The organism is Wenyingzhuangia sp. 2_MG-2023 (genome assembly GCF_030548295.1).
Taxonomy (GTDB): domain Bacteria; phylum Bacteroidota; class Bacteroidia; order Flavobacteriales; family Flavobacteriaceae; genus Wenyingzhuangia.
Genome location: NZ_JAUOSB010000020.1, coordinates 1 through 46,776 on the forward strand (window position 1 = coordinate 1; position 46,776 = coordinate 46,776).

Consider the following 46,776-nt stretch of genomic DNA (forward strand, 5'->3'; position numbering starts at 1 on the left):
TGTGACCGGGCTGGGGCTCGAACCCAGGACCCTCTCCTTAAAAGGGAGATGCTCTACCAACTGAGCTACCAGGTCGTCCGTGGTGAGAGAAGGATTCGAACCTTCGAAGACGTAGTCAGCGGATTTACAGTCCGCCCTCGTTGGCCACTTGAGTATCTCACCATGCAATAACTACTGTTATACTGTAACTTTGTGACCGGGCTGGGGCTCGAACCCAGGACCCTCTCCTTAAAAGGGAGATGCTCTACCAACTGAGCTACCAGGTCAATAATACCATTAGTTATTGCGGGTGCAAATATAGTACTTTTATACAGTTACACAAAACATTTTTTAGATTTTATTCTTCTAAATATACTTTTCTAACTTTCTTAAATAAATTAGAACTGTACACAAAATCTACAACTGCTTCATTGTCAGTTTTAAATATATCATCACTGGTCCCTTGCCACTCTTTCAAACCATCTTTTAAAAAAATAATTTTTTCTCCAATTTCCATCACAGAATTCATATCGTGAGTATTTATTACTGTAGTAATCTCATATTCATCCGTAATTTCTTTGATCAAATTATCGATGACAATCGCTGTTTTTGGATCCAATCCTGAATTTGGTTCGTCACAAAACAAATATTTAGGCTTGGTCACTATCGCTCTTGCAATTGCAACTCGCTTTTGCATTCCCCCAGACAATTCCGCGGGAAATTTATGATTGCTATTGACCAAATTGACACGCTTCAATACAAAATTTACGCGATCTAACATTTCCTCTTTACTTTGCTTGGTGAACATTTTTAACGGAAACATAACGTTTTCTTCAACTGTTAATGAATCAAACAGTGCAGCACCTTGAAAAACCATCCCTATGTCTTGCTTCAATTGTCTTTTTTCATGCTCTGTCATGCTCTCTGTGGTCTTCCCTCCAAAAGAAATAGTTCCTTCATCAGGTTGGTGCAATCCTAACATCGTTTTTAGAAAAACCGTTTTTCCTGACCCACTTTGCCCAATAATCAAACTGGTAATACTCGGTTCAAAAACAGCATCAATTCCTTTCAAGACTGGAGTATCTCCAAATCCTTTTTGTATTCCTTTAACTTCTATCATAATTCTTTTCTAGCTTAACAACAATTGGGTTAAAAAATAATTCGTAATAATGATCATTACAATTGTCCAAACCACGGCCTTTGTACTGGCTCTACCAACTTCTAAAGACCCTCCTTTTACATAATATCCAAAATACGAAGGTACTGTGGCAATTAAAAAAGCAAAAACGGTAGATTTTATCAAACTGTAATTTATCAACGAGGGCTTGAAATCAATCCTAATTCCAGAAATATAATCTTGTTGTTCAAACAATCCTGTAGCAACACCTGCTACCCATCCTCCAAAAATCCCTAAAGTCATGGCTAGCAACACTAAAAAAGGATAAAAAAATACAGTTGCCATAATCTTTGGCAAAACCAAATAGTTTAATGAATTGATTCCCATTACTTCCAAAGCATCTATTTGTTCTGAAACCCGCATAGCACCAATGCTTGAAGTGATGTATGACCCCACTTTACCCGCTAAAATAACCATGACAAATGTAGATGAAAACTCTAAAATCATAGACCTTTTGGTTGCAAAACCAATCAAATCTTTAGGAATAATTGGATCCTCTAAGTTCAAAGCAGTTTGTATCGCAACTACTCCACCAATAAAAAAAGAAATAAACGCAACAATCCCTACTGATTTCACCCCCAAATCATCAATCTCTCTAAACACAGCTTCTCTAAATATTTTTCCTTTTTGAGGTTTGGTAAAAACACTCCTTAGCATGATTGCGTAAGCTCCAATACTTTTTATATACGACATTGAATAGATTTTTAGCTAAAATATCAAATCCTTAACAATTAAGTTGCCTATTCTAATTACTTTTAGGGCATCAAAATTATTTCAATAAATAGTCAAATGAAAAAACTAGTCACTATTATAATGCTAGCTAGCATTTTTGTAGGAAATGCTCAGAAAAAACCCAAATTAGTTGTTGGTATTGTCGTAGATCAAATGAGATACGATTATCTTTTAAGGTTCAAAGATAAATTTGGTTCTAAAGGTTTTAACAAACTTATTTCAGAAGGAACAAATTTTGAAAACGGTCATTTCAATTACATTCCTACTTACACAGCAGTTGGGCACTCTTCTGTTTACACAGGAACCACTCCTAAAAACCATGGAATTATTGGAAACAATTGGTATGATAAGGATTTGAAAAAATCTATTTATGTGGTAGACGATGCCAATTACAACACCATTGGAAGTACTTCTAAAGAAGGGCAAAAATCTCCAAAAAGATTGGTCGCTTCTACAGTTTCTGATCAATTAAAAATAGCACAAAACTTTAAAGGTAAAGTGGTTGGTGTAGCTATCAAAGACAGATCTGCTATTTTACCTGTAGGGCATGCTGCTGACATTGCCTATTGGTTTGATGGAGGTAACCAAGGAAAATGGGTAAGTAGTACTTTTTACGCTAAGCAATTACCAAACTGGGTAAGTGCATACAATCAGGAAAACAAAGCCACCTTAGATGCTTATTTGAACGCTCCATGGGTTACAGAAAAAGATATTTTGGATTACCACGAAAGTACTCTGGACAACAAACATTTTGAAGGAACTTTCAAAAATGAAAAGGCTCCTGTTTTTCCTCATGACCTACCAAGTCTAAAAGAAAAAAACGGGAACTACAGTTTGCTAAAAACTACTCCTTTTGGAAATACAATGACGTTAGATTTCGCCAAAGAAATCATTAAAAAAGAGGAATTGGGAAAAAACAAAATGTATTCAGATTTTTTAGCTGTCAGCTTGTCTAGTACCGATTATATTGGGCACAAATACGGACCTGCTTCTAAAGAAATTGAAGATACTTATTTACGTTTGAACAACGATTTGGATGATTTTATCAAATATTTGGATAGAAAAGTAGGTGATGACAATTATGTTTTGTTTCTAACAGCAGATCATGCTGTAGTACAAGTTCCTCACTTTTTAACCGATAACAAATTGCCTGGAGGGTATGTAAACGGTAAAGATTTGTCTGGAAAATTGTTAGAATTCACTTTTAAAAAATACAATTCAAAACACCTTATAGAAAACTTTTCTAACGATCAGATTTTCTTAAACCATGATGAAATTGCTAAATTAGACCTATCTTTAGAAGATGTTGAAAATAGCATCATCAAAGAAATCATCAATTCTCCTTTGGTTTACAAAGCTGTTTCTGCACATACTTTGCAAAAAACTGAATTCAACAACACTCCTTTAAGCTTGTTACAAGAGGGATACAATCAAAAGTATTCTGGAGATATTCTGGTAACATTTACACCTTCCATCCTGAAAGGAAGTAATGCTAGTACAGGTACGAGTCACGGAACAGGTTACAATTACGATACCCACGTTCCAATCATTTTTTACGGAGCAAATATTGCGAAAGGAAAAGCCGTAAAAAAACCTGTTGTGATTACGCAAATAGCTCCTACGCTTTCTAATTTATTGCAGATTCAAGAACCGAACATGAGTTCTTTAGACATTTTAACAGAAGTGTTTTCTAAAGAAAAATAAGTTTTAAAACCACTTTATAAAAAAAGATCACAATTTTAAATTGTGATCCTTTTTTATCTTAAACAATCTAACAACATAACTCAAAATCAAACTTCTCGATACTAATTTTATCCACTGCGTTTCTAAAATTCACTCGAAGTGACAACAATCTCAGTTCGAGTGCGATTTATGGAAGAGAAACGAAAATAAAACGTGTATCGAGAACAATGTTAGTTCAATTTCTATGATAAAAAATCATTATCTTCCCATAGTTAATCTAAAAATCAACAAACTATGGTCAAAGAAAAATACGACTCTGTATTAAAATTAGGAGAAACATTACAAATTAAAAATGGGGATGTAAAAGTAGAAGGAGAAACGCTTCATGTTAGTGGGCAAGCAGCTACTCCTTACATCAAAAACATTTTATGGGACGAAATTAAAAAAATAGGTGGGCAAACTCCTTCAGACATTATTGCCGACATCACCATTCTAGACAATTCTATTTACCACAAACACACTGTAGTAAGTGGAGATACTCTTGGAAAAATATCCAAAAAATATTATGGTAAATCTAGCGCTTACAATACCATTTTTGAAGCGAATAAAGACATTTTAGACAATCCTGATTTGATTAAAGTTGGACAGGTATTAACCATTCCAAACCGATAAATTGCAAACAAAAAAGAGGAATTTGAAACTCCTCTTTTTTGTACTTCTAAACTTTTACTTTACAGCAATCAAAATAGTAGCTTCACCATCAGTAGGATTGACTGCCTTGTCTCCATAGATTTCTAAATCTGTGGTATAAGCTCTAGGCAAATCAGAATTCCAAATTTCCATCCAAACATCAATCACAGCATTCTGTGTCAAATCTCCTTTAGCGACAAATTGCTCATAGTTGGATTCTGGAACAATTTTCACCGTAAAATCCTCAGGAATATTATCCAAACTGTTCACATGACATCCTAAAATAGCAGTATAAGGTCTTGTATGATCACTTTCATAATCTGTGTACAAGGCATAAATAGTAGCATCTGTTTTGTTAGGAATTCTATCTGCAATTTCCTCTTGCATGAATCTGTTCCACAATGCAGGAATGTCTTTTGCTGCTTGACCATTCTCATTGGTGGTACGTACTTCAATACCCACAATATACAATTCTTGTTTGGTGGTTTTCATAAGTGTTTTTCTTTGTTTTAATTTGATACAAAACTAAAACACACTTAAGACAGTTGTTGTCAGGGGTGTCTGCTTTTATTTAAAATTGTTGAAACTCTTACAAACACAACTCAAAGCGTATGTATACACACAATCAATAAACAATGGTTCTTAACAAATAGTTCATTTCATTCCTTATCTTCGTTCTATGGATACAGCCAACCTAAAACAACTTAAAACAGAACTCAATTCAATGGACAGAACTGAGTTGGAAGCTATTGTATTACGATTAGCAAAATTCAAAAAAGAGAACAAAGAACTCCTTACCTATTTGCTTTTTGAAAGTGACAATGAGCAGAACTACGTGCAAGAAATAAAACAGGAAGTAGATTTGGAGTTTACCAAAATCAATACCTCATCGTACTTCTTTATCAAAAAAAGTGTAAGACGAATTTTAAAATCAATCAAAACATACATTCGCTATTCCAATGCAAAAGAAACGGAAATAGAACTCCTACTCTATTTTTGCAAAAAACTTAAAGTTATGTCTCCCTCAATCACCAAAAACCAACAATTGCTCAACCTGTTTTTAAGAGAGCTGAAATTGATAGAAAGAAAAATAACAACACTTCACGAAGATTTACAATACGATTACAAACATTTGGTAGAGAATTTAAAGCATTAAAATTTATTTTATTTCTGGCAAACACACCACCTATCCAACACGACTCTTTCACTACAAAACATAAACTACTAGATACCAGCCACTTGACACCAACTTCCAAACCCTAATTTTTCTGCCAAACTCTAAGATATTCTATTTCGTAATCCGCAGGCAAATCAGAAATATCTGGCTCTCCCCACCATGGAAAAATCTCTGAATCTATCCAAACAAATTGTCCGCCGTCCAAAGGCCATTTTTTAGAATCCAAACCATTTTCTTCAACCCAAGCTTGCGTAACAGATTTGATCAGTTGACCATCTGCATAAATTTTCACAATATCGTCTTCCCATTCTGCACCATAAATATGAAATCCATCAGAAAAGCTAAACGGTAAGGTGTTGGTTTCTGTCCAAGACACATTTGGATTGGGAATAGACCAATCATGAATGCTAGACCACATTTTGTTTTCACGAGGCCCTTTTCCAATGGCTTCGTAAACATCCAATTCAGAAGACACCTCATCTCCAGTAGTCCATAAAGAACCTACTACTTTTGCCACTGGCAATTTGCTTTTAATTTCTATATAACCAAATTTAAAAGACTTTTTAGAATTGATACCTGCTGTTGTGTATTTGTATTCTGCCCGATCTGAAGCTGCCACATCTACCCAATCAAAATCAGGTTCGTATTTTATCTGAATTTTTAACATCCCATTTTCCAAACGCACGTTTTCCGTAGAAAATTGCCAAGGAGAACGACCTTTAAATCGAGAACGGTACACTCCATCTCTACCTTGAATCAACCATTTTTCTTCATCAAGTACTGTTCCTTCAAACTCATCACTTATTTGTTCGTTTAATACCCAACCTTCTGTATTTTCTGGATCGGTAAAAGGTACAATACCCACAGGAACGATGTCTTCTTCACATTTGCAATTTTCTGTATTCAAACGAAAACCTGAATCACAAGTTTTTTCACAAAGTTCTTCTTTAGATTGATCATTGATGAGATCTAAAATACCATCTTCTTCACCATCCGAAGAACAAGAACTTATGGGAACCCATAACGTAACTAAGACGATTTTAACAACAAAAGACGATAAGGAAGTTCTATTCAGCATGACAATTGATTTTACATTTCAGCAAAATTACTAGAGAATAGCCCAACAAGGGAGTACTATTTTAACACATGCTTTATCAAAAATGATATTACAAACAAAATAAGCAACAAAAAACAGGTTTAATTAAAAATAAAACAAATAAAGAGCAACAAAATCATCATAAATTTAATTTCTTAAAAAAGCGTTCTACTCCTTTAAAAGCATCGAATCGATATCCCAAATGTACCGAAGCAAAAATTCGAGTATCCACCAAATCCACATTGGGGTATTCTGAATAAGCTAGTGAATTAACCAAAATACTGACACCGTAATAAAAGGTTTTTGAACTGTATCCAAAACCAAATCTTGATTTCAAGCCAATGTTAGGAACAAAATAATCTTCTTTGACAGAATCACCATCACTATCATCGTGAGTAGCTTTGATGTATCTTACGCCCACACTCGGCGTTACCTGTGCAAATAAATATTTATTCTGATTGACTACCAGATTGTATACATAACCACCACTTAGATTAAAATTGTAACTTCTATCATTCAAAATAAAGTAATCGGTTGTTGGTTTGTTTATTTTAGAATAATAATATTTTACCGTAGCCAACCAAGTTCCTTTTGATTTTATTTGACGTTCTGTGTTGGAAAAAATTGCTCTATATCCAAACTTATTGCTAAAGTAATACCTTGTTTCACCACCTATTTCTCGTGTGTTCAAGTTGGTCAATTGCAAATAAGGATCTTCGCCTTCCTTCCAATTGTCTACGTAATCATCTGTATTTTTGATGTAAAATCCTTTGGTACGATAGTAATAAAATTGATGGTACAGCTTTGGAAAAAATAACTGTACCCTATAATGTCTATATTCTGTAGCTCCTTTCAAGCTTGCATCATTTTCTAGAAATTTGGGAGAAAACCCTAGTTTTAGACCTATGATTTTATAATTTAAAGACAATGCTAGTTTTCCAACTTCATTTTGCATCAAAGAATAATTGTCTAGCGTATTTTGATTGATCAAATCCAGAGATTGACCTTCTGTTTCCAAAGAGGTTTTGATGTTGATTTTATGCGAAAAAGATTCCACATACAAGGTGTCTTTCTTCTGAGCAAACAGAGAAAAAGAGATTAGGCAGATGAATAGCATCAGACCACGCATCTAAACCCAATTTTTTGGATTCATTAGTGTGTTCACTAATTTTTCTTCCCAACTACCTTTCTCTGGTTCGTGACAATAATGCCATTGCACGTGTGGTGGCAAACTCATCAAGATAGATTCAATTCTTCCATTGGTTTTCAATCCAAATAAAGTACCTCTATCGTGTACCAAGTTGAACTCTACATAACGTCCTCTACGAACCTCTTGCCAATCACGCTGTTCTTTGGTATACGTTAATTCTTTGCGTTTTTCTACAATAGGCACATAACTTTCTAAAAAACTGTTTCCAACTTCTGTCACAAAATTATACCATTGTTCTAATGACATTTCATCAGTAGGTTTTAGGTAATCAAAAAATAAACCACCTATTCCACGTGCTTCATGTCTATGAGCATTCCAAAAATATTCGTCGCACTTCTTTTTAAACGTTTGATAAAAAGTGGCACTATGTGCCTCACAAGCATTTTTACATACGGTATGGAAATGAATTGCATCCTCATCAAACAAATAGTAAGGAGTCAAATCTTGCCCACCTCCAAACCATTGTGTAACTACATCCCCTTGCTCATCATACATTTCAAAATAACGCCAATTTGCGTGTACGGTTGGCACCATTGGATTGGTAGGATGAATCACCAAACTCAATCCACAAGCATAAAAATTTCCTGCTTCTACTCCAAACTGTTTGCGTAAAGCCAAAGGCAATTCTCCATGTACAGAAGAAATATTCACTCCACCTTTTTCAAACACCTTACCTTCTGAAATGACACGAGTTCTTCCTCCACCTCCTTCAGGCCTATCCCACAAGTCTTCTACAAAGGTTGCTTCACCATCCACAGCTTCTAAGCCTGCACAAATAGTATCTTGTAATTGTTGTATGTATTGATAAAATTGTTCTTTCATTTTCTTTAGTATCAAGTAGCAGGTATCTAGTAACTAGACCGTAACCCACAATTTTCTAGATACCTGATACTATGTACCAGATACTAAATACTGTATTCTTTAACCGCATCAATAAACGCACCAGCATTGTCTAAACCAATATTTGGTAAAATACCGTGTCCTAAATTCACAATGTATTTGTCTTTTCCAAAAGCATCAATCATGGTTTTTACTTGCTTTTTAATTTCTGCTGGAGGCGAGAACAAACGTGTTGGATCAAAATTACCTTGTAACGTAATATTTCCCCCTGTTAACTTTCGTGCCCACTCTGGTGTAATGGTCCAATCTACTCCTAAAGCAGAGGCGTTAGATTTAGACATGTCTTCTAAGGCAAACCAACATCCTTTTCCAAAAGCAATTACGGGAGCATCGTCTTTCAACGCTTCAATAATTTGGTTGATGTATTGCCAAGAAAATTCTTGATAATCTACAGGTGATAACATTCCTCCCCAAGAATCAAAAACTTGAACGGCATTTACTCCTGCCTCAACTTTCTTCTTTAAATAAGCAATGGTTGTATCTGTAATTTTTTGTAACAAAGCATGAGCTGCTAAAGGTTGTGTAAAACAAAACTCTTTGGCTTTGTCAAAATTCTTTGACCCTTGTCCTTGTATACAGTAACATAAGATTGTCCATGGAGAACCTGCAAATCCAATCAATGGAATTTCATCGTTCAACATTTCTTTTGTCAACTTGATAGCATCCATGACATATCCTAACGTTTCATCAATATCTGGAACAATGACGTTCTCTACATCTTGCATGGTACGAATAGGATTTGGCAACCAAGGTCCAATTCCATTTTTCATTTCCACCTCAATATTCATCGCTTGTGGAATCACTAAAATGTCCGAAAACAAAATAGCTGCATCCATTCCGTATCTACGAATAGGTTGTACTGTAATTTCTGCAGCCAACTCTGGAGTTTGACAACGGGTAAAAAAATCGTACTTCTTTTTTATTTCTTGAAACTCTGGCAAGTATCTCCCTGCTTGTCTCATCATCCAAACTGGAGGTCTCTCAACAGTTTCGCCTTTTAAGGCTCTTAGGTATAGGTCGTTTTTTATCATATTAGTAGCTGGTAGCTGGTAGCTAGTATCTAGTACTTCTCTACGTTTATCCCTTCGATTTTATATACTTATTAAAACTATGTAACATTTTCTGAATTTGATTTAATTTGTCTATCAATATGTCAAAATCAGATTTATTTATAAACTCCAATTCAAAGGCTATAATCAATTGTGTTTCCACTTCAAAAGAAGATCCTAACGCAATATTTATAAACCTTGAAAAATCTTTATTTGTTTCTCTTCCCGAACCTTCAGCAATATTAGAAGGAATCGATACTGTTGCTCTATTTAATTGACTCGTCAAGCCATATAGTTCAGAACTTGGAAATATTTTAGTAATCTTATACACTTTAACACTAAAGTTCTTAGATTCTTTCCAAACATTTAGCTCTTTAAAATTATGCATAATTCTTAATTTTAAAACATCTGATACCTGATACTAGATACTTGATACCATTTCCATCGACTTCTCAATCGCCACTGCCAACTTCTCCAATTCTCTTTCTTTAATTTCTGTGGATAAAAACCAAGCTTCGAACTGAGATGGTGGTAAAAACACTCCATTTTTGATCATTGCCCAAAAGAATTGTGCAAATTTTTCTGTATCAGACGTTTGTGCATCGGCAAAATTGGTCACCTCTTTGTTCGTAAAGAAAGGATTGATCATAGAACCAAAACGATTTACTTTCAAAGCAACACCATGTTTTTTAGCAGAAGACAATAACATTTCTTCTATCTGTTCAGCAACTTTTTCAAATTGTTTGTATGGATTTTTATTTTTCAACGCTGTCAATGTAGAAATTCCAGCCGCCATAGCAATTGGGTTTCCTGACAATGTTCCTGCTTGATACATTCCACCCAACGGAGCAACATTGTTCATAATCTCATCAGAAGCACCATAAGCTCCTACAGGAAAACCTCCTCCTATTACTTTTCCCAAACAAGTAATATCTGCTTCAATTCCAATCAATTCTTGCGCTCCTCCGAATTGAGAACGGAAACCTGTCATCACTTCATCACAAATTAACAAAGCATTTTTTTCTTTGGTCAAAGCTCGTAAACCTTTGATAAACGCATCACTTGGCTGAACCACTCCCATATTTCCTGTTACAGGCTCTAAAATAACTGCAGCAATATCATCGTGTTTTTCAAAATGAGCTTTTACACTTTCTAAATTATTATATTCAGAAATCAACGTATTTTCTACCGCTTGAGAAGGCACTCCTTTAGATCCAGGCAAACTTAAAGTTGCCAATCCAGAACCTGCTGCCACCAACATGGCATCCATATGTCCGTGGTAACAACCCGAAAATTTTATGATTTTATCTTTTCCAGTATGTGCTCTAGCCAAACGGATAGCACTCAACACTGCTTCTGTACCAGAGTTTACAAAACGAACTTTGTCCATTCCTGGAAATGCATCACAAACAATTTTTGCCAATTTGATTTCAGCATTGGTAGAAGCTCCAAAAGAAGTTCCTTTTTTCAACGCTTGACTTACCGATTTCTCTACTTTATTGTTTCTATGCCCTAGAATCATCGGTCCATAAGACAAGACCAAATCGATGTATTTGTTTCCATCCACATCTTTGATATAAGCTCCTTTAGCCTTATCAATAAACAATGGATTTCCTCCCACAGATGCAAAAGCTCTAACAGGAGAATTTACTGCTCCTACTAAGTGTACACATCCTTTTTTGTATAGTTTTTCTGAATTCTTTGTGTTCATGTTTTTTAGCTCTTAGCTATTGGCTTTTGGCCTTTAGCATATTTTTATATAGTTTATGTTAGCTAATAGCCAATGACTAAAAGCTAACTGCAAAATTTTACTTACGTAAAATCTTAGCTACTTCCTTTGCAAAATAGGTAATGATAATATCTGCTCCTGCTCTTTTCATTGATAGTAAAGACTCCATCATTACTTTTTCTCCATCAATCCAACCTTTTTCTGCAGCTGCTTTAACCATGGCATATTCTCCACTGACATTGTAACAAGCAATAGGTCTATCAAAATCCTCTTTCAAATCTCTAATAATATCCAAATAAGACAAAGCTGGTTTTACCATTAAAATATCTGCTCCTTCTTCATCGTCAAAAGAAGCTTCTCGGTGTCCTTCTAACCTGTTGGATGGATCCATTTGATAGGTTCTTCTGTCTCCAAACGTCGGGGCAGAATCTGCAGCATCTCTAAAAGGTCCATAAAAAGAAGAACAATATTTTACAGAATATCCCATAATTGGTAAATTTGGAAAACCATTGTTATCCAACGCTTCTCTCATGGTTGCAATGGTTCCATCCATCATTCCAGAAGGTGCTACCATATCCACTCCAGCTTTGGCATGAGAAATAGTTTGCTTCGCTAAGTTGACCAAAGTAGCATCGTTATCTACATCGTCATTGCAAAGAACCCCACAATGTCCGTGACTGGTGTATTCGCAAAAACAAACATCGGTAATGACATACAAACTAGGATAGTTCTTTTTGATAAAACGAACCGCTCGTTGCATAATTCCATCATCGTTCCACGTTTCCTTCCCTATTTCATCTTTTTCAGTTGGAATTCCAAACAACAAAACAGCAGGAATGTTTAGAGCTACCACCTCATCTAATTCCTTAGAAATTTTATCTAATGAAAAACGGAAAATTCCAGGCATAGAAACAATTTCTTTTTCTATGTTTTCTCCTTCTTCTATAAATAAGGGATAAATCAAATCATCCACCGTAAGATTGTTTTCTTTGACCAATCTTCTAATTCCTTCGGATTTTCTTAATCGTCTTGTTCTGTTCATAACTTAGTAGTTAGTACATAGTACACAGTACAAAGACTATCGTAGCTACGTAATTTATTACTTCTTAGTACTTTGTACTATTTTATCTCTTTTAATTTTTCTATCACTGACGCTACCGTAGTTTCATCTGCAATATATACTTCTTCAAAAGCATCTAAAGCTTCTGTAGCTGTAGTAACACCAATACAAATAGCTTTGGCATTACAATTGTTTTTTCCGTTTACATAACTTGTTACACCACTTGGACTAAAAAACAAAATAGCATCAAAACTTTCGTTAAAAGTATGTACACATAATTCTGTTTTGTACACAATATATTCTGTAACCAACACTCCATTTTCGGCCATTACATTTGGCAAATCATTGTTACGGAGATTACCACAATAAAAATGAATGTCTTGTATTTGTTTAGCTACTAAAATAGCTGCCAACTCTAAAGCATTGTTTGCTACTTCTTGTACATCTACTCCAAAACTTTCTAACAAAGATTTGGTTTTTAACCCGACACAATAAACTTTTTGAAAGCTTTCTGCTTTATTTTTATTCTTTTCAAATACAGATCTTACAGCATTTGCACTCGTAAAAACAGCATGAGAAATACGTTCATCTACCTTAAACCCTTCTCCAAAAGAAATAGAAATCATTGCTTTTTCTACCACAGAAAAACCTGATAACAATTCTTTTTGAATTGGAGTTACTATTTTAGTAGATAGAATTTTCATTTTTTTCAGTATCAAGTATCTGGTAGCGAGTATCAGGTACTATTTCTTAATCACTTTTTTTATCTCCTTCATCAACACATCTCCTCCATTGGCTAGAATTTCTTCTCCACAAATATTTCCAAGGTTTTTAGCATCTTCCAAAGTAGCTATTCTAAAGACTCCTTTTTGTTCTTTTCCATCCAAAGCACTTAACAGTCCTTTAAAAACCACTTTATCTTCTATAATTTCAGCATGTCCACCAATAGGAGCCGTACAACCGCCTTCTAAGGTTTTCATAAAATCACGTTCAATCCCCACACACAAGGCTGTTTCTTTGTGATGCAATTGAGCACAAGCTTCCAAAACATATGCATCCGACTCCAAAGCTGTTATCATGATAGCTCCTTGTGCAGGTGCTGGAATCATCCAATCCAAAACCAAATGATTTTCTGGTAGTAAATTGATACGTTCCAATCCTGCTTTTGCAAAAATAGCTCCGTTCCAATCATTGTCATCTAATTTCTGCAAACGTGTATTCACATTTCCTCTTAGATCTGTTAAGTTGTGTGTTGGGTATTTGTGCAACCACTGTGCTGTTCTTCGCAAACTTCCTGTAGCAATGGTAGCACCATCTGCCAACAAATCTGCTTCTGTTCCTTTGTACACCACAACATCGTTCACATCGGCTCGTTCCAAAACCGCTGCTTGTACAATGGTTTCTGGCAATTGAGTAGGTACATCTTTTAGAGAGTTTACCGCAATGTCTATCTGCCCACGCAACATCGCTACATCTAATGTTTTGGTAAAAACTCCCATGCTTCCAATCTGATGCAAGGGAATGTCTAAAATTTCATCTCCTATAGATGACAATTCTATAATTTCTGTGGTGTGTCCTAATTCTTGTAATTGTTTTTGTACCAAATGTGCTTGCCATAAAGCCAATTCACTATTTCTAGTACCTATTCTGATGGGTTTATCCATTGGTAGGAATCTCTGCGTTAAATATTTTACTCACAATTTCAATACTCTGATCTACAGAGGTGCTTTCATCTTTTAGATGTTTCACAAATTGTGTCGTTATTTTCTGAATGATTCTGGAAGTAATTTGTTCTGCATGTGCAGCATTGAATCCTTCTATCTTTTTTTGATGAAAGTTGAGTTCATCTTCTTGTATGGATTGCAAAGAAAGTTTTAATGCATTGACTGCAGGTGTAAATTTTCTTTGATCCAACCAAAAAGAAAATTCCTGTTTGTGCTTCTGAATGATGGCTTTTGCCTTGGGAACCTCACTTTCTCTAAGAGCCAAAGTTTTGTCTGTAATTTTAGACAATTGATCCACATTGACCAACGTAATATTCTCCAACTCTTTTACGTGTTTGTCTACATTTTCAGGCATAGACAAATCCAATATCAACAATTTTTTATCTTCTTTGATATTTTTAGTAGTGATGGTTGGCAATTCTGCTCCCGTAGAAACAATCAAGACATCCGCATCTTCAATCTCTACATCTAGATTTTCTAATGTATTGACAGCAATATTTTCATGAACCTCAGCAAACTCTAATGCCCTGGAATGGGTTCTGTTGATCAAATGTATGTTGTTATTCTCAGTATATTTCACCAAATTTTTACACGCATTTTTTCCTATCTCACCCAAACCGTACACTAGAACTCTTTGAGAATTGTAATTGGCTACATTTTCTATAATGTATTGCGTAGCAGCATAAGCCACAGAAGTAGTACCAGAACTCAACTTAGTCGTATTTTTCACCTCCTTACTAGCCTGCAATACGCAATTCATCAATCTTTCTAAATACGTGTTGATGGTTCCATATTTTTGTGCTAATTGGTACGATTGTTTGAGTTGTCCAACAATTTCATAATCTCCCAAAATTTGGCTTTCCAATCCTGTTCCTATGTTAAAAAGATGTTGAATAGCTTCTGAACCTTTGTAAATGTTTGAAAACCGAACAAACTCTTCAACAGTTCCATTGGAAAATTCACACAACAAACTAATCAACTCAAAGGGATGTTTCGCAAACCCTGTCAGCTCAGTTCTGTTGCATGTAGAAACAACGATAACTCCCTCAATACCTTTCGCTTTTGCATCTTTTAACAATGCAATTTGCTTCTGTTTTGACAAACTAAAAGCACTACGCGTTTGCACATCTGCTTTCTTATAACTCACTCCGACATTATAGAGTTTGCCTCCTGATTGTTCTGTATTCATATGTCTGTACACCAATAAGTATCGACAAAAGTACTATCAATACTTCTTTAATAACATCGCTATAAGAACTATAAATACCCCTCTAAGGTTTTTGGCTTAATTTAAAACCGATACAAATAACCACACACACTCGTAAAGTCTAGTGAAATATGACAACAATCATAGAATATCGTCTCAATTACACTCTTTTAAAAAACGTCTTTTTAAATCCTTATTTTGCTATTTTTAACTTAAATTTGTACTTATCTACACTAAAAATAACGATGAAAAATGATGCATTTCAACCCTAAAAAATATCAAAACATCGATAAAAGTACTCAAGTACTTGTAGATGAAAAAAACTTATTTTCGCTCTTGACAATTGAAAATAACACTACTGAAAATCAATATTTTATACATAAAACCAAGCTCAATTACATTCAGCTTTTTTTCAGCCTAAAGACTCCTACCAAAGTTGCTTTCAACATGGAGCATTGTGCCATTCAATTGCAAAAAAATGAGTCTGGAATGGTCTATTTTAACGAAGACGAGACCAACATCCTTTTTGACATGCCTGAGAACTCGCAAGTAATTGTGATGTTGATTCCCGTACAGTATTTTCATTCTTTATTTACTTCCGAAGAAAATTACTTGCTCAATTTTGACAATTTTGTAATTGGTAAACCCATCATAGAAACTAGATCTACCACACCGGCACAACAAGTTGTTCTACATCAAATCACCAACAACCCTGACAATTCCCCTCTAGACAATTTGTTTTTAAAAGCAAAAGCATACGAATTGTTCAGCTTGTATTTTAGCAATTTAGAAGATAGCAATAATGAAAATTGTCCTTTTATTTCTAATGAAGATACCGTTTCTCAATTGAAAAAAGCCAAAGACTTTATGATTGAAAACATGGCAGATCCTCCATCGTTAGAAGAATTGGCCAAAATAGTGGGATTGAATATCAAAAAACTAAAACAAGGATTCAAAGAAGTCTACGGAACTCCCGTTTTTACGTTTCTACTGAATTACAAACTAGAATATTCCAAAAAATTGCTTTTGGAGAACAAGTTGAACGTGAATGAAATTGGAAACAAAGTAGGCTACAGTACGTCTAGTCACTTTATTGCAGCTTTCAAAAGAAAATTTGGCATCACCCCCAAACAATTCACCAAACAAAACAATGCCTGATGGAACAATTAGCACATGAATCCATAAAAAAAAGACCACAAACCTTCCCCATTGTGGTGATTGCAGATGAATTGAGAACTCCTCAAAACGTAGGTATGTGCCTTAGAGTTTGTGAGGCTTTTGGAGTTTCTAAGTTTTACAGAAACGACCAATCTCCAGATTTGGACAACCGCATGGTACAACGAACAGCTAGAAACACAGACAAATTCCTAGAAGTTCAGGCTTATGAAAATACAGTCAACACCATCGTAAAATTAAAGACCGAAGGGTACACGGTATTGGCTTTGGAAATAACCAACAGCAGTAAAAACATTCATCAATACAGTTTTACAAAACATTCAAAAATAGCGTTATTGATAGGTTCTGAACGATTCGGAATTGACCCAGATGCTTTATTGCAATGTGATGGAAGTATCGATATTGCAATGTTTGGCCTAAATTCTTCTATGAATGTAGTCAACAGCCTTAGCGTCTGTCTTTACGAAATAACAAAACAATTAAACACAACTGAAAATACCCTCTCATGAAAGGAATATTGTTAGTAAACTTAGGATCTCCCAATAGCACATCGGTAAAAGATGTCCGCAATTATTTAGACGAATTTTTAATGGACAGTAGGGTCATCGATCTTCCTTATGTCACTAGATGTCTATTGGTCAAAGGAATCATTTTAAACACTCGTCCCAAACAATCGGCAGAAGCTTACAGTAAAGTTTGGACAAACGAGGGTTCTCCATTGATTGTGATTTCTGAGAAATTCACCTCAAAAATAAAACAACAAATTAAAGTTCCTGTAGAATTGGCTATGCGTTACGGAAATCCTTCTATGGAAAGTGGTATTTCCAAATTGGCTGCACAAGGCGTGACAGAAATGTTGTTGGTTCCTCTATACCCACAATTTGCCATGGCAACTACGGAAACCATTGTGGTCTTGGCAGAAAAAATCATTCGAGAACAGTTTCCAAACATCAAAATGACTAGTTTGCCAGCATTTTACAACCAACAAACCTACATTGATGTATTGTCTAAAAGCATTCAAGAAACCCTAGAAAAAGAAGACTACGATCACCTCTTGTTTTCCTACCATGGAGTTCCCGAAAGACACATCAAAAATTCAGATGTCACCGAGAATCACTGTCAATTGAACGGTGCATGTTGCCACACTAAATCAGAAGCACATGCTTACTGTTACCGCCATCAATGTTACGCGACTACAGAAGGGGTTGCAAAAAAACTGGGTTTAAAAGCTGGATTTTACAGCACTTCTTTTCAATCTAGATTGGGAAAAGATCCTTGGTTGCAACCTTACACAGACCTGACCATCAATGACAGGGCTCAGAATGGAATTAAAAAATTGGCCGTTGCTACTCCTGCATTTGTAGCAGATTGTTTGGAAACCATTGAAGAAATTGGCATGGAAGCAAAACACGAGTTTGAAGAAAATACAGGAGAATTATTCACCACGATTCCTTGTTTGAACGACCGAGACGATTGGGTAGCAGTCGTTACTAATTGGCTAAATGAGTGGATCGACAAAAATTAACAATTGACGAAATGCAATTGGCAATTAAAATGAACAATTAGTAATTCGTTGTGCGTTTCAGAAAATATAAATGTCAGTTCGAGTGATTTTGAGGTACGAAAAATCGTATCGAGAACTATTTTTAGTAATACAATTCTTATTTCTCGATACAATTTTCTCAATTTCATCCTAAACCCCACTCGAATTGACAGGATTTCATCTCAAATACACAAAGGATATTCGTAATTTGTAATTCTTAAAAATCGTAATTAAATACATATGGAATATTTATACATCAAAGCACTACACATCATTTTTGTGGTTACTTGGTTTGCAGGACTTTTTTACATGGTTCGTTTGTTCATCTACCACAAAGAAGCAGAACAAAAATCTGATGAAGCTCGAATCATCTTACAGCAGCAATACAAACTCATGGAAAAACGATTGTGGTACATCATTACCTGGCCATCGGCAATTATTACGGCACTTACTGCGATTTATTTGTTGTACTTGTCTCCTGGATTCTTAACCCAAAGCTGGATGTGGGTCAAACTATCTTTTGTTGCTGCTTTGTTTTTTTACCAATTTGCCTGTCATCGTATTTTCAAACAATTACAAAACAACGTTTGCAAATATAGCACCTTTCAATTGCGCTTGTGGAACGAAGTAGCCACCATCATCTTATTTGCTGTTGTGTTTTTAGTCGTGTTAAAAAGTGCTGTCAATTGGATTTGGGGAGTCGTAGGAATTGTATTGATTTCTGTCATCTTAATGATGATGGTCAAAGTGTACAAAAAAATGCGTGCCAAAAAAAGTTGGGACAAAGAAGAAGAAACTATAAAAAAATAATATTGTCATTTATTATTCTTTAGTTTTTTTTTGATAAAAGCACTTATCTGAACAATCTTCATCACATTAAAACGTCAATTCGAGTGGTTTTGAGGCACGAAAAATTGTATCGAAAATCATCTATACACATAACAATATTTACAACAACAAATGTCAATTCGAGTGGTTTTGAGGTATGAAAAATTGTATCGAGAATCAGCTACACACAACAATATTTATAACTCCAAATGTCAATTCGAGTGGTTTTGAGGTACGAAAAACTGTATCGAGAATCAGCTACACATAACAATATTTATAACTCCAAATGTCAATTCGAGTGGTTTTGAGGTACGAAAAATTGTATCGAGAATCATTAGGATCCATCAAAAACAAACTATTCAAGTTTTAAATCAAACACTTACATAATTTGAAAAACCAATTATTTCAAGAAAATAACCTCACCTCTACCATCGGCAGAATTGCTACCTATCAAAAAATTGGTAGAATTGGGTAAAATTTTAAATAAGACTTTGTGAAATCTATGCGTTCCAATGTGATTGATGATCTCTTGGTATGACATAGATTTTTCTTCAAACCAAACTTCCTCTATCTTCTTTTCTCGAATGAACTCTTCCAATTTAATGGTATCGTTTGGGCTGACTTTCACAATCTCTTTGTTCAGTTGCAGGTCGTTAAAAATATCTCGATCTCCCACAAATAGAATTTTCTGTGTATCTTCAATCAAAATAGGAGCGTTGGAGAGTTGGAAATACTTGATCAAAAACCACAGCTTCACTCCCAATTTCATCAACAAAACATCGATTCCTGAAAACTTAAAATGTTTACGATAGAAAATATTCATAGCCCCGTAAAAGTGTCTCAAATACTTTACATCTTTCCGAGTACTCTCTCCTTTGTAATGGATGACTACTGATTTTCCAAAGTAGTAATTTGTGTAACCTGCTTTGTTCAATTTGTAACTCAAATCAATGTCTTCTCCGTACATAAAATAATCTTCATCAAACCCTCCTACTTCTAAGTAGCGCTCTTTTTTTAGCAGCATAAAAGCTCCGACCAAAACATCAATTTTACCGATTCCGTCTTTGGTCAAATAATTGGCATAATAGCCTCCGTTGTGCATCCCCAACATTCTTCCTAAAGATCTTTTAGGAGTAGGCAAGCCTCTTTTGCTTTCTGGCAAAAAAACCCCCGTACCATCAATCAATCGAACCCCCAAAGCTCCCAAATCTTGTTGAGCATCGGCAAAAGGTAATATTTCATTAAACAAACTTTCTCCTACTACAGTGTCTGGATTCAAAATCAGCACATAATCTCCCTTTGCCAATTGCGCTCCTTGATTGTTTGCTTTGGAAAAACCAACATTTGTTTTGTTTTCTACCAAGGTAACATTCGGGAAACGTTTTTTCATCATTTGACAACTGGTATCGATAGAAACATTGTCTACTACAATAATTTCTCCAGAAATACCTTGCAAAGCTTTTTCAACACTCAACAAACACTGCTCTAAAAAATAGCGGACATTGTAATTTACGATGACAACAGAAACTTTCATCTGACTCTTGTTTTTTCTAATTCGAAGATAGGAAATATATCATTCTTTCGTGATTTCTATAGATGAAATCACACTAAAAAACAAAAAAATGGAGGGACAGCCCTCCATTTTTTTGTATCATGATTATTTGTTTTTAAATCTTTATCGTTTGAAAATATGATACCATTTCTTTTTCTTGGTATCGTCATCCTCATAAGAATACCCATAACTGTAGGCATAATTGTAATTGTAGCCATAACCATAACCTTTGCTCGCATCCACACCATTGACAACATACCCAACGTTGTTCAATTTCTTTTCGTCTATCAAACGTTTGGAATACTCCACAATATTTTTTTCTGTGTAATTAGATCTTGTCACATAAACCGTGGTGTCCACTAATTTTCCAAAAATCAACGTATCACTTACCAACAACGTAGGTGCGGAATCAATCACAATATAATCGTATTTCGCTTTCAATACGCCTAACAACTCTTCAAAACGAGGTGTTGACAACAAACTAGTCGGGTTTGGAGGAATGGAACCTGCAAACAAAATATCCAAGTTGGGGGTTTCTTTGGGATGGTGGAATTCCAAATCTGACAACTCAATATTGTCGTCATTCAAATAACTGGACAATCCTGTATTCACATTGTCTATTTCCAAATACTTGTGCAACTGTGGATTTCTCAAATCGGCTCCTATCAAAATTACTTTATTCCGATGGTTGGAAATCTCAGAAGCCAAATTGTACGAAATCAAGGTTTTCCCTTCTCCTTTGACCGAAGAAGTCACCAATAAGGTTTTTCCCACACCATCTTTTGTTTTGGGGATGATAAACTTGATGTTTGTGATCAAAGTTCTAAAAGACTCCTTCAACACACTACGATCCTGCTCCCCACCTTCAGTCAATATTTGTTTCACATCTTTCAACAAAGGAATACTACTCAAGACAGGCAGCCCTTTGGCAATACTTTCTACGTCTTTCGTCGTTCCAATTCTAGTATTTAACAAAAATTTTATATACAAGGAAACTAATGGAATTAAAATTCCTGCAAAAACAGCTAAAACTAAAATCTTCATTTTGCTAGGTGCAATTGGTGGACTGACAATGGCATTGTCTATGATTTTTATTTTAGACACTGCTACCGCATAATTGATAGCCGATTCTTCTCGTTTCTGCAACAAGAGTAAATACAAACTCTCTTTCAAATTTTGTTGGCGTTCTATGTTTCTTAAAATCTTTTCCTTTTCAGGTAAATTTTTAAAATAGGTCCTGGCCAATCCTTGAGAGTTTTGGGCTCTCTGTAAACGCAATTGCAACTGCCCCACATAAGAGTTGATAGATTTATTGATGTTGCTTCTTAAATCTGATAAGTTTTTTGCCAATACATTTAAATAAGGGTTGTTTTCCCCAGCACTTATTTTTAGTTTCTCGTATTCCAACAGACTAGAATTGTATTCGCTGGAAAGTTGATTGATGGTTTCACTATCTAACCCTATGTTGGAAGGTAATAACTCAAAGTTCTTTTGTTTTTGTAAAGAGGTTTGTAACATTTCCCCTAATTCTAATTGAGTTTCTATCAGGAACAATTCTTCTTCTTTGGCTGCATTTTTTTCTATTGCCACCCCAGCATCTACCTCAAACTTACTAACACGGTTTTCTTGTTTGTAGTCTTTTTTCTCTTTTTCAATTTCTTCTAACTCTGAAACTAAGTATTTAAAGCGATCATCTACAAACTCAATGGTACGCTTGAATACTTTCTGACGGTCTATAATTCCGTCTTTTTCGTATACCCCTATCAAAGCATTGATGATGTTTTGAGAATGTCTCGCATTTTGTGTTTGAATGCTTAAATTTAGTAAGTCACTATCATCACTAGTGGAGGCAACATTTAGTGATTTTACAATTCCTTGCGTGGCAGCCTTTAAACTTTGAACAACCACAGTATAGGTTATACCTTGTTGAGATTCGGGGTCCTGAATTCCAATATTTCTAATTTCTACTAGGAAATCTGGATGGTTTGCCTGATAATTGTAACCATGAGTTTGATAGGTTTGCTCCGTTTTTAAGTTGGTTAGCAAATATCCTTTGTCATTTACCTCTAGGGTAAAACTAATCCCTACTTGTATGCTATCTATGGGGAGTTGGTGGCTCACCTTAAAAGGGGGGCTAAATACCTGACGTGTAACCAATCTACCTTTGGCAAAGTAGCTGACATTCAACTCTAATTCTTTTACCACTTCTCCCACTATTTTATGAGATTTGATGACTGCAATTTCGTTGTCTAGATTGACTTTTGATTTTCCCAACAAACCTTTTAAATCCAAACTAAAATTCGCATTGTCTTCATTGTCCAATACTTGTATTTTAGCTGTTGCTTCGTACATATCGTTTTGAAACTTTAGATATACAAAAGCCAAGATACAAGTACATACTACCCCCAATACAAACAAAGGCCAGTACCTTAGATATTTTAAGAGTATCTCTTTAATGTCTATTTTTTCCTCTTGGAAATCCATTTCAAAAAAATCCTTTTCTGTCATTTTCACTTTTTTAATTGGTTAGTAAAACCGTCGTTGTAATTACTAAAGAAATTACTCCTATTAGGCTAGACACATTCCCCAAATAGCCAGCAGATTTTACTTGGGCTTGGTTTGGATTGATGATCAAAACATCGTTGGGTTGTATATAATAAGTTTCTTGGTTGATCCAATCGGTTTGGGTTAAATCGATAGGGAATACTTTTCTTTTTCCCTGTACTTCACGAATCAGTACAATGTCTTTTCGTTTCCCTTTTACAGTTAAATCTCCTGCATAACCCAACGCTTGGGGAATGGATAAGGTTTGTTCGGTAAAATTGTAGGTTCCGGGTCTTTTTACTTCTCCCAAGACCGTTACTTTGGCATTTAGCAAACGAATGTCCACCGAAGGTTGTACCAAATGTTTTCCTTCTTCCAACATCTTTGTAATTTCTTGCCTCAGATCGTTAATGGTTTTGTTTTCGGTTTGGACAGTTCCTAAAACAGGGAGTTGAATGCTTCCGTCATTGGCTACCAAGTATCCCTGTAATTTTAAAATTTCTAAATTATTTACAGGTTGTGCACTGCTCCCTTCCGATGCCCATTTTTTGTTATAGACTACTGCTGTTTCGGAGACCAGGGCAGAAATTGCAATAGATAAGATATCGTTGGGTTGAATGTATAATTGAGGGCGTTCTACTTTTTGTTGGTTGAGTTCACTTGCATCTTGAAAGTATAAAATGTCTTTTTTATAAACACAGCTTTGTAAGCTTAACATCACCAACAGTATTCCCACCTCTAGTTGTTTTCTTTTAAATATTTTCATAGATTTTGTTTTTGTTTGCCTCCATCATTACTTATTTGCAAAACTAAGATTTTCTATTGACTTTTAGTGGGTCGTATTTTGCTGTTTTTCTTTATATATTGTCCTTCTTTGTTTACGGATGCGCAATCCCATTTTTAAGAGAACGTATCCAAAAAAAGGACCGTAATAGACATAGCGTCTCCACATACGTTTGGGTTCTTTTAGCAAGCGTATAAACCATTCTAAGCCTAGATTGACCCAAAATGGCGAAGGTCTTTCTACGGTTCCTGCATAAAAATCGAACACTGCCCCAATGGCACAAATCGTTCCTACATCCAACTGGTCTTTATGTGCCTTTGCCCATTTTTCTTGCTTGGGTGCCGTCATTCCTACAAACAATACGTAGGGTTTAAAACCATTGACCGCCGCAATCATGGCTTGGTTGTCTTCTTTGGAAAATTCAGGTTTGTAAGGAGGAGAATAGGTAGCCACTCTTATATTGGGATATTCTTGAGACAGTCGTTCTTTAATTTTTAACAAAGTGCTTTCCGAAGCCCCCATGTACATACAAGTTCCATGATCTTTGTTTACTTGCTCTAACAAGTACTGATGGATTTCGGCACCTGCAATTTTTTGTATTTTTTGTTTTCTCAGCAATTTTGCTGCCACTACAATTCCAATCCCATCAGGTAACAAAATGTCCGATTTTTGCAAGGCTTTTTTAAATTGCAAATCATTATCTGCAATGCAATAGGAATACTGATTGATAGTAGTTATCAACTGTTTTTTACGGTAGTCTATATCTGTTAGTTTCCCTGTAAATATTTTGTACTCTAATAAAGAAAGGGTTTTGTGTTTTTGTTTCATACTGGCTCTATTTCTATCAAATCAGACTATAAAAATCTATAAATAATTACTAAATATTATAATTTTTAAAATTAATTAGCTGCTATTATTTTTAAAATGGAGGTGAAATTGGATTCAAATCTTTCAAGCGTAAATTTTTCTTGAAACCTTACTCTTCCATCTCTCCCCATTTGGTAACACATTTCTGGATTAGATGACAATTCTATGATTTTTTCAGCCAATTGAGTTATGTTCTGCTGTTCAATCAAAAAACCTGTTTTTCCATCCACCACAACATCAGGAATACCTCCTTCAAAAGTTGAAATTACTGGTAAACTGTACTGCATAGCTTCTAAGTTGACCAAACCAAAGGTTTCGTTATGATAAAATGTTGGAAATACAAAAACATCTGCTTTAGAAAAGTACTCATGTTTGTCTTCTCCATATTTTTTACCCAAATATTGTACATGTTCTTGAAGATTTAAACTTCTTAGCTTTGCATTGAACTGGTTTTTGTTGATATCACCTTCCCCTCCTATAAAATTACAAGTGAATGGTATTTCTTTTTCTTTTAGGATAGCTAAAGCTTTTAATAAAATAAATACTCCTTTGCTTTCTATCAAATTAGATAAATAGAGTAAACTAACAGAAGTATTATTTTGTTTTCTCCTATCTATTAATGGAAGCTTTAAGTCTGGAATTCCATTGGGACAATAAAAAACATCTTCTTTTATCACGTATTTTGAGATGTCTTGATACAAATGTTGAGACAACAAAACTACTTTGGCATTCTTAAATATTTTTTGATATAAAAAATTATCTAGTTTTTTATGTTGGTTTACCGATACCCCTTTGTTGTGAAAGTGAATGACCAATTGAGCACCAAACAACTTTAATAGGAAACCAATCACTACATCTTTGTAAAAAGCACCACCTTTGGCCGTCATTGCTAAATAGCATACCTCAGGCCTGAACACAAGTAACTGATACCAGATCTTAAAAATAATGCGAATGTATTTTAATAGTTTTCTAATGTCCCCTTTCCCAATTTCGTCTACATTATCAGATGTTCCTAGATTGACATACTTAGTCAAAAAAGTATTATTAATAACAACACTTTCGTTAATATATTTTCCCACCATTGAAGAACCATGTACAGGAGGAGGTATATGTAAACAGAACAATATTTTATTCTTCATAAAAATTAATTTTAAATACTCTTTAATTCATTTTTTTTATAAAATTTATAAAAGTTTCTTCGTAATTCTCCAACATATTACTATTGCTAATAATTAAATTAGGGTATTGAGTATTTTCAATAATTAACTTGGCCATTGTCTCAATATCAAAGGGGTCAAAAACATCCCCATTCACCCCTTTTTTTATTAAACTTTTTGCCCCAGCTTTATTAGAACATAACACATAACTACCAGAGATAAGAGCTTCATTAACAACTGCTCCAAAAGGTTCATAATAACTCGGCAATATAAAAGTGTTAGAAACATTATAATAAGCCAATAACTCGTTACCTTCTTTTCTACCTATAAAAATAATTTCATTTGTTAATCTCAAGGACTTAGACAATTCCTTCAATCTTACTTCATCCTCTCCACTTCCAACCATTAGCAATCTAAAGTCAGATATTTCATTACTTACTAAATCTACAGCTTTAATTAAGCTCTCTAAGTTTTTAACTTCAACCAATCTTCCTACATACAATAAACACTTTTTATCTTTTAACTGATGTTTATCAATTATTTCTCGACTAATTTCTAGACTTTTTGTTAACTTTTCTTTGAATATCAATTCATCTCTTATTATAGGGAAGATTAATGATTTTGCATTCATGTTTAAATTAGAACTATACCAATCGCTAACCTCTTTATTAGTGAAAACAATTCCATCTAACCTTGAAACAAAATAATTCCTTAACAACCTCCTTAAACCTTTGCAGTCTTTAGCTATATCAACACTATCGTCACATATTGTGTAAATTTTTATTTTATTGAAAAATAAAAATTTATGTAAATATGTAGATATGGTTACAGGCCCAAATTCACTCACCAAAACAATATCTGGTTTATCATTCTTTAGAATATTTAAAATACCAAACCTAAAGACTCTTCTTTTAATAGTAAAACCTTTGTTTAAAAAATTGATTTTAAAATTTGCTTGAGATTTAAGACTATCTTGATTAAATTTTTGAGTTGGAACATTAGATTCAGAAAAATAAAATTTAGCATTAAAACTTTTATGAATTGAATTAAAAAAGTCTAAACGATAAGGAGCTAATGCTGGATGAAATACTACTATTTTTTTCATATACTATTATAATTTTTGTCTGTCCCAATTCATATTTTCTTTTACTATCTTACATGGAATTCCAGCATATACAGCATTTTCACAACACAGTTTTTTACTAACAATACTTGAGTTACCAATAATTGAATTAGAAGGTATTGAAGCTCCTTTTAAAACCTTTACGTTTGCAGTTAACCATACATGATTCCCAATAAACACTGGTTTTGCATGATTTAATCTTTGTTTCGTCAGATTATCAACCATAGAATGACTATCTCCATTTCTAATTTCAATTTCACCCGAAAACATGCAATCATTACCAATTCTAATTAACTCACCTTCTGTAGAAGCAATATGTCCTCCTTCCATTGTAAAATCGTTTCCAATATTTATAGTAGAATTATCATCTTGACACCATAACACAGTATTTGAAATTATAGTACTCCCAGTACCTATTTCTATTTTACAATTATTACCTATAATTACAATTTCACAATTCGTTAATCTCGCCTTCTCTCCTATTATTACTGTATTATTATGCCCTTTAATATTAAACTTAGTTTTTTTTAAAAAAGAACCTTCTAATTTAATATTATTCTTAATTCTATATTTCCAACTATTATTAAAGTTGATTATATTGTGTATTTTAGAAACTAAAAGCAATAAATTTCTTGCTTGTTTCATTCTATTTTTTAATTTCAAAATCATGGTTTAATTTTTTTATCCCATAATGAAGGGAATACGACTCTTAAGTGGTTTGTAAAATAATGAAAAACCGCTATTATAGTACCATAATGTCTTTTCTCATAAATATAATGTTCCTCAGGATTATTACCTAGTGGGGAACGAAACGCTTTTACCCTTTGCTTAAATGTTTTATTAGGGTTACACCATGTTGCCAAACTTTCATGAGCATCACAAGCACCTAAAAAACCAGGTGCAATATACATTGTCACCCCTTTTTTTCGAGCTCGTAATCCGTAATCAAAATCACCCAATGCGTGATGAAAAATAGGATCATTCATCCCAACTTTTTTATATACAAATTCTGGAATCAACACAATATTTCCATTAAAATAATCACAGGCTATGATCTCATTTTTCGGTAAAATTAATCCTTGGTTTAAACTCCTCCCTCCATAAGTTAGTTCCATATTATTTTGAATAGCATGGGTAGAACCAATTACAATAGATTGATCATCTAGCCCTGCCGATGTTTCTAATAAAATATTAAGAGCATTGTTTTTAAGTTGGGTATCATCATTCAACCAAAGATAAAAGTTATATTCTTTTTTCTTAGCTGCAATACTCCAAGCTAAATGCATACCTCTATTCCAAAACAAATCCCCTTCACTATTAATAATTTTAACATTTGGATATAATTGTTGTACTAAATCTGGAGTACCATCAGTACAACCATCATTTATTAGATACACGTCAATATTATATTCTTTATTTAGGTGTTGATTGTATATTTGTTGCAAACAGTTTAAGGTCTCTTTTTTACGATTATAAACAGTTAACAATACGGCTATATTTTTCATATATTTCAAAAATTAATTACTTACATTTCTATTTTCGATTGTCTAATACACTTTTGTATAACTCGATGTGTTTTTCAGTAATTTTTTTATCTAAGTATTTTGAATTTAAAACATCAAAAGCAACTTCAGTAATTTTTTCAACTTTTTCAGGGTTTAAATAAACATACTCAATCGTTTTATATATATTGTTTGGATTGGAAACATCACACAAATACCCTAACTCTCCATGTTGTAAAACATAAGGTATAGCTCCTGAAGATATTCCAGCAACAATAGGAATTTTTCTAGCCATACTTTCTAATAGGGTATTTCCAAAGGTTTCTTCTAATGATGGGCTTACAAAAACTCTAGCTTTATCAAGATATTTTTGTAATTCACTATGATTTACTAAACCAACTAAACTAACTTTTTTTAGCATTCCCTCTTTTTCCCATAGCTGCATACTCTCACTTTCTTTAGTGAAAGGTTCTCCTATTAATGATAAATGCGCATGAGGGTATTTTATCAAAAGTTGTTGGAAAGCAAGCAATAATGTTCTCACATTTTTACGCTTATCATTACTAGAAGAAATACATATGATCTCTAAATTTTCAGGTATAGTTGTCTTATCATATCTAAGAAAAGATTGATTTATTGGATTAGGAATTATAGGAACCTTAATCCCATATTTTTTTTCAATCCTTGCTGCTGTATATGGTGAGTTTGCTATAAAATTCACTTTTTTATTATTCAACACTAACTCATTTAAAATACACCTAAAACTCCAAGTAATTTTATTTTTTGTTGACTCTATTTTCCAAATATATGTAGCCCAATCTCTCACTGTACAAAATACAGGTATCTGCGTTGTATAAAATTTAGATGCAAAAGCAAAAGTATAAGTCCAATGGGCATGTATAACATCCAAATCAGAAATATTATTTTTAAGTTGTCTTCTAATTCTTTTACTATCAATAAAATCACCCCATAAATATTTAATTGGGTAACCATCATAAAACTCTATTCCATATAGTTCTATACCTTTCCCTTTTAAATAAAAGTTATTTTTAGATAGAGTAAAAACCCTTACAAAATGACCTTCACTTACTAAGGACTTAATTAATGTATGTACAGCTGTAGCTACTAAATTTCTTGCATTTAATTTTAAAACTTCCTTAGAGTTTTCATCTGGAAACAACTCTGACAATGCATTAATATTCATTAATGATACAATTCCTATTTTCATAAATTAAAGTGATTTAAATATACTTTTAACCCAAATTTTAAATTCTTCATTAGACATTTTCCTAAACTCAACTGAATACCCCATTGCTATAAACATCCAAAGAGCAGCACTTGAAATATCAAAAATATTTACATCCTCAATCCAACCATAAAAAAAACGAAAAGCTATATAAACTCCAATCATTTTTAAAATGATGCTATTTGACTTATATAAAGCTAAATAGATACTTTTTAAGTAAATCAAGCAATACATAAACATCCCTACAAAACCTAGCCATGTAAAAACATTCGGAAAACATAATTCGTTAAAATGTCTTTCTTCTTTATCCACACCTAAATCTTTGGCTATTCCTCTACCAAACCATCTAGAATCATTACCTCTAGCAGGAGTACGCCCCCACCAAACGTAATTATGCTTAATGGCAGAAGATATAACCTCTTGATAAATAAAGGTTCGAGTATCCGCAGACAAATCTTCTTCACCTTCTTTTACCACATTTTCGTGTCCTTCATTTACGCTTAAATTTTTAAAAATATTGAATTGTCCTGTTATTCCAAGAAATAGCAACAAAACTGGTAATACGACAAATACAATAGCTCCTGTTTGTAAAAGTTTATTAGTAAGTATCTTATTAAATAGCAAACCTACAGAAAAAGATATAGAAAGAAATGCTTTTATAACTTGACTTCTAGACCCTAAATCAATAATTAACATTAAAAACAATAAGCCCAAAACAATTAGAAACCATTTTCTAGGTATACCTAGTGGTAAAAAACAACCTATTAAAAAAACAGGTCCTAAATAAAACTGATATCCTGTTACTCTTAGAGACCATATAAAGAAAAAAATAAAAATAGGAATTGCATATTTTAACCAAAATTTTAAAACATTTTTTAACAACCAAGGAATAGAAAAAACATACACCCAAATAGGTAAACTTAAATTTAAACTACCAACGATTAGTTGTTTCCATTCCCAATAATTTGAAGCGACAAAGCACCCTCGAACAATAGATATAATTAACCAGATAAAATAGACTAATACAATCAGATAATCCTGTTTATTTGAAGGGTTAAAAAACTTTCTTTTATAAAATAAAATGGCAATTATAATACTTATACTAATCAACCAAACTACAAAAGTATTCCCTATCGGAAGCCTATTCCATTGATTAGCTGACACCAAAGTCAAAAACAAGACTAATGATGGCAACAAATACTTTATAATCTCTATCCTTTTAATAAACATAAATATACACTTACATTATTACCAATAACAAGCACCTTCAACACTGTTCGCATTTTCGGGTAGGAATTTATCACCAGGTCTAACCCAATACTCGTTCATCAATGCAGCATAATTATAATCTTTATTATAATTTGGATCTTCCCAACGTTTACCTTTAATTCCAAATAATAATTGTAACGAACCTCCCAAGTGTACTGCTTTTTTTCCGTTTCTCTTTACATGTGCAGCCAATGGAAAACCATAAGCTCCTGCACCTATTAAACATATATCATAATCAGCTTCATCTATTTGTTTTTTCATATTATTCAAAGCCTCAAACCAATCTTTAAAAACCTGATGTTTCCCTCCTAAAGTTTGTACAGCTTTTATTGTATGTAATTCAAATTCTGGAAGTATATCTTTATTTTTAAACAATAATTCTCTTCTATTACTATACTGATGCTCTATTAACTCAGCAAATGGGTGAATGACCAATACTTTTTTTCCATTCAAAGCTTTAGTCCATGGCTTTTTTGTAAAAAAAGGGTTTTGAATTTCTCTTTGAACTAATATGCAGCTCATTTGTTTTAAGAAATAATTCTCATCTGCTAACCAACTTCCTAATATATCAACCTCTTTTATATCCTGTACCATTAATTCACAAAATTGAGTTATTTTATCTTCCGTTGCTGGAAAAAAACCACTCCAATTTTGCATTTGATTCATTCTTTTTGACTCCCACCACCATGGAGTTCCTTCTCCATTAATATATTTATATATATTTTTATCAGCCTTTATAATCCCGATGTAATTAACTAACATACTTAATTCTGTTGAACCAAATCTAGCAACCATTGATGGCTTATCATGCATTAATTCCTTATAAATAATTTCAGAAACACTGTCTGGGTTTGTCTCGCATTTTGGCTTTTCACCAATTATTGGAGAAAAAGCTTTAATATAAAGTTTCCTTAGAGTTTTTAATATAATAATTTTAAGTGCGCTTGTATTATTCATTCCGTAATTTGAATTATTTTTTTTTGTCATAATTTTATATTTTAAAACTAAGTAAAGTATAAATCACTTTGCTTTATTATTCTTTAAGCTATTTGATAACCAATGTAAAATTATAGACAAAACAATGGTAATTGGTAAACTCACATATATTGGTTCTGAAAACACAAACAAATGATGAATTAAATATATTTCCATAGCTAAGGTACCAATATATACAATTACCTTATTCTCAAAACCTAATACCTTATACTTTACAAACACTCCAATAGTTAATAATGCCATGATACAAGTATGAAAATGTTTAATATAAATACCCCAATTGTAATTTGTTGCATATTCGGTATACAATAAACAATAGCCTATAATTAAGAGAAATACAATCAAATATGTATTCATACTTTCTATAAGAAGCTTAAGTTTATTAGCATTAAAATACAACCACATATAAAAAAACAAGTAAACTAAAATATTTCCTCGATAAACAAATCCTAATATTAATAGACCTAAAAATAAAAAACTTGTTTTTATTGAAGAACTAAACCATGCTTTGACAATACTGTTTTTCCCAAAAAAAGCCAAGACAATATAACACAGCATCAAAACTTGCATAAACCACAAGTGTCCACAACCTGGTAAATAATATCCAAAATTTGTAATATAAGCAAGCCCCGCTAAAAATGATACTATATAAGTTTTTATTTGAACGTAATCAGATACTAAATAAAATAAAAACACGAACGTTAAAAATAAATAATAGGTATTTGATAATGCCCACCATCTTTTTTTAAGAAAAGACCAACCTAAAGAAACAGTATTTTGTTCTCTTAACCCGTATAAATAGGCACTCATCAATAAAAAAGTAGGAACAGCTATGGAGAAAACCCACAAAAAATTTCTCATTCCTAAACCAGCAAAGTAATGTAACAAAAAGACTTGTAACAAACTAAGCACTCTTAAATTAACAATTGCATTATTTTTACTATTCTTCATAGTACTAAATATTTTTAAATCTATATAAGGTAGTTCATAGTTTGTTAACGAACTACTTACTTTTTCTTTCTTAATAAATTTAACTCTCTGTTATTTCTAACTATTTTAGGTAATTTATTTAATCTATACTTCACTCTTTTAAAAAACGGTTTTTTCTTTGCATCTTTAAGAAAACCACGCTTAGAAAAATCAACCTCTATACCATACTTTTTAAATAAAGGAACTACTTCTTCAAACCATCTTCCTTGAACAATTCCTGTAAATACATAAGGAATTATTTCATATGTATTCAGTTTTACATAATTTGTGTCTACAACATAATATTCACTTTCTAGAACCTCTGACCTTAACGAACCAAACTCCTCAAACTCCCAAGCATCCTCATATTCTCTTATTAATTTTAGTAATTCAGATTTTCTCCACAATGCTGCCTGACATGAAACTCTATATCTTTGCTTGAATTTAACTTTATTTAAATCTTTATATTCAGAGTCTCCATCTGCAACAACAGCTTGATCTGTTAATTGAATACATTGTATATTTTTATGACTCTCCATTAAAGAAACATAGTACTCAACCTCCTCATTCTTTACAGTATCTTTTAAAAAATAATCCTCTTGTAAATACAATACAATATCATCTTCTATAGCCTCTAAAGCCCATTTTAAACACTGACTCCATGTAGCTCTTTGTGTTTTAGGGAAATTATTCCTTTCACAGACTTTTAAAGACTCTATACTTAAACCTTCATAAGCATACTCTTTGTATTCTGTATTTAAGTATAAACTGCCTTTACAATCTGGCCAAAACTCTTTCCATAATTTAAAAAAGGGCTCCCAACAATCATCAAATTTATCACAAGTGTTTACTAATATAGAGTAACTGGTCATATTATTATTTTTTAAAATCTATTTCTTTAATTACTTTACAAGGATTTCCTGCAGCAAATACTCCTGATGGTATGTCTGAAGTAACAACAGCCCCTGCTCCTATTACAGTATTATCTCCTATAGTAACACCTGGTAAAATAGTTACATTAGTCGTTATCCACACGTTATTCCCAATGGTAATAGGTTTTACAATTACTTTTGAAAAGTCACTAAAATCATGTGTAGAAGTTATTAGAACATTTCTATAAGAAAATGAACAATTATCACCTATAGATACAGGTGCATAAGATAAAATCAATGTATCTGCTAATCCTACATTTTTACCAACCCTTAAATTATTAGAAGTGGTTCTAAACTTATTATTAAAAGATACAGAGTTATGTAATCCTAATCGCCTTTTTAATATTTTTTGAACAAAAAACCTTCTTACAATCGTGTTCTCATTTAACTTAAAAAGGAATCGAGTTTTATAACTACAAGTAGGCAAATGGTCTACTCCCATTTGAAAAAACGATTGACCTTTGGGTATATGTTTTACATCTATTCTACTAGTCATAGTGCTACTTTTTTTTAATTATTTTATCCTTTAAGCCTATAATTACTTCTTTCTCTTTATTATTTAAAACTAAATAGCTTGAAATTGAAAACACTACGAATGACACCAAAACTACCAAAACCAAACGCAACAAACCTTCATTAATACCCAAACATAATAAATAACCACTCACTATGGCACTTGTAAAAACAAAAACACAAGGTAATATTACTATTCTAAACAGGTCTTTTAATTTTAACGAGCATAATTTTATACAGAAATACACCTTAAATCCTGTTCCCAACACAACCATTAAAGCGATAGTAACTATATACAACCAATAGGGAGGAAAACCATTAACAAACAATAGGTAGAGAACTATAAGCGGTAATAAATTTGAAGCTAGACTTGATATATTCAGCCCTTTTATATTTCCATGTGCATTTAAAGAGGTTGTAAGCGTAACAGTTAATTGTTCCAATAGTCTTTGAAACAAAGCTAATCTTAAAAATATTATTGTCCACTCGGGAATTTGCTTTAACCATAGTTTTAAAATATAAGGAGTTTCTACAATTACAGGTATAGCAAAAAAAGCCAGAATTAAAAAAGACATCTTACTACCTAACAAAGAAAAATACATCATTGACTTTTGATCCCCTGCTCCTTGTTTTTTAACAATAACTGGATTTAAAGCTTTTATCATATTATTAGAAAAAGCCATCAACTGCCCATTTAACTGATTTGCAACACCCAAAGCTGCATTTACTACAGCACCAAAGAAATGATTTACTACCAAAGCATTCCCATAGTTACCAATCAACCCACTACCATTCCCTAACAAATTCCATCCTGCAAAAGAAGCCATTTCTTTCATTAAAAGTTTATTCCAAAAACGTTTAGGAGCAATAACACATTCTCTATATTTCTTATGACAATAAATCCGCATGATTGTTAACACTACCAAAGGTATGCAAGCCATAAGAATTCCATACAATTCCAACTTATCACCTACATAGTTTACAATTACCAAAGCAACAGTAAGCTTTAGTAAAGATTCCAAAACCCCTACTATAGAATAATACAACATGTTTTCATGTGCATTTAAAACTGCTTCATAAGGTACAGACATTACTGTAAATAACGTACTCACAATTAAAGAAGTATAAACTACTTTAGCAGCATATATTCTAGCTTCGGGTATGTTTAAAACTCCATTGAAAAAGAAATACCCCGCTATTAATAACACCAATCCTAATATCAAAGCAATAAAAAAATGCAACACCAAACTAACATTAAAAATTTGTTTCTGCTTGTTTAATTCTCCCTTTCCTTCGTAAAACGACATAAAACGTTGGGTAGCTCCAGCCATAGCTGCATGTAAAAAACCTAGCATAGCAATTGCTCCACCAACTACATTAAAAATACCAAAATCAACAGCTCCTAATCCGTTTAACACCAACCTGGTTGTATATAGAGAAATAAACATTGTTATCCCCATTTTGGCATATAAAAAACCTGTATTTTTAAGAACTTTATTGGCTGTACTCAAAATCTTAATTATTATAATAAATTATTTATTCTATCTCTGCTTTGTTGTTTCAGGCTCTATGGAATTAAACTAAAACAACATTTCATTTTTTTTAATTCTCCTAAATTTTAGTCGTCCTAAAATATTATTTTTCAGTATTAACATAAGACTAAAACCCTATTTATTTCATCGATTGGGTATTCAGCATATATAATATCAAATACAGATTTCAATATTACTTGACAGCTTGTTTGATTCCTAATATTATATGTTTTTAATTAAAAATACTTTTTAGAATATATTGTCAAATATATTATTTACAAATGTTTAAAGCTACATTTCCATTCTAATTTATTGTTAAAAAAAAAACAGTTAATAAGACTTTTAAAACGAAAGAGTTACCCTATTTTCTATTGACATTCCTCAACAAAACAAACATATTTATTTGAATAAACAGCTTTTAAATTAACATAAACATATGTAAAAAACACCTAACATTCATAATTTTACTTTTTTCTAAAAAACTGTCTTGAACCATTGCTTTCAAAAACAACTCACCTACACCACACTTGCTTTTGACTGCCAATCTATCTTTTTTCAAGTTGTAATGATACAAAATATTCCTTTTCAAAAAACCATCATATCGCAGTTGTACATCACTTTTGTGAAATCCGAAACGAGAAGGCCTCTATTCTAAAATTTTTGTATTGAGAATTCGTTTAAATCAAAAAAAAATAATTTTTAACAAAAGTTAACATCTTTAACAAAGCTCTTAACCTTTAATTTTTCTTTTTTTCAATCCAAAAAACCGTTCAAAAAAGATCTTTATGAGCAGTTCCCGACTTTTTCAAACAATTTTCTCCTAAAATTTGATTGAATTTGCCCCTAGGGTTAGTGAAATTTACTAGTGAAAAAAATACAAATTGCTGCAAATAAAATGTTGCTAAAAAAGTTTTTAACAGATATACCCACATATACAAAACCAACAAACATCTGAAATAGAGTGAGTTATACCATATTTATATGACTTTCCAAAAAGTTATCCACGCTAAACACCAATCAATCAGCCTGTTAACTGAAGGATTAAATCTTATCTTTAAGTTGCTCTACAAATTGTTAGAGCCTCTCCGTATGAGAGTCACTTAAATACATATAGAATGGTACAAATTAAACCCGTTCAAAAGGTAAATCCGCAAGACCTTACAGCGGAAAAAAAGTTTTATGCCCAAGCAGTAACTACAGGAACAGTAGATTTAGAACGCTTGGCCTATTTGGTTGCCAACCAAAGCACGGTAAGAGAAGCAGATTGTTATGCAGTTATTTTATCTTTGGTGCACAACATTATGGATGAATTGCAACAAGGTAAAATTGTAAAGTTAGACAAATTGGGTTCTTTTCAGGTAGGTGTCAAAACTTCAGGTGTAGCTACCCAAGAAGAAGTCTCGGTACACTTGATTAAAAAAGCACATCTTAATTTTAGACCTGATGTGCGTTTGAGAGAAATGCTAAACAACCTAAAATTCAGATTGGTTGCTTAGCATTGGTATTTGAAGCAAAAAACTTGCATTCGTTGACATAAGCAAGTTAGAAAAAAATCCTTTACTTTTTTTAAGTAGAGGATTTTTTTGGGTCCTTTTATCCTCTTTTTTGACAAAATTGCAACGTATCTTTTTTAAATTTGTACGTTACTTTTAGGTAAAATCACCGTATCTTTTCTGTAAGAACACCGTTTCTTTGCGTCAAAAGATACAGTGCTTTTAAAAAGAGAACCGTTTCCATTTTTTCACTCTATTGTTGGTGACTATTTTCAGATCCAAACGCTCCCAAAAAGTGCAAAATCCTAAACACTCGTTAATTTCTTTCAACGAAGTTACAGATACAGGTACAACCACAGGTGCATGTTTGTGTTTTTCAACCTTTCCTAATGTAAAAAATGTCAGTTCGAGTGCGATTTGTTGAAGGGAAACGAAAATAAAACGTGTATCGAGAACTTTGTTGTATTGAACACTCCAATGACATTAAACTTCTCGATACTAATTTCATCCACTACGCTCCTAAAATTCACTCGAAGTGACAATAAAATGTCAGTTCGAGTGCGGTTTGTTGGAGTGAAACGTAAATGAATCGTGTATCGAGAACTTTGTTGTATTGAATACCCCAACAACATTAGCTAAACAATTAAACTTCTCGATACTAATTGTATCCGCTACACTCCTAAAATTCACTCGAAGTAACAACAACCATACTGTCAGTTCGAGTGCGGTTTGTTGAAGTGAAACGAAAACAAAGCATGTATCGAGAACCTTGTTGTATTGAACACCCCAACAACATTAGCTAAACAATTAAACTTCTCGATACTAATTTCATCCACTGCGTTCCTAAAATTCACTCGAAGTGACAACAACCATACTGTCAGTTCGAGTGCGGTTTGTTGGAGAAAAACGAAAATAAAGCGTGTATCGAGAACCATATTTTATATGGGTTAGAATTTGTATCTTGAAGACTGCTATGATATATTATGTTTACATTTTACTTTGTGCTGATAAAACTTATTATACGGGTATTACCAATAATTTAACAAGAAGATTAAAAGAACATGAAAGCGGAAAATATTTTAATAGTTACACCTCCAATAGACTGCCTATTTCTCTAGCCTACTACGCTACTTTTACAAATGTAGAAGTTGCTATCTCAACAGAGAAACAAATAAAAAAATGGTCTAAAGCTAAAAAAGAGGCTCTCATAAATAATGAATTTGAAAAGCTACCTAATTTAGCGAAAAAAATATTTTAACCATACAAACACTTCTCGATACTAATTGTATCCGCTACGCTTCTAAAATTCACTCGAAGTGACAACACTACTGTCAGTTCGAGTACGGTTTGTTGAAGTGGAACGAAAATAAAACGTGTATCTAGAACCTTGCTATCTTGATCACCCCTAAAAAATTAAACTTCTCGATACTAATTTCATGCGCTACGCTTCTAAAATTCACTCGAAGTGACAATAATACTGTCAGTTCGAGTGCGGTTTGTTGAAGTGAAACGTAAATAAAGCGCGTATCGAGAACCTTGCTATCTTAAACACAACAATAACATTAAACTTCTCGATACTAATTGTATCCACTATGTTCCTAAAATTCACTCGAAGTGACAACCATACTGTCAGTTCAAGTGCAGTTTATTGAAGTGGAACGAAAATAAATCGTGTATCGAGAACCTTGCTATCTTGAACACTCCAAAAACATTAAACTTCTCGATAATAATTTCATCCATTACGTTTCTAAAATTCACTCGAAGTGACAACCATACTGTCAGTTCGAATGCGGTTTGTTGAAGTGAAACGAAAATAAAAAGTGTATCCGCTACGTTCTCAAAATTCACTCGAAGTGACAATACTACTGTCAGTTCGAGTGCAGTTTATTGAAGTGGAACGAAAATAAAGTGTGTATCGAGAACTTTGCTATCTTGAACACTCCAATAACATTAAACTTCTCGATACTAATTTTATCCGCTACGTTCTCAAAATTCACTCGAAGTGACAATACTACTGTCAGTTCGAGTGCGGTCTTATTGTAGTGAAACGAAAACAAAGCGTGTATCGAGAACCTTGCTATCTTGAACACTCCAATAGCATTAAACTTCTCGATACTAATTTCATCCGCTACGCTTCTAAAATTCATTCGAAGTGACAACACAACTGTCAGTTCAAGTGCGGTTTGTTAAAGTGAAACGAAAATAAAGCGTGTATCGAGAACCTTGCTATCTTGAACACTCCAATAGCATTAAACTTCTCGATACTAATTTTATCCACTACGCTGCTAAAATTCACTCGAAGTGACAACAATACTGTCAGTTCGAGTGCGGTTTATTAAAGTGTAACCAAAATAAAACATGTATCCACTACGCTTCTAAAATTCACTCGAAGTGACAACAATACTGTCAATTCGAGTGCGATTTATTGAAGTGAAACGAAAATAAAGTGTGTATCGAGAACCTTGCTATCTTGAACACTCCAATAACTTTAAACTTCTCGATACTAATTTCATCCGCTAAGCTTCTAAAATTCACTCGAAGTGACAACACTACTGTCAGTTCGAGTGCGGTTTGCTGAAGTGGAACGAAAATAAAGCGTGTATCGAGAACCTTGCTATCTTGAACACTCCAATAGCATTAAACTTCTCGATACTAATTTCATCCGCTACATTCCTGAAATTCACTCGAAGTGACAACCATGTCAGTTCGAGTGCCGTTTGTTGAAGTGAAACGAAAACAAAGTGTGTATCGAGAACTTTGCTATCTTGAACACCACAAAAAACATTAAACTTCTCGATACTAATTTTATCCGCTACGCTGCTAAAATTCACTCGAAGTGACAATACTACTGACAGTTCGAGTGCGGTTTGTTGAAGTGGAACGAAAATAAATCGTGTATCGAGAAACTTGCTATCTTGAACACTCCAATAGCATTAAACTTCTCGATACTAATTTTATCCACTACATTCCTGAAATTCACTCGAAGTGACAATACTACTGTCAGTTCGAGTGCGATTTGTTGAAGTGGAACGAAAATAAAAAGTGTATCGAGATACCGTACAAAAAAACGCTTCGTATTTACGAAGCGTTTTTAAAAAGAATGTTAAAAGACAGCTTATTCAGCCTCCAATTCTTTTAAGGTCCAATATTCTTTTCTTTTGTTTGTTTGTCTTACTTTCCCTACATCTCCCCAACTTTTGACAGCACCTTTGTCATTCATTGCTCTAACATAACTCAACACATTTGCAATCCACTCGTTATCGTTACTTTTTAAAGACATCATGACTCCATAATCTTTTCCATCTACTTCTCCTATCAAACCGTTCAGCAATATTTTAATCAATTTTTGTTTGTCTCCCATCACACGCTTGCTACCAATCAAAGATGGTGCTACCAAAGAACCGTCTTCATTTTGAGCTCCTCTCAAATCATTACCATGACAAGTAATGCACAATCCATTGTAAATATCATAACCTTTTAAAATACTTGTTTTGTCTCCAGAAGCTCGGTGTTTGATACGTTCTTGCAAAGCCAACAATACTTCGTCATCCTTTTTTAAACTTTCTGTGATAGCATGAGAAACCACTTGATTTTCTGAATACTTAGATTGAATTTGTTTTAATAAAGACGTTGCTTTTTGCGTTTCACTATATTTCAAACTCAAAGCCAATTGATGCACAACCTCTATAGAAGGATCTTCTGCCAATTGCTCGTAATTTTTTAAAAAGTCCTTTTCCCCATTTTTCATGAAACGTTCACTCAAACGTATAGCAGTAACACGTACTCTAGCATCTGGATCTTGCATTTTCTGTTGTAGCATTTCTGAATCAACAATCCCCAAACCTTCTAAGGTCCACAAAGCGTGAATTCTTTCCAATCCATAATCTTTGTCATCATTTCCAAACCATTTGTTCCACAAGCTTTCATTGTCCATTGCTAGATCTTTTAACGTAGAAACCACAGATTCATCACCTTTTAAAATGATCAACTTTTGAGCAGTATTTCTGTACCATCCGTTTCTGTGTCCTAAGTATGGAATTAATTCTTTCGCTGTTTTAGATAACAATTCTGGTTTTTTATCTGGCTGAATATCTTTGTGTACAATTCTGTAAATTCGCCCTCTTCCTATATTTTTATCCAAGCCTTTGCGTTCTATAACCGGTCTTATTTTACTCCCTTTACGAGTCCAGTTGCTTTCTTGAATAATTCCCCTATACATGTCCACTACGTACAAAGTACCATCAGGTCCTGTAGAAGACCATACTGGTCTAAAATTCAAATCTGTAGATCCTAAAAATTCTGTTTGAAAATAAGGGTTTGACAAGACCTTCAATCCATCTATGGTATTTACTTTCGCTCTTCGGATAAACCTACCTACAGGTTCTGGAATAAACAAATCTCCATACATACTTTTGGGTAATTTGTGTCCCCTATAAATTTCTTGTCCCGCAACTCCTGTAAAATGATTCAAAGTTCCATCCTTTTTCAGTCGAAATGGTCCTCCTTGCACATCTGGAGTTCCTACAATAGGCCACGTTTCCATAAATCCTTTTTCTAACCTTTCTTTTGGACTGTAATCTCCGTAAGGTGCTGGGTTTTGAAATCCATATGCTGGATTTTCTCCTCCTGCGGTGGAATAATACATCACACCTAAATCGTCTTGTGTCAATCCCCACTGCCCTCTTGGCATGTGATCCAAAGAATCTGCAATCACTTCGTCTTTGGTAAATTTGAAACGAATTGGATTGTAAGTAGTATAGACCCAGTTGTCTAAATTCCACAACAAACCGCTTTGTTGGTGCTCTAAATTCCCTCCTCTTCGGTTGGGATTGTAATACACACGTTTTTTAGTATCCGCTACACCATCTCCATCGGTATCTTTGTAACTCCACAAATCGTATGAATACGTTTCATTCACAATCAATTCTCCATCTCCCAAAGGAAGGATCATACGAGGCAATAACAAACTATCTATAAATACCGTACTCTTGTCCATTTTCCCATCTCCATCTACGTCTATCAATTGTTTTATTTTACTGATAGACCTATTGGTTCCTGTTCCATCTACATCTTGCATATAGGTATTCATTTCTGCCACATACATTTTTCCATCTCCATCCCAAGCAATAGTAACCGGCTCGTCTATCATCGGTTCGCTAGCTACCAATTCTATTTGATAACCGTCTGGCAAATAAAAAGACTCCAAACTTTCTTCTGGTGACTGAAAAGCTGCAGAAGCTTCTTTGATAATTTCAGGCTTGGTGTATTTGTTATCAAAATACGTTTTCTCTTCTTTTTTACAATTGACCAAAAGCGCAAAAGAAGCCAATAGTAAATAGTGTGTTTTATTATTCATGTTTGGTTTGTTGTTTTTATGATTGTTTTTTTAACAATCAAAGAGCTTTTTTTAGATGTATTATGCAAAATAACCCTATAAAAAACAAATACTCTTTAATCAAAAAACGTTTTATAAACGATAAAAATAAAGATTACAACTTAAAATCTGTTTGTTTTTTTTCAATGAAAAATAACAGACAAGTTTAACAAGATTTTATTGACGTTTCTAGTCCGCTCAAAAGAGCTTTATTTAACGCATAAGATTTGATTTACTCACTCTTTGTTATTGACACTATTTAGATAAACCATGGCTCCAATTCCTATCACCAAACCTAAAAATTCTCTTGATCCTTCTAAATAAGGTTTTTCATACACCATTTTCCCAAAAATCTCTTCTTTATGACTGGTTTGCAACCACCCCCATACATACTTAAAATACGTGATAGCATACACCGACAACCCAAGAATAACTAGTTTTAACAAAAGCTTCTGTACCTTTACAAAAGGAACCAACACACAAAAACCACTAATCAAAAAATAAATAGAAAACCAAGTCAATGGATCAGGATCATTCAATTGCAACAAAGCAAAAGAGACAAAAATAAAACAAAGAAAAAAGCAAAAGTACGTGTTGATTTTAGAGGTTTTTATCATTTTTTTAGAGTATAATAGGAATATAAGGTGTTGTATAAACATGTTTGTTATTCTTCAATGAACGAAAACAAACAAAAGAATTCATTTTTTTTGATATTTTTGACGACTCTTAATTTTACTATCCTTAAAATTACAGTCTTATTTTTAAATTTTATGAATCTTTTTAAGAATTTTACAATGATGAAATCTTTTTTTGTTCTTTTTATTTTGTTTATCTCTAATGTCATGTTTTCACAAATACAGTTCACAGGAACGGTACGCAATAGAGAACAGGCTCCTATTGAAGCTGCAATCATACATATAGACAACCAACACAAAAACACGTTTACCAACAAAAAAGGTTTTTTTGTTGTTGAAAATCTTTCCAAAGGCACACACTTAATCACAATTTCTTGCTTGGGTTACCAAAAAAAGAGTCAACATTTTTTTGTTTCTGAGAATAATAGTACTGCTGATTTTGTCTTAGAGACTTCTTATGAATCTCTAAATACAGTGGTGGTAACAGGAACTTTTGATCCTAGAAAACAGCTAGAATCCACAACTTCTGTAAGCGTGCTGTCTAATGACAGACTACAAAAATTGATTCCTAGAGGTACTGCAGACCTGATCCATAACATTCCAGGAACTTTTACCGATGCTTCTGCGGGAGAAGTCTTTACCAAAGTATATTCTAGAGGGATTTCCGCTTCTGCAGAAGACGATTTGGGTTGGTATTATACCTCTTTACAAGAAGACGGTTTGCCTGTTAGTTTGATACAACACTCGTATTACAGTCCCGATTTGTTTTACCGATCTGACTTGACCACCAAAAGGTTGGAAGCTGTAAAAGGGGGAAGTGCTACCATCACCGCCATGAATGCTCCAGGGGGAATCTACAATTTTATTTCTCAAGACAAACGTGAGGCTTTTGGAGGTCAGGTACAATGGACTAGTGGAATTCAAGGAAACGCTAATCCTTATCAAAAAATAGAATTTTTACTCAATGGGGATTTGGGCAATCATTGGTTTTACAATGTTGGAGGACATTATAGAAAAGACGATGGTGCTAGAGATGTAGATTTTACTTTTAGCAAAGGTGGACAAGTGAAATTGAATATCATCAAAGACAATGACTATGGATATTTTAAATTTTATGCCAAGGTTTTAGACGATAAAACCAATCGTTGGAACGGGGTTACAGCAACCAACTGGAGCAACCCTACTCCTGTTTACGGACAAGATTTTAATCACACATCTCAATTGTTGCCAAGCTTTAGTGCCAACATTCCCAAAGACGCAACATCAACTACTGCTTTTGATCCCACACAAGGTGTATATGCAAAAGATTTGATGGCAGGTTTTGACTTTACGCAAACTTTAGGTAACGATTGGTCACTCAAAAACAACCTCAAATTCTCTAACAAAAGTGCCAATTGGCAAACAACCATCAGCAATGCTTTTGTAAGTATCAACAACCCTTTGGCATATTTCATTACAGGAGCGGGATTTCCTATTGGAAACGTAGTATTTAGAAATGCCCAAAATAATGAAGAGGTAGCACAAGTAAACAACAGTGCCATTTTGTCTGGAGGTGCTGCTAGTTATCTCAGTGGTCATTTGCCTAACGATGCTTTGCTAGGAGGTGCTGCTTGGTACAAAGACACTCAGGCTACAGAAATTATGGAGCATTTGGTATTGAGAAAACAATTTGAACACCATGATCTGAACGCAGGTTTTGATTTTGGGTATTCCAATACAGACCACAACACTTCAAGTAGTTTTGTATTTGCAACCTATGAAAACAATCCAAGAAATTTATCCGTTACTTTAGAAAACCCTGGAAGTCCCGTAATACAGTTATCCGATCAAAATGGGGTTAGCAACTACGGAGGTTTGTTCTTTGAAAAAGCTTCGGCAACATTGCAACAAACAGCTTGGTTTGTAAATGATTTGTGGAACGTTAGCCCAAAATTTCAAGTAGATGCAGGTTTCAGACTTGAAACAATTAATCACAAAGGAACCAAACACAGAGCGACTCCTTTAGAACAAGATGGTGGATTTGACGAAAACATTACAACCGATTACGACAATGGAGTTTTAACTTCTAGCAATGTCAAAGATCGTTTTGATTTTGACTACAAATACCTGTCGTATTCTATAGGGATGAATTACAAAATACAAGAAAACACAGCAGCTTTTGTTCGTTACTCTAGAGGAAACAAAGCTCCTGAGTTCGATTATTATTTCAATAACTTTAGCAATGTACCGATTCCTAAAAAAGGAGAAATACAACAAATCAAACAATTGGAAGTAGGAATCAAACAGAACTCTAACTACGTATCATTTTCAGGGACGTTTTTTTATAGCGAATTGAAAAATATTGGAACTACGAATTTTGAATTTGATGGAGACAGCAATACTGTTTTTTACACGCCTACCCAATTTAACAGTTCTAAAACCATAGGATTGGAAGTAGAAACCAGTTACAAACCTTTTGATTTTTTAACACTACAATTGAACGGTGTTTTCCAAAACGCAAAATCAAAACTATGGACAATTTACGATGCCAATGGAACCGTAGATGCTTCAGATGATACTATCTTAAACTACAACAATCATACATTGCCTTTCAACCCAGATCTTATGTTTGATTTTAAAACAACCTTTCAAAAAAATTCTTTTTATGCGTTTGCTACTTACAAATACATGGGAAAACGATATGGAAATATTTCTAATGGATTTGAACTGCCTAGCTATGCAACAGTTGACCTAGGTACGGGTTATACCTTTGATGAAAAATGGAGTTTGAGCCTAAATGTAGTCAACTTATTAAATTCCGATGGTTTGGCTAACTTTTTTGGACCTAATAGTTTTGGAGGAAATGCCAATCAAGCAACTCCTGAATACATAAAAGCAAATCCAAGTGAAAATTTCATCGTAGTTCCTATACTCCCAAGAGGTATTTTTACCAAACTTAATTATCAATTTTAGCAGTGAGTAATTAATTTCAATACAAATTCAACACACCATAATATCTTATCTATTTTAGTAAGATTATTGCAAACATCAAACAAGAGAAGTTACCTTGTTTGATGTTTTTGTTCTTAAGAACATCTTCTCATGAATTTATTAAAATTACATTTGTCCCTTTGAATGATTTTTAAAATGAAATGAAAAAATAAATCTCAGTAGAAATAGTAAGTTTTACAAATATTAAAATTCTCTGAACCTGACATTTTCTACTCTACATACACAACACATATAAGAAACTATATTTAAGTTTTTTAATTAATGACAAGTAATTCTTCTTTGGGCGTTTCCCCTTTGATTCGGGGTCGTGCTATCACTACTCGCTTTTTGTTTTAGG

Annotated in this window: 40 protein-coding genes and 3 tRNA genes; 10 read left to right on the forward strand and 33 right to left on the reverse strand. The window is 33.5% G+C overall.

What is annotated here, in order from left to right; all coding sequences use genetic code 11:
• Positions 1–2 precede the first annotated feature (2 nt).
• The 5 genes from Q4548_RS14405 to Q4548_RS14425 all read right to left on the reverse strand — a co-directional run bounded on the left by Q4548_RS14405 (position 3) and on the right by Q4548_RS14425 (position 1,849).
• Positions 3–75: transfer RNA gene (locus tag Q4548_RS14405), tRNA-Lys, on the reverse strand.
• A gap of 5 nt (positions 76–80) precedes the next feature.
• A tRNA-Tyr gene (locus Q4548_RS14410) sits at positions 81–162 on the reverse strand.
• Positions 163–193: 31 nt separating this feature from the next.
• A tRNA-Lys gene (locus Q4548_RS14415) sits at positions 194–266 on the reverse strand.
• A gap of 71 nt (positions 267–337) precedes the next feature.
• Positions 338–1,099, reverse strand: a complete 762-nt coding sequence (locus Q4548_RS14420; protein WP_303456140.1) for an ABC transporter ATP-binding protein — start codon at positions 1,097–1,099, stop codon at positions 338–340.
• 9 nt (positions 1,100–1,108) lie between these two features.
• Positions 1,109–1,849, reverse strand: a complete 741-nt coding sequence (locus Q4548_RS14425) for an ABC transporter permease (protein ID WP_303456142.1) — start codon at positions 1,847–1,849, stop codon at positions 1,109–1,111.
• A gap of 96 nt (positions 1,850–1,945) precedes the next feature.
• Between Q4548_RS14425 and pafA the strand changes: the two genes are divergently transcribed.
• A complete protein-coding gene (pafA, locus tag Q4548_RS14430) occupies positions 1,946–3,592 on the forward strand; it encodes an alkaline phosphatase PafA (protein WP_303456144.1) in 1,647 nt (548 codons plus the stop codon).
• Positions 3,593–3,865: 273 nt separating this feature from the next.
• Positions 3,866–4,243 carry a LysM peptidoglycan-binding domain-containing protein gene (locus Q4548_RS14435; RefSeq protein ID WP_303456145.1) on the forward strand — a complete coding sequence of 126 codons (378 nt, stop codon included), beginning with the start codon at positions 3,866–3,868 and terminating at the stop codon, positions 4,241–4,243.
• Positions 4,244–4,297: 54 nt separating this feature from the next.
• Here Q4548_RS14435 and Q4548_RS14440 read toward each other — a convergent pair whose 3' ends face one another.
• Positions 4,298–4,753, reverse strand: coding sequence for a GyrI-like domain-containing protein (locus Q4548_RS14440; protein WP_303456146.1), 456 nt, complete (start codon positions 4,751–4,753; stop codon positions 4,298–4,300).
• A 187-nt stretch (positions 4,754–4,940) separates the two neighbouring features.
• Between Q4548_RS14440 and Q4548_RS14445 the strand changes: the two genes are divergently transcribed.
• Positions 4,941–5,417: a hypothetical protein gene (locus tag Q4548_RS14445; protein WP_303456147.1), complete on the forward strand. Its 477-nt coding sequence runs from the start codon at positions 4,941–4,943 to the stop codon at positions 5,415–5,417.
• 103 nt (positions 5,418–5,520) lie between these two features.
• On the opposite strand, the gene Q4548_RS14450 is transcribed toward Q4548_RS14445, so the two are convergent.
• The 10 genes from Q4548_RS14450 to hemA all read right to left on the reverse strand — a co-directional run bounded on the left by Q4548_RS14450 (position 5,521) and on the right by hemA (position 15,395).
• A complete protein-coding gene (locus tag Q4548_RS14450; RefSeq protein WP_303456148.1) occupies positions 5,521–6,516 on the reverse strand; it encodes a family 16 glycosylhydrolase in 996 nt (331 codons plus the stop codon).
• 157 nt (positions 6,517–6,673) lie between these two features.
• Complete coding sequence (locus Q4548_RS14455; RefSeq protein WP_303456149.1) at positions 6,674–7,651, reverse strand: DUF4421 family protein; 978 nt, start codon at positions 7,649–7,651, stop codon at positions 6,674–6,676.
• A 12-nt stretch (positions 7,652–7,663) separates the two neighbouring features.
• A complete protein-coding gene (gene hemF, locus Q4548_RS14460; protein WP_303456151.1) occupies positions 7,664–8,566 on the reverse strand; it encodes an oxygen-dependent coproporphyrinogen oxidase in 903 nt (300 codons plus the stop codon).
• 83 nt (positions 8,567–8,649) lie between these two features.
• The gene (gene hemE, locus Q4548_RS14465) at positions 8,650–9,675 is read right to left on the reverse strand and encodes a uroporphyrinogen decarboxylase (RefSeq protein WP_303456153.1); all 1,026 of its coding nucleotides are present in this window, start codon (positions 9,673–9,675) and stop codon (positions 8,650–8,652) included.
• Between the two features lie 46 nt (positions 9,676–9,721).
• Complete coding sequence (locus Q4548_RS14470; RefSeq protein WP_303456155.1) at positions 9,722–10,081, reverse strand: four helix bundle protein; 360 nt, start codon at positions 10,079–10,081, stop codon at positions 9,722–9,724.
• Between the two features lie 33 nt (positions 10,082–10,114).
• Complete coding sequence (gene hemL / locus Q4548_RS14475) at positions 10,115–11,404, reverse strand: glutamate-1-semialdehyde 2,1-aminomutase (RefSeq protein ID WP_303456157.1); 1,290 nt, start codon at positions 11,402–11,404, stop codon at positions 10,115–10,117.
• 97 nt (positions 11,405–11,501) lie between these two features.
• On the reverse strand, positions 11,502–12,464 hold the full coding sequence (hemB, locus tag Q4548_RS14480; RefSeq protein ID WP_303456159.1) for a porphobilinogen synthase: 963 nt from the start codon (positions 12,462–12,464) through the stop codon (positions 11,502–11,504).
• A 77-nt stretch (positions 12,465–12,541) separates the two neighbouring features.
• Positions 12,542–13,186 (reverse strand): uroporphyrinogen-III synthase, encoded by a 645-nt coding sequence (locus Q4548_RS14485; protein ID WP_303456160.1) that lies wholly within the window; start codon positions 13,184–13,186, stop codon positions 12,542–12,544.
• Between the two features lie 39 nt (positions 13,187–13,225).
• The gene (gene hemC / locus Q4548_RS14490; RefSeq protein WP_303456161.1) at positions 13,226–14,146 is read right to left on the reverse strand and encodes a hydroxymethylbilane synthase; all 921 of its coding nucleotides are present in this window, start codon (positions 14,144–14,146) and stop codon (positions 13,226–13,228) included.
• Positions 14,139–15,395, reverse strand: coding sequence for a glutamyl-tRNA reductase (gene hemA, locus Q4548_RS14495; RefSeq protein ID WP_303456162.1), 1,257 nt, complete (start codon positions 15,393–15,395; stop codon positions 14,139–14,141). The genes hemC and hemA overlap by 8 nt, the downstream gene beginning before the upstream one ends.
• A 270-nt stretch (positions 15,396–15,665) precedes the next feature.
• On the opposite strand from hemA, the gene Q4548_RS14500 reads away from it, so the two are divergent.
• The 4 genes from Q4548_RS14500 to Q4548_RS14515 all read left to right on the forward strand — a co-directional run bounded on the left by Q4548_RS14500 (position 15,666) and on the right by Q4548_RS14515 (position 18,942).
• Positions 15,666–16,571, forward strand: coding sequence for an AraC family transcriptional regulator (locus tag Q4548_RS14500; protein WP_303456164.1), 906 nt, complete (start codon positions 15,666–15,668; stop codon positions 16,569–16,571).
• On the forward strand, positions 16,571–17,098 hold the full coding sequence (locus Q4548_RS14505) for a TrmH family RNA methyltransferase (protein WP_303456166.1): 528 nt from the start codon (positions 16,571–16,573) through the stop codon (positions 17,096–17,098). Before Q4548_RS14500 ends, Q4548_RS14505 begins: the two co-directional genes overlap by 1 nt.
• Positions 17,095–18,114, forward strand: coding sequence for a ferrochelatase (gene hemH, locus Q4548_RS14510; protein ID WP_303456168.1), 1,020 nt, complete (start codon positions 17,095–17,097; stop codon positions 18,112–18,114). Before Q4548_RS14505 ends, hemH begins: the two co-directional genes overlap by 4 nt.
• A 258-nt stretch (positions 18,115–18,372) precedes the next feature.
• Complete coding sequence (locus tag Q4548_RS14515; protein WP_303456169.1) at positions 18,373–18,942, forward strand: CopD family protein; 570 nt, start codon at positions 18,373–18,375, stop codon at positions 18,940–18,942.
• Between the two features lie 418 nt (positions 18,943–19,360).
• Here Q4548_RS14515 and Q4548_RS14520 read toward each other — a convergent pair whose 3' ends face one another.
• The 15 genes from Q4548_RS14520 to Q4548_RS14590 all read right to left on the reverse strand — a co-directional run bounded on the left by Q4548_RS14520 (position 19,361) and on the right by Q4548_RS14590 (position 35,925).
• Complete coding sequence (locus tag Q4548_RS14520) at positions 19,361–20,494, reverse strand: glycosyltransferase family 2 protein (protein WP_303456171.1); 1,134 nt, start codon at positions 20,492–20,494, stop codon at positions 19,361–19,363.
• Between the two features lie 141 nt (positions 20,495–20,635).
• Positions 20,636–23,020, reverse strand: coding sequence for a polysaccharide biosynthesis tyrosine autokinase (locus Q4548_RS14525; RefSeq protein WP_303456173.1), 2,385 nt, complete (start codon positions 23,018–23,020; stop codon positions 20,636–20,638).
• Positions 23,021–23,030: 10 nt separating this feature from the next.
• Positions 23,031–23,822, reverse strand: a complete 792-nt coding sequence (locus Q4548_RS14530) for a polysaccharide biosynthesis/export family protein (RefSeq protein WP_303456180.1) — start codon at positions 23,820–23,822, stop codon at positions 23,031–23,033.
• Positions 23,823–23,885: 63 nt separating this feature from the next.
• Entirely contained in the window at positions 23,886–24,668 is a 783-nt protein-coding gene (locus Q4548_RS14535; RefSeq protein ID WP_303456181.1) for a WecB/TagA/CpsF family glycosyltransferase, read from the reverse strand.
• Positions 24,669–24,739: 71 nt separating this feature from the next.
• On the reverse strand, positions 24,740–25,846 hold the full coding sequence (locus Q4548_RS14540; RefSeq protein ID WP_303456182.1) for a glycosyltransferase family 4 protein: 1,107 nt from the start codon (positions 25,844–25,846) through the stop codon (positions 24,740–24,742).
• A 22-nt stretch (positions 25,847–25,868) separates the two neighbouring features.
• A complete protein-coding gene (locus Q4548_RS14545) occupies positions 25,869–26,969 on the reverse strand; it encodes a glycosyltransferase (RefSeq protein WP_303456183.1) in 1,101 nt (366 codons plus the stop codon).
• A gap of 6 nt (positions 26,970–26,975) precedes the next feature.
• On the reverse strand, positions 26,976–27,656 hold the full coding sequence (locus Q4548_RS14550; protein ID WP_303456185.1) for a hypothetical protein: 681 nt from the start codon (positions 27,654–27,656) through the stop codon (positions 26,976–26,978).
• On the reverse strand, positions 27,653–28,492 hold the full coding sequence (locus Q4548_RS14555; RefSeq protein WP_303456186.1) for a glycosyltransferase family 2 protein: 840 nt from the start codon (positions 28,490–28,492) through the stop codon (positions 27,653–27,655). Before Q4548_RS14555 ends, Q4548_RS14550 begins: the two co-directional genes overlap by 4 nt.
• Positions 28,493–28,520: 28 nt before the next feature.
• Positions 28,521–29,717, reverse strand: coding sequence for a glycosyltransferase family 4 protein (locus Q4548_RS14560; protein WP_303456188.1), 1,197 nt, complete (start codon positions 29,715–29,717; stop codon positions 28,521–28,523).
• Between the two features lie 3 nt (positions 29,718–29,720).
• Positions 29,721–30,965 carry a hypothetical protein gene (locus Q4548_RS14565; protein ID WP_303456190.1) on the reverse strand — a complete coding sequence of 415 codons (1,245 nt, stop codon included), beginning with the start codon at positions 30,963–30,965 and terminating at the stop codon, positions 29,721–29,723.
• Between the two features lie 18 nt (positions 30,966–30,983).
• Positions 30,984–31,991: a hypothetical protein gene (locus Q4548_RS14570; RefSeq protein ID WP_303456192.1), complete on the reverse strand. Its 1,008-nt coding sequence runs from the start codon at positions 31,989–31,991 to the stop codon at positions 30,984–30,986.
• A 33-nt stretch (positions 31,992–32,024) separates the two neighbouring features.
• The gene (locus tag Q4548_RS14575; protein WP_303456193.1) at positions 32,025–32,951 is read right to left on the reverse strand and encodes an acyltransferase family protein; all 927 of its coding nucleotides are present in this window, start codon (positions 32,949–32,951) and stop codon (positions 32,025–32,027) included.
• Positions 32,952–33,007: 56 nt separating this feature from the next.
• Positions 33,008–33,841 (reverse strand): hypothetical protein, encoded by an 834-nt coding sequence (locus Q4548_RS14580; protein ID WP_303456195.1) that lies wholly within the window; start codon positions 33,839–33,841, stop codon positions 33,008–33,010.
• A gap of 4 nt (positions 33,842–33,845) precedes the next feature.
• On the reverse strand, positions 33,846–34,397 hold the full coding sequence (locus tag Q4548_RS14585) for a DapH/DapD/GlmU-related protein (protein ID WP_303456197.1): 552 nt from the start codon (positions 34,395–34,397) through the stop codon (positions 33,846–33,848).
• Positions 34,398–34,401: 4 nt separating this feature from the next.
• Positions 34,402–35,925 carry a hypothetical protein gene (locus Q4548_RS14590; protein WP_303456199.1) on the reverse strand — a complete coding sequence of 508 codons (1,524 nt, stop codon included), beginning with the start codon at positions 35,923–35,925 and terminating at the stop codon, positions 34,402–34,404.
• Positions 35,926–37,061: 1,136 nt separating this feature from the next.
• Between Q4548_RS14590 and Q4548_RS14595 the strand changes: the two genes are divergently transcribed.
• A complete protein-coding gene (locus Q4548_RS14595; RefSeq protein ID WP_303456201.1) occupies positions 37,062–37,442 on the forward strand; it encodes an HU family DNA-binding protein in 381 nt (126 codons plus the stop codon).
• 970 nt (positions 37,443–38,412) lie between these two features.
• Positions 38,413–38,697 carry a GIY-YIG nuclease family protein gene (locus Q4548_RS14600; protein WP_303456203.1) on the forward strand — a complete coding sequence of 95 codons (285 nt, stop codon included), beginning with the start codon at positions 38,413–38,415 and terminating at the stop codon, positions 38,695–38,697.
• Between the two features lie 1,857 nt (positions 38,698–40,554).
• Here Q4548_RS14600 and Q4548_RS14605 read toward each other — a convergent pair.
• Positions 40,555–42,795 carry a cytochrome C gene (locus Q4548_RS14605; RefSeq protein WP_303456205.1) on the reverse strand — a complete coding sequence of 747 codons (2,241 nt, stop codon included), beginning with the start codon at positions 42,793–42,795 and terminating at the stop codon, positions 40,555–40,557.
• 254 nt (positions 42,796–43,049) lie between these two features.
• Positions 43,050–43,430 (reverse strand): transmembrane 220 family protein, encoded by a 381-nt coding sequence (locus Q4548_RS14610; RefSeq protein WP_303456207.1) that lies wholly within the window; start codon positions 43,428–43,430, stop codon positions 43,050–43,052.
• Positions 43,431–43,655: 225 nt separating this feature from the next.
• Here Q4548_RS14610 and Q4548_RS14615 point away from each other — a divergent pair, with 225 nt between their 5' ends.
• Positions 43,656–46,400 carry a TonB-dependent receptor gene (locus Q4548_RS14615; protein ID WP_303456208.1) on the forward strand — a complete coding sequence of 915 codons (2,745 nt, stop codon included), beginning with the start codon at positions 43,656–43,658 and terminating at the stop codon, positions 46,398–46,400.
• Positions 46,401–46,776: the final 376 nt, after the last annotated feature.

What these genes read in the sequence shown, in the direction of transcription:
- Q4548_RS14420 (WP_303456140.1), bottom strand. Translation starts at nt 1,099, where the DNA reads ATGATAGAAGTTAAAGGAATACAAAAAGGATTTGGAGATACTCCAGTC.
- Q4548_RS14425 (WP_303456142.1), bottom strand. Translation starts at nt 1,849, where the DNA reads ATGTCGTATATAAAAAGTATTGGAGCTTACGCAATCATGCTAAGGAGT.
- pafA (WP_303456144.1), top strand. Translation starts at nt 1,946, where the DNA reads ATGAAAAAACTAGTCACTATTATAATGCTAGCTAGCATTTTTGTAGGA.
- Q4548_RS14435 (WP_303456145.1), top strand. Translation starts at nt 3,866, where the DNA reads ATGGTCAAAGAAAAATACGACTCTGTATTAAAATTAGGAGAAACATTA.
- Q4548_RS14440 (WP_303456146.1), bottom strand. Translation starts at nt 4,753, where the DNA reads ATGAAAACCACCAAACAAGAATTGTATATTGTGGGTATTGAAGTACGT.
- Q4548_RS14445 (WP_303456147.1), top strand. Translation starts at nt 4,941, where the DNA reads ATGGATACAGCCAACCTAAAACAACTTAAAACAGAACTCAATTCAATG.
- Q4548_RS14450 (WP_303456148.1), bottom strand. Translation starts at nt 6,516, where the DNA reads ATGCTGAATAGAACTTCCTTATCGTCTTTTGTTGTTAAAATCGTCTTA.
- Q4548_RS14455 (WP_303456149.1), bottom strand. Translation starts at nt 7,651, where the DNA reads ATGCTATTCATCTGCCTAATCTCTTTTTCTCTGTTTGCTCAGAAGAAA.
- hemF (WP_303456151.1), bottom strand. Translation starts at nt 8,566, where the DNA reads ATGAAAGAACAATTTTATCAATACATACAACAATTACAAGATACTATT.
- hemE (WP_303456153.1), bottom strand. Translation starts at nt 9,675, where the DNA reads ATGATAAAAAACGACCTATACCTAAGAGCCTTAAAAGGCGAAACTGTT.
- Q4548_RS14470 (WP_303456155.1), bottom strand. Translation starts at nt 10,081, where the DNA reads ATGCATAATTTTAAAGAGCTAAATGTTTGGAAAGAATCTAAGAACTTT.
- hemL (WP_303456157.1), bottom strand. Translation starts at nt 11,404, where the DNA reads ATGAACACAAAGAATTCAGAAAAACTATACAAAAAAGGATGTGTACAC.
- hemB (WP_303456159.1), bottom strand. Translation starts at nt 12,464, where the DNA reads ATGAACAGAACAAGACGATTAAGAAAATCCGAAGGAATTAGAAGATTG.
- Q4548_RS14485 (WP_303456160.1), bottom strand. Translation starts at nt 13,186, where the DNA reads ATGAAAATTCTATCTACTAAAATAGTAACTCCAATTCAAAAAGAATTG.
- hemC (WP_303456161.1), bottom strand. Translation starts at nt 14,146, where the DNA reads ATGGATAAACCCATCAGAATAGGTACTAGAAATAGTGAATTGGCTTTA.
- hemA (WP_303456162.1), bottom strand. Translation starts at nt 15,395, where the DNA reads ATGAATACAGAACAATCAGGAGGCAAACTCTATAATGTCGGAGTGAGT.
- Q4548_RS14500 (WP_303456164.1), top strand. Translation starts at nt 15,666, where the DNA reads ATGATGCATTTCAACCCTAAAAAATATCAAAACATCGATAAAAGTACT.
- Q4548_RS14505 (WP_303456166.1), top strand. Translation starts at nt 16,571, where the DNA reads ATGGAACAATTAGCACATGAATCCATAAAAAAAAGACCACAAACCTTC.
- hemH (WP_303456168.1), top strand. Translation starts at nt 17,095, where the DNA reads ATGAAAGGAATATTGTTAGTAAACTTAGGATCTCCCAATAGCACATCG.
- Q4548_RS14515 (WP_303456169.1), top strand. Translation starts at nt 18,373, where the DNA reads ATGGAATATTTATACATCAAAGCACTACACATCATTTTTGTGGTTACT.
- Q4548_RS14520 (WP_303456171.1), bottom strand. Translation starts at nt 20,494, where the DNA reads ATGAAAGTTTCTGTTGTCATCGTAAATTACAATGTCCGCTATTTTTTA.
- Q4548_RS14525 (WP_303456173.1), bottom strand. Translation starts at nt 23,020, where the DNA reads ATGACAGAAAAGGATTTTTTTGAAATGGATTTCCAAGAGGAAAAAATA.
- Q4548_RS14530 (WP_303456180.1), bottom strand. Translation starts at nt 23,822, where the DNA reads ATGAAAATATTTAAAAGAAAACAACTAGAGGTGGGAATACTGTTGGTG.
- Q4548_RS14535 (WP_303456181.1), bottom strand. Translation starts at nt 24,668, where the DNA reads ATGAAACAAAAACACAAAACCCTTTCTTTATTAGAGTACAAAATATTT.
- Q4548_RS14540 (WP_303456182.1), bottom strand. Translation starts at nt 25,846, where the DNA reads ATGAAGAATAAAATATTGTTCTGTTTACATATACCTCCTCCTGTACAT.
- Q4548_RS14545 (WP_303456183.1), bottom strand. Translation starts at nt 26,969, where the DNA reads ATGAAAAAAATAGTAGTATTTCATCCAGCATTAGCTCCTTATCGTTTA.
- Q4548_RS14550 (WP_303456185.1), bottom strand. Translation starts at nt 27,656, where the DNA reads ATGATTTTGAAATTAAAAAATAGAATGAAACAAGCAAGAAATTTATTG.
- Q4548_RS14555 (WP_303456186.1), bottom strand. Translation starts at nt 28,492, where the DNA reads ATGAAAAATATAGCCGTATTGTTAACTGTTTATAATCGTAAAAAAGAG.
- Q4548_RS14560 (WP_303456188.1), bottom strand. Translation starts at nt 29,717, where the DNA reads ATGAAAATAGGAATTGTATCATTAATGAATATTAATGCATTGTCAGAG.
- Q4548_RS14565 (WP_303456190.1), bottom strand. Translation starts at nt 30,965, where the DNA reads ATGTTTATTAAAAGGATAGAGATTATAAAGTATTTGTTGCCATCATTA.
- Q4548_RS14570 (WP_303456192.1), bottom strand. Translation starts at nt 31,991, where the DNA reads ATGACAAAAAAAAATAATTCAAATTACGGAATGAATAATACAAGCGCA.
- Q4548_RS14575 (WP_303456193.1), bottom strand. Translation starts at nt 32,951, where the DNA reads ATGAAGAATAGTAAAAATAATGCAATTGTTAATTTAAGAGTGCTTAGT.
- Q4548_RS14580 (WP_303456195.1), bottom strand. Translation starts at nt 33,841, where the DNA reads ATGACCAGTTACTCTATATTAGTAAACACTTGTGATAAATTTGATGAT.
- Q4548_RS14585 (WP_303456197.1), bottom strand. Translation starts at nt 34,397, where the DNA reads ATGACTAGTAGAATAGATGTAAAACATATACCCAAAGGTCAATCGTTT.
- Q4548_RS14595 (WP_303456201.1), top strand. Translation starts at nt 37,062, where the DNA reads ATGGTACAAATTAAACCCGTTCAAAAGGTAAATCCGCAAGACCTTACA.
- Q4548_RS14600 (WP_303456203.1), top strand. Translation starts at nt 38,413, where the DNA reads ATGATATATTATGTTTACATTTTACTTTGTGCTGATAAAACTTATTAT.
- Q4548_RS14605 (WP_303456205.1), bottom strand. Translation starts at nt 42,795, where the DNA reads ATGAATAATAAAACACACTATTTACTATTGGCTTCTTTTGCGCTTTTG.
- Q4548_RS14610 (WP_303456207.1), bottom strand. Translation starts at nt 43,430, where the DNA reads ATGATAAAAACCTCTAAAATCAACACGTACTTTTGCTTTTTTCTTTGT.
- Q4548_RS14615 (WP_303456208.1), top strand. Translation starts at nt 43,656, where the DNA reads ATGTTTTCACAAATACAGTTCACAGGAACGGTACGCAATAGAGAACAG.